Raw genomic sequence first — 57,671 nt, 5'->3', positions numbered from 1 at the left:
CCGCCCAAGGATTTGCAAATACTCAAGTCGATAAGGACGCTTACCTTATTATTGGTGGTGGCACCATCATCAGTATGCAAGCGGGCATGAAAGGAGCTAAAAAACCTGATAAATACATTTATAACGAGGACTATTCTTTGCTGGTTAAAGGCAATGTCATTGAGTCTATCGCAAAAAATGCTGATATTAAGGCCATGGTGCCAAAAGGCAAAAAAGTCGATTATTTAAATCTGAAAGGGCAAACCTTGTTACCTGGTTTTATTGAGCCCCACGCCCATTTGCAGCTCACGGTAGCAGGGGCGAAATTTACCAATTTAATGCCGTGTTTACCGGATAAATATCAAAAAACGTATTATCAAGACTATCAGTGGCTCTACAACACCGGTAAGAAAGACAAGAAAGATAACTGCCTACTTTATATTGATAAGGCAATTAACACCCTAGCGAACAGTACTGCTATCGATGGCTGGCTCATAGGTAATGGTATGGATCCCTCTAGAATGTTGTTGACTGAAAAAGCCGCTGGCCTTAATGCCAATAAAGATTTTTTACATTATCCCGCCAGTTATTTCATTAAATATAATCCTGATGCATTTTCAGCATCACCGGCGTTTATTCTCGACCAATCCGGCCATTTAGGCTATGTCAATGAACAAGCTTTTATAGCATCAGGCATTTGTGGGAAAACCTTTGATATCAGCAAAAAAGCCTATATGGAAAAAACCGGGATCTCTACACTCAGTTCTGAGGATGACACGTTTTTTAACCAATATTTAGGGCATGAAATTGTGTGTCAAGGCAGCGCAAAAGAGATGGTGTTGTCACAAAAAATGGCTGCCTATCAGTTTGGCTTTCCTGATGGTGAGTGGGGCATAGTTGAGACTAAACCTGGCAGTGGCGAATGGGTCTTTTCAGGTTTATTAAAAGAAGAATCCTCATTCTATCCCTTACTTGGGCCACTGATTAACTGGTTTGCTAAAGCCCCAGTGGATACCAAAGCACGCTTTTCTGAGCAAATGGAGCAAGACATGCTCAAAGTGCTCAATATTGCCTCGCAACAAGGGGTAACGACATTTGCTGAAGGTGGTGGTTCAAGCCAGGCACTCATAGAGAGTTATCAGCGTATTGCTAGCCGTAGTGACATGCCAACACGCCTGCGTACCTTATACACTTGGGATGCTAAATGGGATGAAAAGTCTTTAGATAAAAATCAGTTACCACAGAAAGTCTCTTTTGATAGCGGCTTGTTTTCCGCTGAAGGGGTGAAGTTATGGGCAGATGGTTCAACCCAAGGTTGTAGCGCTTATCTTGGGCAAGATTACGACGAAAAGGGGTTGTGCAGTGACTATGACAGAGGTCATCAAAACTATGACAAGCAAGCCATGGAGGCGCGTTTAAAAAAATATGCTGAAAACAACTGGTATGTTCACATTCACGCTAATGGCAACAGCGCCATTAACAACGCCATTGATGCCTTAAATTCTCTTGGCAAGACATATCCTTCATTTAAAGCATTGCCCAGTGTGCTAATACATTCAACCGTAAATGGTGACAGCGAAGATCCCCTCACTATCCCCAAAAAAATTGCTGCGCTGAGAAATAAAGACGACTTGCCTAATTTATCCACTAGCCACCTTATTGGCCATGTGGCTTATTGGGGAGCATCTTTAGTTAACTCGCTCGGTGAAAAAAGGGCACAACACATAGATCCCACACAAACCGAGTGGCAAAAAGGCATACCTTTGTCACTACATAGTGACATGGCAGTAAGCCCCTTATACCCTTTATGGTTTGTTGAGCAAGCGGTGAGTCGCAATACTTGGGCTTATCCAAAGTTGTCTGGCGAGGGTAAACCTCTCATCAATATTGATGAAGCACTTACGCCATACCAAGCACTCTTGGCTGTGACGTTACACCCAGCGATGCAACACAATATAGGTGATAAACTGGGGTCATTAGAGAAAGGTAAGTTGGCCGATATGGTTGTACTTGCCAAAAATCCATTAACCTTAGCCAAGCCCACAGAAATTCATAATATTGCGGTCTCTTGTACTTTCCTAAATGGTAAGCAAGTCATTTGGAAGTACCCCGAGTCAAACGCTGTGCGCCCAACACCAAACTGTAACATTATAAAAGATCACAATATGGCGACCTGGTAGCCTTAAACCTTAAAAGCTGGAGGGGATAAGTGCTCCTTCTTTTATCAATTATGGTCAACTGAATTTGGCCACGACCTTAGAGATTAAAATTCATAATATTGTATATGCTAGCTTATGAACCAGACTTGCCTAGTCTGATTCATGCGCAACACGCTGGCATTTTGCGTGAGCTTCGTGCTCACGCGCTTTGGACCAAACTCGTGTCAGGCCGATCAGTTCTGGCACGTTTATGCCCCATTCCAATTCAGCGATGCTTTCCCTAACATTTTTCAGTATCCTCATTGCCTAAACTATTATAATGCGATAAACCATAAAATATTCCTCAAATTTAGTATGAGTGAGCATGTAATGCGAGTAAAAATAGAACATCATGAAGATGGTGAGCGCTATCAAAAATAGGTAATACGAAATGTTAGTTTTTAACTGCACCAAAGCCGCTGTAGAGTTTTTTGTGGTTACGCGTCAAGGCCAAAAGGTTTCAGATCTAGAGCCTGCGCCACATAAAACCATCGCAGAGTCGATTGAAACGCCTGCTTTTCCAAACGGTGTTGATACCGACAAAAATGGTGAATTTCAATGGCAGTGGGTACTACATTGTGTATCCATCAAACGCAAAAAATACTTAATGGCGATGGATTATCAAAGTCGTTTTTGTATAACAGTAGTAGCAGGAAAGAAAGGTGATATTTATCAATTTCTCAACACTTTTGAGCCAATGCTAAAGGCGTGTTTTCTCAGTCTAGCCAATGAAAGTGGTGTTGATACGGTCGAGATAGAAAACTGTGTTGACCATTATGACAGAGAGGTTAATGACTGTGCCTTCCACCCTCGAAGTGACCGTAGCGTGCAAGCTCACCTAAATGACGTTCATTGGCATCTTGAACGTCACTGCTATGAAGATGGAATGTTACTTGAAGATGTTGACCTACTTGGCTTTAACTTATTTTCAGGTCAGTTTCCCCGTAATAGTAAGCACAAAAAGGAGCATTTTTTCCCTAATGAAGAATTTGTTAACCAGTGGCAACAGTGGACATCAAAGCCTCAACCAGTGGATATGAGTAATGTCATCGTGTTAAGCCATCACAGACAATAAATTTAGTGGGGTCAGGGTAAATTTTATAAAAAGTAAATTGAAAAATTGACTTACTGAAACGTTTATGCCCCAAAACGTGTTTCAAGTTATCGCAAAAGACCTAATTATTTCTAATTATAGACACTGTGTTATCGCTGTTCTTAACAAAACCAGATCAAAGAATTGCTCTCACTTACAGAGCCTTCAAAGTTAAAAATGACTAATTGACAATGTTTGGTCTGACGCTAGAATCGATTCAAGTGCTCAATTGCAAAGTATCATCGAGAAGTCATGGAAGAAATCACAGTACAGCAAGATAGTTGTTACCTATCTACATCAGAACATATGCGAAGTTTTATAGGCCGATGGCTCTATATATACACCGATAAGGGGTCTCTAAAGCTTACGTCTAAGTCTGTAACATTCATAAGCAAAAAAGACTTATGTGAGATCCCCCTGAATTCCATAACGGATATTAGCTCTGGGTATTACCCACGAACAGCGAAACCTTTACCTTTAAAATATGTTGAAGTCACATATATTCGAGAAGGGAAAAAGAAAGCAATTATATTTACTCCCTGTAATTCATGGGTATCCTCAGTCTGGAAGAACAACAAATTGGTAGAAAACTGGATATTGTTGTTGAATAGAACCGTACCAAAAAGGTGTCTGTCGCTTTAGCTCTAATGATTCCACCAACGCATATAACTAATGATATCCATAAAGTCATTTTAACCAGATAAAGTAGGATTGCTTTATATGGCTAAAAGCGAGTTGGCATTGCGTACTGGCTCGTTTGTGCCCCAAAATCGTTTAGAGCAAACACTCAGTCCGATTTATTGGTCGTGCGTTTTCCCTACTAAAATTTATCCAAATTCAGTAAAATTTAAAGCTATGCCAAACAGCGAAATCTGACCTATTGACTTCCTCACTAACTTATTGATTTTCATTTTGAAGTATCAAAAGAAAGACCGTATCATATATCCATAAAGTGGGGCTTTGCGCCGTATAAAAAGCATTAAGCCCTAAACGATATTCGAAAATAGGTTGGATTTGAATGAGTTTGATATTTGCCAAAAAAGATATGTCTGAAAATATCTGCCTTGTTAGCGATACTAGGCTTAATCACGAACCAAGTCGTAAGCTACCAGCTTATTCTGACTATCAGAAGAATGGTGGTTTGAAATTATTCCTAGTTAATAATAAAAAAGTTGCTATCGCTTTTGCAGGTTGTAGTGTGGAAGCGCAGGATGCATTCGATCAAATCAAAGTTAGTTCCTTTTCAATTAGTCAAATATTGGATGTTTTATCAACAAGTAGCTCCGCTAAAAATACAGATTATTTAGTTTGCGATGCCATTGAAAATATAATTTATAAAATATCAGAAGCACAAGTGTCGCCGCAAAATTTTGCTTATATTGGAGACTTTGGCGGGTATCAACTCTTAACGAGGAACATTAAACACTCTTCAGGTTTAGATGAGTTAGAATCAGCAATGAATATCGTCATTGCTGATTCTAAAGTAAAGTCTGTGGGTGGATATTGTATTTCATCAATCTCTAACAATGGTGAGTTTAGGTATACACAGAGGCACGTATTCTCACAATTTAAGGGGCGTATTGAAATATTTAACACTCCAACATTGCTACCTATAGTATCAAACTCAAAAAACGACACATACTCCTATGCATGGACTGGCGATGAAAACGGTTTTGGCTTCTATTTTTATGAAGCTAAACTTGGGCTAATATACTCGCAACTAAAAATCCAACCTGTGGAGGTATTAACTGGGCTTGAATTTCGTGAGTTTGATGATTGTTTAAGAAAATATAAATTGAAGTTGCCAGTTCAAATTGGTTCAATTAGTTCAGAAGAAGCAATAATAGACTTTTCATATGCCCTCTATCAGGCAGGTCAATATCAACGGTGTATCGAAAAAATCACCTCGCTGGGAAGTAAAATTAATGATCATCCGCAAGTCTATTTTCAAGCAAACTACCTATTAGGGTGTTGTTACAAAGACTTAGGGATAGCGGCTGAAAACCAAGGCTCTAAAGAGAGCTATAAGTTACTAGAAAAAGCTGTTGAACACTTTAGTTTGCTTATTAATGACTATAAGCCTGACTACAGTGTTCAAACTAACATGGCAATAGCGTATTGCTACCTTGGGCATGCGACTGAGGATTTGGTTGCCAAAAAAACTTGCTTTCATGGCGCAGTCAATTGTAATGGGAACGCTGTAAATATCGATAATAAACAAGTTCTTCCATACCATAATAGAGCGTCGGCAAACTACGAATTACTCCGGTTCTGTAGGAATAGCAGTGAACTAAATTGTGTAGTGCAAAATATTGTGTCGGATTGTGAACTTGCACTTAGTCTAGATCCAAAACATCAAGTCTCTGCCAGTTTAAAAATGCACGTGTTGACAATGCGGGCTTAACCAATTTTGAAGTTTCAAGATACTTTTTCTCATATTAAACGACTGAGCTAGGTATTATTCCCAACTCAGAAATGTCCAAAAATCAGTTAGTGAATCACTCTACACCAGACAGATTCACTAAAACAGTTTCGACGAGTGTGGACCTAATTATCAATGACAAGCGCCCTGTGTTGATTAATACAGAATCAGAGTGTACACTGTACACCTTTGAGGTAGCATAAGGATTTTGATTAGTGAGCCATGCTATTGAGTTTGTCGAAACCTCGATCTTTACAAGACAGATCAAGGAACTTGCAACAGATGACGAACTAAAGGATTTGCAAGCAGAGCTTATTGCTCAGCCAGATAAAGGCGATATTATCAAGGGTACAGGAGGTCTACGAAAAGTTAGAATGGCTGTAGGCAACAAAGGAAAGAGTGGCAGTATGCGAGTGCTATACGTCCTTGCTCTGGCCGACAAAATTTACCTAGTACTCGCTTATCCAAAATCAGTTAAAGATAGCCTAACTGCGGAAGAAAAGGCCAAGTTAAAACAAATAGTTCAATCATTAAAAGGAGAGGAAAAATGAATATATTTAACGAACTTCAAGCCTCCCTTGAAGAAGCGGTAGAAATTCATCATGGTCTCAAAAAGCCCGCCCGAGTAACTCGTTATGAGGTTGCCGACGTTAAGTCAATCCGTGAAGATTTACTTAAAGTTACTCAGGCCGAATTTGCTGCCACGATGGGGGTCAGTTTAGACACAATTAAAAGCTGGGAAGGTAAACGCCGCAACCCAGCAGGATTAGCAGCCAAAGTGCTTGCGACGATTCAAGAAGATCCTAAAATCTACGCAGCACTTGCCGCTCACTAATATTATTCAAAGGCCCTTCTTGGGCCTTTGAATTTCCCCCTATGTGAATCGCTCTAGGACAGTCTGATTCATGTTGGCCTTAAAACAGACCCATTTCGCCCTGTATCTTCCTTCCAACGGGGCTTTTTTGCCCTTGAGTGAATCAAATCTCTGGAGAACTGATTCACGCCTCCTTTAAAGGCGCTTTTCTGCTGTTGAATACAGAGCTAATCGTGCACGCTTGCCTACGGTCACTACAAACACGGTAATGCGTTCATCTTGTACGTGATATACAAGCAATAACCTGATGTGCGCAACTTGATTTTGAAACAGTCAGGGAGATCTCTAAGTTTGTTGGCTACGATAAGAGGATGTAGAAGGATCTCGGCCAGTTTCTTTTTTAACTGCTGCCTGATGGGACTTTGAGCTTCTTCCATTCCTTTAGTGCGCGGGGATCAAACTCTAACTTATAGATCATCGAGCGAAACCTCGATCCCCTTTCGAGAGCTCGCTAAACGTTCTTTAACCAAGGTGATCAAGACTTCATTCTCTGCTGTTAGCAGTACGGGCTTAAATGGCAAAGCGCCATTTGTGGCGACATATTCAAGCATTTGCCGCAATGCCTCAGAAGGACTTACGCCTAACTTTTCCAACGCTGAAAAAGCGCGCTCTTTAAGCTCGTCATCAATGCGAATATTAATAGTCCCCATACTCACCTTAATGTGTAATGACGTTTGTACGTACAATATAGTAAAGCGGTACACTAAAGAGTGCTTTGCAGATGTAGAGATCACCTACATTTCCATTTAAGGATAGTAAGAGTAAGGCATTTAACATAGGTGTGGCTTTATTGCAGCACTAAAGCCCTAGATAACTGATTCAAACCTTGCAAAGTGTCAGATTGTAACAGCTCGGCCGGACTAATGGTCGCTCAATACATATGCCTACTTTTTAGGGTGCAGCAAAATATGACCTTGTTTTACGTCAGCACTATACTGTTGTATTTCGGCTAGGAACAAGCCTGCGGCATTAATTAAATCAACGACACCTATCACCTTATCGGACTCTAAAAACAGTGATACTGGTGCGATCTGCTCACCCGCAAGGGTGAATCCGTTATCGATATGCTCTTGCAGCATGTAAATGGTGTTAGGTAACTTAATCCCATTATCAGCAACATTTAGAAATCGAGCGGGGAGGGCTAACTCTGTTTCAATGCACGTCAATAAGTCAAACAACTGTTTCGCTTTAGTCGCTTGCAAATCATAGCGCTGTGACAATTCATTAAGCTCAATAAGCTTTGACTCTAAGTCACATGACGCAACACGTCCTAGCGCTACCAAGCGCTTTATTTCCTTTTTTGCTTGCTGATAGCGCTTATCTTTTATCATTGGTTTTAGATAGCGAACCAAAATGTCATTACGCTTTGCTTTAGGAGTAAAGCGTTCTGTTTCAGCCACGCTCATATAGAGATGTAAGAGTGCGTTATCAAGAACGTCATTAAAAATATCGTAGGTATCCAAGTGCGTCTTAACGAAGTAGACAAAGAATAAGCTATTTTACTATTTTGAGCCTTTTATGGCTATTTTTAGCTGAACAACCAAAGTGGTGAAATTGACCAATTAAAAGCTGAGAAGGTAAACGCCGCAATTTAGCAGGATTAGCAGCCAAAGTGCTTGCGACGATTCAAGAAGCTCCTAAAATCTACGCAGCACTTGCCACTCAATGATATTATTAAAAAGCCCTTCTTGGGCCTTTGAATTTTCCCCTATGTTAATCACTCTAGGGCAGATTGATTCACGCTTGCCTACGGTCACTACAAACACGGTAATGCGTTCATCTTGTGCGTGGTATACCGGCGTTGTTGCCTAAACATATAATTACCCAAAAAACATGCCATAAACCACATAAACCACATAAACCACTAAGGGAATTGGATATTATCTGCAACCATTTGGCTCAAACTTGCATTCTCTCGTTAGGTTTTACAATGTTGATTTTATATTATGATTTTAGGCAACAACGCCTAATATACCAAGCGATAACCTGATGTGCGCAACTTGATTTTGTAACAGTCAGGGAGATCTCTAAGTTTGTTGGCTTCGATATGAGGATGTTGCAGGATCTCGGCCAGTTTCATTTTTAACGGCTGCCTGCCCTTGCCATTCGCTAGTAGTTAACGTTTAATAACAGCACGTTATTGAACGGTGCTCTCCTGCAGAGGACTTTCACCTCATTAGTTAATGCCCATGCTGGGCGTACACATGGCCTGGCACTGTGCGACGTATTTCCCGTTACGGCTTCGCCTTCACACAAATCCTCGCATGCTGGCGGAGTTATGTACTTCTAGGGAAAATTGAAAATATGAACTACTTTAAATCTCCTTTTTCAGGAGTTACCTTACTTGAACAAGTAACTAATCCAAACATTATTGTTGGTAAGCACAGCTATTATTCTGGTTATTATCATCGGCATAGCTTCGATGATTGCGTTCGGTACCTCAATCCTGACCGAGATGATGTAGACAAGTTGATTCTTGGAAGTTACTGCTCAATTGGCTCAGGGGCAATATTCATGATGGCAGGTAACCAAGGGCATCGACGCGATTGGGTCAGTACTTTTCCGTTTTTCTATCAGGACAATGAAAACTTTGTCGATGCTGAAGACGGCTTTCAGCGTGCAGGTGATACAGTCATAGGAAATGATGTTTGGATTGGCTCTGAGGCTATGATTATGTCTGGCGTAAAAGTAGGTCACGGTGCAATCATCGCAAGTCGTGCGGTAGTGACCAAAGATGTTGCGCCATACGAAGTCGTGGGGTCGAACCCTGCCAAGCATATTAAATTTCGCTTCACAGAGTCACAAATAGCGATGCTACTTGAAATGGAGTGGTGGGATTGGCCAGACTCAAAGCTTAAAGGCGGCATGAAACAACTTTGTTCATCTGATATTGAAGGCCTTTATGATTACTGGCAGTCGGAAGTACACACATCGCATAATAAGTAAATCAAGCGATACTGCTAACATTTGGCTAGGTTTCGATCACCTTTACATTTAATCAACCATTAATTGGCCCTTTATTTGTGCGTCAGTAGGCGTGTACTGTTTAGATTCTGGAGGAAGGAAATGAATCATAAGCGGAGAGATTTATTTTTATATCAGCTTATAAGGAGCATATCATCAGTAATTGCTGCGAGTGATATATATACTGTACACCATCAAAATAATGTCTCGGTCATTGCTCGTATGATTGGACAAGAAATGAGACTAAGTGCATTTGAAGTCGAAGGAATTCGCGTTGCTGGTTTGTTGCATGATATTGGTAAATCAGCCATACCTAATGAGCTGTTATCTAAGTATGGCCATCTCACTGCAGAAGAGTATGCTTTAATCAAAACCCATGCAGCAAGGGCCGATGGATTGTTATTTGGCATTGATTTTCCATGGCCAGTTCGTGAAATGATTTTGCAGCATCATGAAAGAATGGACGGAAGTGGTTACCCAAATGGGTTGATGGGCAATGAAATTTGCTTAGGTGCTAGAATTTTAGCTGTCTCAGACATAACCGATGCAATGATGAACGCTAGACCTTATAGAAGGGCGCTTGGAATAGAAAAAGTCATAAGTGAGTTAGCTGATAATTCACATCTTTATGATCCAGATGTTTGTAAGGCTTTTATGGCTATTGTTGCCGATGGTGGGGAGCGCCTAAAGAATGCGATACACATAATCTATTGATTCATTCTTAGGCTTACTGAAAGACTATCTGGTTGAACGCCGCACTAGCCCAAGAGACGAGCCATTTAACTCATGTGGGATCTACGGTTTTGAAGGTCCCGTAGTAGAATACTAACAGTTGAGCTTAAGTCTTGATGAGCAACTCGTGCTGCATCGAGTTGGTCAGTAAAGTCACCAGCATTTTATTGGGCTGATAGGACTGCAGTGGTTGTCGATTTTATTAATAGTTTTCTAATGTGAAAACATTAAGTGAGTTGTTCTGTGGGGAATTTGAAGGAGCCGACTTAACAGGTTTGCTCCCAAACTTTTGGCGAAACATGGGCTATATCGTAAGTGACATTAAACGAGGAAAAAGTTGGGCAAAAGCTGGGCAAAATTATGTCCTTTTGCATCCTAAATGGTCCCCCTGATAATTGTTAATTCGTTGCAATATCAGGTACATGACAGGGCACCATTACCACAGTTAAGGGTTCGACTCCCTCTCTCACCGCCAAATTAAAGCAAAGGGAATCAGTATCTTACTGGTTCCCTTTGTTGCTTTGGGACCTATTTGGGACCATTTCAGGGTGTTCTAGTCCGTTATTATCCTCACTAAAACCCATCATTTCAGAGATACGATTAGCCATTCTTAGTGAGTCCTTAGGTATCCATTTGCAATAATGTTTTTTAATCATTGTGATATCGCTATGGCCTAATGGTCTTGTAAGCCATCTAAGTGTTATCTAGTTTAAAGATACTACTGCTTTTAAATAGAGCAAGTGATTGATTTCTCTACTTAATCAAAGCTATTAAGGCTTTGCCGACTTCATGAGTTTTTGAAATGAGAGGCAGGCTAAATGATCAGACTGTGGGCAATTCGCGACATGGTTAAGACTATCTCGTATTGCTTTCAGTTGCTTAATTTTTACATCAATATCAGAGGCTTTTTGCGCCAGTAAAGTGCGGTCAATGGCCAATTCATCGGATTCATTAAACATCGTCGTTATTTCGTTTAATGATAAGCCTGCAATACGACCAAGTGTGATGATATTCAATTTATTAATGATCTTAGGGGCATATTGGCGTCTAAGTCCTTTTCTGCCAATGGATTGAATAAGTCCAATTTTTCATAATATCTCAGTGTTGAAGGAGCTAATCCCGATTCGTGTGAAACATCTGCAATATCCATAAAATGCACTCTTGACTTAAAGTCGACTTCAAGTTGTACCATGCCTGAACTATATCAATCTCAGGAACAAATACAAAGTGGAGTACTCAATGGCAATTTGGCTACAGGCGATGTTAGTGGGCACTGGTGCCACATTAGTGATGGATGTATGGTCATGGTGGCAAAGAAATGTACTTCGTATTCCAACGCTTGACTATGCATTTGTGGGACGTTGGTTTATGTTCATTTACAGAGGCCAGCTGGTTCATCGACCTATTATGGTGACTCCATCAGTGAGAGGAGAAGCTTTTATAGGTTGGTTGCTGCATTATTTGAGCGGTATTATTTTCGCTTTGGTTCATGTAATGATTTTCGGGGATATGTGGTTATCTGAGCCAACGTTAATTCCTGCGCTACTTACTGGTGTTGTGACCCTAGTGTTCCCTTTTTGTCTCATTCAACCTTGTCTTGGATTCGGGGTTGCTGCAAGTAAAACGCCTTCTCCATGGAAAGCACGTGGGTTAAGTTTGTTGACCCATAGCGTCTATGGTGTCGGCTTATTTACTACAGCCTTAAGCCTTAAATATTTACTCTAATTACTCAAGGTTGTGCAAAACGCCAATCCTTAAGCTTTATTACTTTGCCTGTGCCGATTGATTTCAGTGATCTTGTAGTGCTCAAAGCGGAGTGCATTGTAAGTTGAGTAAGTTTAATGCTGCTTGATACCACCATAATGCGTGTTAACAGAGTTATTGCATCAATGTGAGTGATAACTTTGGGGGCATCCTTATTTCCTTGGGGCAAATGCTCAATTGCAAACGGTTCAGTTTAATTTAATACGGATAGTTAACCATGTGCGTATTACTGGCCTATTAGCATAAATACGTTTGTGTACTCGTTAATGGTTTCAATCCGATGGAGAGTTTAACATTATGAAATTGATGGTTGTTGGAGCGGGTAGAGGTCTTGGCCGCGCTTTTATTGAGGGATTATGTACTGCGGGTGACACTGTTATTGGTGTTTCACGCAGCCAACCCAGCGATCTCAATTTACCCGCCTGCGTTGAGGTCGAATGGATTAATGTAGACATGAGTTCGCCATTAGAAGCCGTTCGATTGATTGAGCAGCAAACTCCGGCGCAACTGGACGTGCTCATTTATAATCTTGGAGTATGGGAACCTTCAGCCTTCACCGACGAGTACAGCTTCCTTGGCGATGAGGATCAAAGTATTGTCGATATGGTAAACATTAATATCACGGGCACAATTATTCTGCTTAAGCGCTTGATCCCTAAATTACTCAACTCTGCTAAACCTCAGTTAATCCTTACGGGCTCAACATCTGGACTACGCCAAAGCGGGCGTCCAGAAGTGACGTTTAGTGCGTCAAAATTTGCCCTTACCGGTATAAGTGATGCATTACGTGAGGGTTTTAGAGAAGAGGGTCTGGCTGTAACTTGCTTGCAGCTGGGTTATCTCAATACGGAGGATACGCTTGCCACATCGATTGACGAAGCAGCTCAGCGAGGCGATGGCACCCTTGTGCCAGTGCACGATGTTGTCAACCTTGTTCGAACTCTCCTGAGCTTGTCAGATGCATCTTATGTACGTGAACTGGTACTTCCGGCGATTCGTGATGAAAGATTTTAAGTCTTGATAAACAGTATTGAGCCAGCTGCGTTACATGCGCTGGCTCATGCAATATGCCCGCTTTACCAAGTAACCATACCTTAGTTTAGGTACAGCCTCTTCCTTTCTGCAAATCCAACAAATCTCCCGTTTCAAACTTGACAATAAGTCAATTGTAAACAATTTTTTAACTTAGCATGTTTTCAGAAGGTAACTTTTCTTCTACCAGAATAGAATTAGTTTCACTGCAATAATGCAGGAGTATCTTATCCTTCACGGAGCTAACAGGATTTCAATTAAGCATCTGGTTTTAATTGAATTATCTAGGCTCAAGGTATCGTGATAAAACGCTGTCATGAAAAGGATTTTCAATGAAAGACGTTCATCATTATCCATATCAGTCGCTTCAGATCTGTTCTTTAGATCAGCAGGGGCGCTCAAAAATAAACTTCAATCGCATTTTTATACCCATTTATCTGGACTTGGCAGAGGTTAAGTCCTGCACGCGATTTGTACTTTGAGATCTGCACTAGGTAGCAGAGATGCTGCAGAGTACTCATATTTTTCGTTATCAAAGTAAGGTTAAAGCAAGCTAAACCGCGATTTTTTTGTATCGAACGTGTTTTATGCATCGAACGAGTCCGAGATGAAGTCATAGCAATTTAATTATGCAAATAGCAGAGTTCGGCTGGCTTATGCACCTTAGGCAAACAACAGAGGATTAATCGTTTTTATAGCAGTAGTGATGGTGAGTGATAAGTTCCAACAACAAGGAGAGTTAATTTCATGTATATCAAATACTTTTGTTATAGTGCGTTGTTCTTGTGTATGAGTGCGACCGTGCAAGCGGAATCGCCAGCCGTTACCAAAGCCGCCGCAAGTTTACCAACCTTAAGCCCGGTTATACCATTGGAAATCGCTGCAAAACCGCCTTTCTCTCTTGAGAGTTTGCAACATGATTTTGATGATTTTTCTTGGCAATCCTTTATCGCACTGAATTGGCCTGCCAATGCCGATGGCACACCCAATACCATGTCCACCATTGGGCAAAAAACTAACCAGCCAGTAGTGTGGCTGCATTGGAAGGAAAGCCGGGAGATTTTTTTACCCTATGGCGTAAAACCACCTGGGTGGGATCAGTCCAATAATGTGCCGGATGTTTGCAAAAGTATTGATCCCAAGTCCATTCCTGAAGGGACTATTTATTTAACGCAAGTAGGGAAGACCCCGAATGTGTTGGATGAAAGTGGTGAGCCTTTTACAACGGGTCCATTGATTGATCAAAACGGGCTTTATACCCGTTATGAAATATTAACCAATGAAACCATGTTCAATTTTATTTTGGACAATAACCTCTACAGTAAAAAAGGCCAGAAACAGTTTAATGCCGATGTCGACTTTACCGCGAGCGACAGTAAAACTGGGCAGGTAGGTTCTATCATGCTTAAGGCCTCATGGATAAAAATGGGCGGCAAGTTTGATGCGACGAATTACTATACGACTTATGCGCTAGTTTATAATAATCCCCAAGAGCAACACGGGGTCAAGCCCGCGTGTGCGCTTGAACAAGTCGGTCTAGTGGGGTTTCATATTGCTCACAAAACCACGGGTGAACCACAATGGATTTGGTCTACCTTTGAGCATGTCGCTAACGCGCCAACCCAAGGTGAGTCAGCATCATTGTCGGCATATAATTTTTACGATGCTAAATGTACTGACTGCAAAGTCAATGAACCCCCAGCACGCCCGTGGGATCCGGCAAACCCGCACACTAAACCAACTCAAGTGGAACGCGTCATTCCTATTACTGCCGACGCTAAAGCCTTAAATGCCAGTTATCACGCGGCACTCGACGCTGTGGTGCCGGGATCGGTATGGATGAATTACGAATTGGTCAGTACGCAATGGCCTACCGATGCTAAAAATCCCACCGATCCAACGGGCGTGCCTGCTCCCTCATTTTTAGCGAACACCACGCTCGAAACTTATATACAGGGTTCGGTAAAGCAAACATCAAGCAGCTGTATGGCTTGTCACAATAATGCGGCAACCACTAACGGTAATTTTGCTGATTTCACTTACTTGCTGCAACGCGCGCAATAATTTATGAAAGGAACTCATCATGACTGATATTACAGGCGCGACTGCCGACACTATGAATAATTTTATTGGTTTGAGCGCGGTATTAACCGGCTTTGCAACCAGTATTATTGCCCCGACGTTGGATCCCGTGGATATTAAATCCGAATACTTACCTGTATTTACGCAAAGGATAACCGAAGAATCGAAGGACCCAACCTTAGTGACTACTATTCTGCAAAAATATGCGGCGTTAAAAGCGCAGCAATTATCAGATCAACAAATTGGCACGCAAATGCTGGCGCCAGACAACGGGACGAATTTTGTGTTGGCCTGTCGTAAATTGATTTTTATGTGGTACTCAGGTGCATGGCCAACCATTATTCCCGCGACGGATAAAGATCCGGAGACCACGGTTAGCGATATGATTTCGGCAAAAAGTTATACCACGGGCCTAGTCTGGCAAGTTATGCAGGCTCATCCTATGGGGGATTCAAATTATCGTTACGGCTATTGGGCAAAACCACCCGCAGCACTGTCGGCATATACGGGTCATCAAGGAGGTGCAGTATGAGCGCTCAAACCAATTACGATGTCATTATTGTGGGCTCTGGTATTGCGGGCTCTATCATGGCTTATCAACTGGGGATGGCGGGGAAAAAAGTATTAATCCTCGAAGCAGGGCAGGAAGTGCCTGTTGACCGCAGTGGTTACATGGAAACCTTTTTTAAAGCCAATGCCAAAACACCTGAATCACCTTATCCTCCTACTACGCAAAATCCAGCGGCATCGACGGCGGATAATCCACTCGGGCTGCCTGATCCTGCGAAGGAAAATGTGCCGCGTTATACCGTGTTGCAAATTGGCGCATGGCGCAATCCAAAGCAATGTTATTTCGACTACACACCGCAGCCTGAGCATTTGAAACCAGACAGCCCTGAAGCAAAGTTTGCTTTTGCCAGTTCTTATGAGCGCATTGGCGGCGGCACAACTTGGCATTGGCTAGGAACCAGTTTACATCTATTGCCCAATGATTTTGAATTGCAAACCCAGTATAAGCAGGGCGTGGATTGGCCCGGTGGAAAACAATTTTATCAGGCGCTGGTTCCTTACTATGAACAGGCGACCAATGAGATTGGCGTCGCCGGTGACAAAGAGGCGATGGATCAGCTTTATCGCGGATTTAATGTTTCACCGGATGGCGTTTATGGCGCGAATTACGATTATCCCATGCCCGGCATTGTTTCATCTTTAGTCGATCAACAATACGAACAAGCGGTGAGCGATATGGTGTACGACAAGATTAAATTGTCAGTTACGCCAACCCCTCAAGGGCGTAATTCATTACCGGGTGAACGCCGTCAATGTGCGGGTAACACAAATTGTATTCCTATTTGCCCAATCCAAGCCAAATACGATGCCAGTGTGACGCTCGGACGAGCATTGCAAACCGGCAATGTTGATGTATTTTATCGGCACGTCGCGACAAATGTTCAAGTGGATGAAAATACAAAGGATGTTGTTGGTATTGATTATGTGACCTATCAAACTCACGGAGGGGTAGCGACGGGCGGCGGTACTGTTACGGCTAAAAAATATGTGATTGCCGCTCACGCAATTGAGACGCCTAAATTATTGCTCATGTCTAAGCGTAATAAAGCCTGTCCGAACGGTGTCGCCAACCATAGCGATCAAGTTGGGCGTAATTTGATGGATCACATCATGTATTTGGCCTGGGGATTGGCGAAAGATCCTGTTTATGGTTTTCGAGGACCTCTATCTACTGCGGGCATTGAAAGTTTACGCGATGGCGCCTTTCGTAAAGACCGTGCCGCCTATCGTATTGAAATCGGCAATGAGGGTTGGCAGTGGGCTGCGAACGATCCATTCACTACCTTAGCCGACTTTATATTTGGTCAAAATAATTCGCAATTAAATGGGGATTCTGTCAATCAACAGGGTATTCCATTGCGCTTTGATCCTGCGATACCTGCAAATAGCAGCTTATTTGGCGCCTCGTTGGTGAATACCTTAAATGGTATTTACACTCGGCAAATTCGTATGGGCTATCTAATTGAGCAATTGCCTGATCCGGAAAACCGTGTCGAACTGTCTGAGACCTTGACTGATAATTTAGGTTTACCGCGCCCAAAATTAACCTACCGAGTCCGCGAAGATTATGTGCGCAACGCATTTGTCTCGGCTAAAGATATTTCGACCAAACTCTTTGATGCCCTTGGTGCGCGCGAATATACCAAGGCTCCGCCTGCGCCGGTTTTCTATGGTGATAAGCGTGAGGTGACGTCGAATAATTTTGAATATCAGGGCAACAATTTTACGTTTTACGGTGCTGGACATATTGTGGGGACGTATCGAATGGGGGACTGTAAAGATACGTCGGTGGTGAATCCTCGCCAGCAATCTTGGGATCATAGCAATCTGTTTTTAGTCGGTAGCGGCGTGTTTCCAACGGTTGCGACGGGAAATCCCACTCTCACTTTGGCAGCGTTGGCATTTCAGGCAGCAGATCATGTGTTAGCAGATCTCAAAGCAAGTTAATGCCATTTTATTTTTTAAAGCCTTTAACCGGCTTTTAATTTGCCTGTAAAGAACCGCGTGCTAAATCGGCGCGGTTTTTCAATATCACTCTGTTATCGGAGTATCACGATGAAACATAGTATTTTATTACTGCTGATATCCTGTTTTCTCAGCGCATGCAGTGCTCATTCAACAACACCTGACCCGCTCAGCTTGTACCGCGAGTTGACCCGCGATAAATCGCAATTAGATGTGCGTATTGGGGCGGCGAATCAATACAGCGCTTCCGAGAAAATCTGTTTAGATGCGCAATGCGATGCTGATGGCAATAACTGCAAGCCCATCACTGTGCCCGCACCCAGCCCGTTGATGACCAATAGCGATGACCAAAACTACTATCAGCTCACGCAGGATAGTGCTGGTTTTTCTCACTATGGAGCCCAATCCCAGTATGCCACTGATATTGAAACCTTGCGCAAACGGTTAGATGATCTGATGTGGTCCTTTAAAAAAAGCGGCTTAATCGATGCACTCAAACAGCAGAAAAAAACGCCAGCATTGATGTTTGATATTGATAATACACTGGAATTTAGCGCTGCAATTGATTCCGACCTAACGGGCAAGGGGCCAGCAATTCAGGGCGTGGTTGATTTTGCTAAACAATGGTGTTTTAAAGACGGTGTTGATTGTTATTTTGTCACGGCCCGTAATTGTGAAAACCAAAGTGCTAAACCCACTCAGTATTGGCTTGAAAATAACATGGGCCTTGATGCCAAGGTCGTAGATAGGTTCACCTATTTTTCACGCAACACCAAACAGCTGGTGTGCAGTAATTTACCCACACCAGCACCCAATGTTGCATATAAAGATATTGTGCGCGAGGCGCTGGAAACTGAGCGAAAGGTATTTTGGTTAATGAGTATCGGCGACCAACTAACCGACTCTTTGGGTGAACACAGTGGTTTAAAGGTGCGGGTTCCGAATCAGTTCTTCCATGCTGACATTAACCCCAATCAGTTTGCGAGTTATGGTATGGGACGTTGCGGCCCCTTAGAGACAATTGCGCCGCCATTGGAATGCAGTATTGCATTAAAATCACAGGCGCTCGCTGTAACCAACATCAACTACTGCCGTTCACAATAAGATGACTAACGCCGTCCTCGCAGCGCAGCTTAGACAGATTCCATAAGAGCGTTACTCGTTATGTTGGTGTCATAAGGCTGAATCTAGGTTGATTGTGTCGCGCTTGTTTCTGCGCCTTGTCGAGTCTGTCTACTTGCGAAGAATTTAGCTGAGATTTCAATTAATGCTATTACTTTCCTCATCTCATGCCGCATTAGGTATGTTATTCGTCGTGGTTCTTTTACGCGTTTGGACTAAGGTATAGCCACCACTTAATACTACGAGTAAGCTCCCTAGAATTGTCAGTAAATCTGGTGATTCGCCAAATATTAATATGCCTAATGCTAAGGCAAACAGTAAACGTGTATACCGAAAGGGACTGACGACGGAGACATCTCCAGCGCGCATAGCGATTGTCAGCGCATTGTAGGCCATGACACCAAAGACGATGGCTCCCAGAATTTGTGTTGCCGCAGTGGTACTAAACTGTAAGGGCTCATTTTGGTACATCATTATGGCTAAGCCTGTCGGAATTAACACAAAAAAGCCATACACCCCGAGTTGCATGTTAGATAACACGGGTGATGCGGCACGGGTTGCTAAATCGCGTCCTGCAAAACCTAAGGTAGCGATAACGGCAAATAAAGAGGTGGCTTCAAAGCCATCAAGCCCTGGGCGAATGATCATCAGCACACCCACAAAACCAACTAATACCGCAAGCCATCTTTTATGGCCTACTTGTTCACCGAATAACAAGGCGGCGCCAATCATGGCTATTAGAGGTGTGGCTTGCAAAATAGCGGATGCACTTGATAGTGGCGTTAAGGTGATAGCTAAAGCAAAACAGAATCGGCCGATAACTTCACACAGTGCGCGTAATAATATGGGTCTCGACAATGCCGCAGGGTGAAGCACAGTTTCGCCCTTACGCCAAGTTAACAGTATAAAAATCAACATCCCACCTAGGCCAAATAACGCTAGAATGAGGCCGATAGAGGTGGTTTCTGCTGCAGATTTGATGAGCATGTCTTCAATAGAAAATGCTGCCATCGCAGCCACCATAAACAGACTACCTTTTGTATTATTCAAAATATCTTCCCAACATGTGTAGACAGTGTCTGTGAAAAAGTATCGACTTAAGAGTGTTGGCTCGATGGAGCAGTCCGCTGAAGTCATGGTATAGCTTATTGTGACCCAAGTTAAACATCATGTGACTCGAGTTAAACATCCTGCGCTCTAAGTTAAACAGCATTTTATGCGCGCTACAGCAGGCTTTCTTTGCTCATCCTAATCGGATTAGCAACCTAAGTTCGCAGTGTTCTTGGGCTTGAAAAGAAAGGGGATAATAAGAGTAAGCAAGACACTATAATAGATACAGAAATGGTTTTTTCATCTATATCAGATGGTTAATTTAGCCTAACGCCGTTACGCGTATCTTGTATATCCAATATCTGCAAAGAGGATAGAGAACTAGCTGTTTGGCAGTGGCGTTAATCTGCCGAATATAAAATACTTTTCTTAAATAGGGCAATAAGATGCCCAGTTTTTATGGGATAGTTTGGCTAAAGCGCGGTAACTGTAATGGTGCAGTTCGGGTCTCGATGGCGTAACGTTGCGCGTTTTAAAATGTCAGTCAATCAGCGAGGAGTAGAGTGCGCTTACTAATGCAAACTGCTTTCACCTTGAGAAAATGTGCTTGATGCTCTCTGTTTGCGAGTCATCTACTCGCATTGCCCATAGTTAATGAGTGTGGTGCACGCGCGCGGCGTGCGCCATTATTGAGTTAATGCGATTCAAATGTTCCCCATTTCAGCGCGTTACCTTCATCAACGAGTAGTTGCCCTTTGCTCCATACTTTATCGATATTAAAATTGTCCGTTAATAACACAAAGTCGGCATCGTGTGTTTCGCTTATTCCGCCCTTGGTTTTTAGCTTGAGCACGCGAGCGGCATTTGAGGTCACTAAAGGAAGCACTTGTTCGAGGGTTAAACCACTGTTAATTAAAGCCACTAGTGCTTCAAATAGGCTGCTGACTTTACCCATTTCTATTCCAATACATTCCCCGTCAGAACTAAATATGGGCAGGCTAGCATTTCCGTCGGAACTTAAGCTGATTTGACTCAAGTTAACACCTTGCGAGATTGCAAAATGGACCGCATTAACGACCGCGACTTCACCCTCGTTTAGATACTGAGTATTGGTCGACGTCGTGAAATCGATAACCCCACCTTGTCGTGCAAATTCAATCCCTTGCTCTAATAGCTGCTGGGAGCGATTCATGTGAGTGGGATAGAACTGCGTTAAAGGGATATCTGATTGCTGCGCGATGAGATGCAATATTTGAATACCACTCGCACCATCGCCCACATGCACAAATACTATGCCGCCTTTACCGCTGAGCATGCCGCCGACGCGGCTTTGTGCTGCGACTCTGGCGAGTTCTGGCACTGTGAGTTGTGAGCCTCGATGATCTGCAATTGCAATTTCACCCACACCAATAACATTGTCGATTAACACCAGATCTTGGGTGACATCGCCAGTAAGGGTCTTTACAGGGTACTCGTAGGAGCCAGTGTAGCAAAAGACAGACAAGCCTTCGTATGTGAGCGCTTTAGCCTTGACGACAAGTTCGTTCAAACTGCGGCTAATGGCGTCTGTTCCCAATGCTGCGACGAGCGTAGTGACCCCTGCAAGGCTGGCATCTGTTAGTTGCATCTCTGGGGTACGCGTGTGGTAACCGCCTTCACCGCCACCGCCTGTGATATGCACTAAGGGGTCCACTAAACCTGGGATTAAAGGGCGGCCATTGGCTTCGATGATTGTGACTAAGTCTGCATGCTTAAGATCAATGACGGGGGCGATTTTAAGGACTTTCGCCTCGCAAAATAACACGTCGCGTAGCCCTAAAAACTGCGGCGCATAAACGGCGGCGTTACGGATTAAAGTTAACATCAGCTATATCCTGTAATAACGGCAAATAAAATGACGGCACTGGCCATCAAGGTCAGTAATAGTTGAAAGCGCCAAACAAGCGCAAGCCATTGAGCGTATGAAATTTTAGCCACACCTAAACAACCCATTAATGAGGCTGAAGTGGGGATCACTAAATTTGTCAGTCCATCACCAAACTGAAAACAAAGCACTGATACTTGGCGGGTGACGCCTGCAATATCGGAAAGCGGCGCCATGATAGGCATGGTCAGGGCGGCTTGACCGGAACCTGATGCGACAAAGAAATTCATAATAGATTGAAATATATACATAACAATGGCAGAGGTGACATCAGGTAACGTTGCCAAGGACTCGCCGGCATAATGTAAGGCAGTGTTAAGAATAGAGGGCTGTTGTGGGTCATCGCCGCCAAGCAATAACACCACACCTTTGGCGAATCCCACAATCATAGCGGCGGGTAACAATTCACTGGCGCCTTTTTGAAAGGCATTTGAGATTTGGTTCAAGCTACGTTTTCGCCAAATAACGGCAATCAGCCCAACAACCAAGGCCAGTGCAAAAAATTGACTTGCGATTTGCGGAATATAATAGCCATGGCTTATCACTCCCCAAATCACCCACATAATTACGCCGAGTAAACAAAGTAACACGAGAATGTCAAAGGAAGAACATTTATTATTCAATGGATTATCGTTAGTATGCACGAGTGTGGCATCCACTGCTGAGCGATGTTTTTTAGCGTAGCGCAGGGTAAAAACTAAGCCGACAACAGTGAACACAAACCAAGCTGCAATCCGTAAACCAGCGCCAGACATTAAAGGTACACCGGCTATCCCTTGCGCAATGGCCACGCTAAATGGATTCATCCATGAGGTAGCAAATCCAATTTGGGTGGATAAGTAGGTGACCATGACCACAGTTGCTGCTGAATAACCTAAAGCCTGAAAAAGCGGTAACAGTACAATGCAAAATGCAATGGCCTCTTCACTCATGCCGTATATCGCGCCGCTTAATGAAAATATTATAAACAGTAATGGGATCAGTAATACTTGGCTGCGCTGCAGTTTGGCGATCATCGCCATAATGCAATGAGTAATGGCGCCAGTGTCCATGACGACACCAAAGGCACCCCCCACGATAAGGATAAATGCCATGACGCCAACGGCCGAGCCCATGCGATCGCCTGATGTCATGCCGTCGAAGGCAAAATTGGTCAGCCCCGTTTTGTCGTTGGCTGAAAATAGACTGACATGATGCGTGTTATCGTATGTCATGAAAAACTGTTGTGGATCGATTCTTTGAGTGATGTTGCCAGTGCTATCAACGATATCGACCATAGCAAACCAACCCGCTGGAAACAGGTAACTGCTTATTGCGGCGGCTAAAACGATAAAAAATAAAATAACAAAAGCGTCGGGCATTGCCCTTGCAGTAGGTAATTTCATCCTATGTGCCTTTATAAAGGGTCAGAACAAGGCATTGGCCACAATTAAACGCTGCGGCCAATGCCTCAAGTCAGTACATTAAAACTTGAAGGTATAACGTACGTTCCAGCGACGGCCTAACCAATCATGGACTGAGCTTGCATAGCCATTGGTTGGAGAGGAGGCGTAGGGCGGTTCTTCATCTGTTAGGTTACGCACTGACACCAAAAAGCTATGGTGCTCATTTAACTCATAACCAAGGCTCGCACTGAAGGTGAGCCAACTGTCGACGGTTTCGTTATCAAATTTAAAGTCACCATCACCCAATGAACTGATGTAGTGACCCGATAAACTGGCACTCCAATCGTTGAGCTGCCAGTCGGTTCCTAGATCAAGCACGCTTTCAGGGCGAGCAATTTCTGAGGCGCCACTTAACCGCCCTAATAAATCTTCCACTGGGGTTGAAGGTGTGACTTGTCTTTCAAACGATAGGGTTTCAGTGCCCGCAACATAAAACTTAAATTCACCTGCGGTTTCAGTGTCTAAGCGATAATCTAGCTTGTAGTCGACGCCATCAGTATTTTGATTGCCGACGTTAAAATAGCCAGTGCGTAAGAAGCTGATATCCCCTTGGCCATCAACAACACAGCCGAATTCATCCCCCAGTTCTGCAACGCTAGTCACGATTTTTGTACTGTCTTTAATACAGGCGTCTAAGGTGGTGTTGGCATCAATATCAACAATATCATCGTGCTCATAGCGCCAGTAATCGACAGTCAATTGTAGTGCTTCGGTGAGGTTCCAAGAGACGCCAACGTTAATGGCGGCAGACTTTTCTGCGGATAAATCCTTATTGCCTATGGTTTCTTGGTCAAACTCGAGTTCGCCAAACTCGGCGCCAGCAGTACCGCATAAGGCATTGTAAGGTTCAGCTGAACCGCAATTGATATACTGGCTGCTGAGCGACGTCCCTGCGCCTAATTGGGATAAGGAAGGGGCTCTAAAACCTGTACTCCATGATGCCCTTAATACTAAATCCTCAAGAGGGCGATAACGCATTGATATTTTAGGGTTAACATCGCCACCAAAGTCACTATAGTGGTCGTAACGTAAAGCTGCGATCACATCTAAGGTGTCGGTAATGGGGAAATTAAACTCGCCATACACAGCATATTGCGTCCGGTCTGCTTCGGCATCGCTTGCGCCTAAGCCGATAATTTCGTTATTAACGGCGTTGATGGATGGCCTATCAAATATTTGCTCTTTTCGCAGCTCTCCACCAAAAACCGAGCTTACTGTACCTGCGGGCAATGCAAACAAATCGCCACTGATATTAAAATCCAGCGACAACACCTCTGATTCACCTTTACGCATGCCGGGATCGCGCAGGGCAGCAATTTGTGCCGCGCTACTATCACGGCCTAAATTGAACGGATTAAATTCATCCGCCGCGACGGCGGCATCCAGTTTAGTGGCATTCATATAGCCAGCAACATTGGTGATTTCGTTTGTAGATTTGCCATAACTCGCCGCGGTTTCCCAGCTCCAGTCGGCAAGTTCACCGCGCAGTCCAGCGAGGACTCGATAGCTCTGAGTGTCATATTCCTGTACTCGACGCTCAGGGAAACGAGTTCGAACAGTGATAACGTCGCTGACACTGCCATCTAGCATGTCAATGTCGTGAACATACTGGGGAATGTTGGCAGAATCACCAGCAACATCCACTGTATATCCCGCAGGCGCCTCATAGGCTGAACCGGTATTCTTTTGATACATGCCTTCAGCAAAAAACTCCAATCCATTATCTAGACGATAAATATGATTAAAGGTCGTGCCTATATTGTCAAAGTCAGGTTGGATAGCGCGTTGAATAACATAGTCATAATTGCAACGTGTACCACTTTTTTGAGTATCGTCGCCACACCAAGACTCAGCGTAATCCTCACCATCTATGGTCATACGAGTGCTGGATTCAAAGGTAACATTAACAGGTCTATCGCTATTAAAGATGGCGTTTCGCGTCGCATAATCGACTACAACTGTAGTATTGCTGTTTTCTGTGGCAAAGCCGCCAGCGTAGGTCAGATTCTTACGGCTGGCATCGTGAGCGGAAGTATCATCCCCATATTGGGCACTGAGCTCATGCCCGACAAAATCCTTACGGAGGATAAAGTTAATCACCCCGGCAATGGCATCCGAACCATAGATGGAAGATGCACCATCGGTTAACACATCGATGCGTTCAATGGCAGATAAAGGGATTGAATTGACGTTCACAAACGAGTCAGAACCATTAGAGAATGAATCAACGGCGACTCTTCGGCCATTGACTAGCACTAAGGTTGAGCTTGAACCTAATCCGCGCAAACTGACACCGGATGCGCCAGCTGGTGCACCATCGGCTCCACCGACACCTCCAGTTTCCGAGAAAGTCCCCGCACTTGAAGCTTGGGGGAGATCGCGTAGAAACTCACTCACACTCTCGTAACCGCGTTTATTGATGTCATCCTGGGTAAAACTTTGTAGTGGATTGGCGCCTTCCATATCCACCCCTTTTAGGCGTGAACCTGTTACTGCGACTCGCTCGACCGGTGCATCTGCGGCAGGTTGCTCAGTTGTTTTTTCTAGTTCATTGGCTACAGCTAAAGCAACGGGCGACAAGGCCAACCCAAAAACAGCGCACAAAAATACAGAACTTCTCATGATAAGCTCCCGATAAATCTCTTATTAGAATTTTTAGACGTGGCTAAGCTGCGCGTGAGTCAATACGCATGGCATTAGTTAATGTTTTGCAGAAAGCGCAACGTCAATCAAATGATTGAGAGGGGAGTAAGACGGCTAGACTAGACTCCACCAAACACAAGGTGTTTAGCGGTTATTCGTCCCACCATTCGGACAGATACCATGTGCGGTAGTGGTATCTTTGGAAAAGAGTTGTTTCTGTTTTCATGTAATAAACTGAAGTCTTTTGTTATTGACCTGTTAAAAGACTATCCGTAACATGAGCCTTGAGTCAATACATGGCGCACACTTTTTATTGAGTGCCACTATGAAAAATCGTTGCTTAAAAAACTTATCTTTTTTGCTCAATAGCTTAAGTATTTCTTACTTTACTCTTTTGCTATTTATCGTCCCAAGCGCGCAGTCAGCGCCAGTGAAATCACTGAGTTTATCGATACCCACTCATCAACCATTTGATCTTATGCTGGTGGGCGGAGGGATGAAAACCTGCAGCTCTCAAGCTCCCGCAAATTGCCAATCGGAAGTCAAATTCTCAGCCGATGCCAAACGCGAAACACGTTATGTGTTCAACGTTTCGTGGCTTGAACGTGCACTAAAACACCCAAGATTACAGTCGTTAAACGAGCAACAAAAAGCGAACTTGCGACAAGCGGCCAAAGCACTTCCTCCTGTCAGTAACAGTCTTAAAAATAGTGATGTTGAAATTGGCCGTTTACATAGTGACAGCTTAACCTTGGCAAGCCTTGAACAAGCCATTGTAAAGATAGATAAGCAATTTCTGGCGCATTTGAGCGACCAACAATATTACACACTGCTGGATTTACTTGAAGAAAAGCAAATGCTTGCTGACGGCACGCTGTTACAAGAACAAGTGTTACTTGATTCCACAACCAATTCTCATGCCGCGACGCTTTATCAATTATTTACGCAGCAAGCGTTAGCAAAGCGCCAGCAAAGTAACCCCAATGCCAAACGTCCACTGATCGCCGTTGTGACCGCCTCTGCGCGCGATCCCTTTGAAGCGGCCCATTACTATGTCAGCGTATTTGAGCAAATAGGGGCCGAGGTCATTTGGCTGCCTTTAGATGCTGCACTGCAAGCGGGTATCGCTACCCGTCAGTGTGACCAACTCGAAATGTTTAGACAGCAAATACAAGGTAATACGGATAGGGCGAGGCTTTATCCAAAGCAAGTTGAGCTACAAAAGGATTTTTGTGCCAGCCCCATTAAACTCTATCAATTGCTTAATCAAATAGACGGACTCTTTTTAAATGGCGGCGATCAGAGTCTGACATTAAAGGCGTGGACTACGTCGGATGAATCACCCAGCGAAGCATTAAGCATCATCAAGAAACGTCTTTCCAAACAAGAAATTGTTATCGGTGGCACCAGCGCTGGCACTGCTGTGATGGCTGATAAAAATATGATCACCGGTGGCACAAGTGACGGGGCATTGAGTTTTGGCGTTTTCGCGACCGAAGCGCCAAGTGAGCGTTGTGAAGTCGCTAATTGTGATACCTCAGTTCCTGCAACGGCGGTCACTTATCGCGAGCAAGGTGGGCTTGGATTTTTCCCCTTTGGTATACCCGACACACACTTTTCACAACGAGACCGTTATTTAAGACTCTTGCTCCTTAGCGCCAAGAGCGATAGCAAAATGGCATTTGGGGTCGATGAAAATACAGCATTATTGGTCGATTTATCACATCGTTCGCTCTCAGTGGTCGGTGAGCATGGAGTATGGGCATTAGCGCAAGTTGAGCGATTGAAACAAAGCCAAGCTAACTCTGAAATAAATGCGATTTCGCACTATCTCACTCCGGGTTCATATGCCGAAATTGACGTCACTGGTGAACATTTGACTCATATCCGCCTAGCTCAGACTGCCAAATTGACGCCAATAATGAGTAAGCAGAGTGACTTTTTTACTTGGGTCAGCAATGCGTGTCGGCAAGGTATATATTCAACATCTCTGAGTGATAAGTACGAATTAACTATTACTCCAATGGCGACATTAAGTTGCCAAGGCATTTTAAATCAAGAACGCGGATATCAGTCGATGGGTTTAACACTAAAAGCGTTAGAACAATGACAGTGAGTTGAATTAATTTTAGTGGTATGGCTATGATATCAATAGTATAGGCTAAATTGATTATGGTTGAGTGTATATTAGGTAGATTTTAAAACGTGAGAGGATAATTAATCTTCTGATTTTAAGTTAAGAAGCTATAATTTAAGATTTTTTACTTTAAGTAAGTTTTAAGTTAAGTGATTGAGGTTAAATTAGGTAAAGTAAATTTATATTAAGCAGTATTTATTAAGTATGATTTTTTGCGAACTAATTAATTTTCAAAACCGCTAAGAAAAATAATGAATCGCTCAGCTAAAACTGAGCGATTTATTATATCAAAAGAAAAGTCTTATCGTTTTAATGGTCAGCTTTGGATATTAATCGTCACTTTCTCGATAACTATGGGTTCGCGGGGCACGTCTTCGTGGCCGGCGACAGTGGTAGTTTTGACTTTTTCAATCTGTTGGATAATGTCCATTCCCGCTGTGACCTTACCAAATACCGCGTAACCCCAACCGTTATTGGTGGTGGCAGTGTGGTCTAAAAAGTCATTATTGGCTGTGTTAATGAAGAACTGCGCCGTGGCCGAATGAGGCGCATCGGTGCGAGCCATAGCGATAGTGCCTATGGTGTTACTTAGGCCTTTGTTGGCTTCGTTCACGATAGGCTCGTGGGTCGGCTTTTCTTTCATTTTTGCGGTAAACCCGCCGCCCTGAATCATAAAACCTTTGATAACACGGTGAAAAATCGTATGTTCAAAGAAGCCTTCTTCACAATAGCGGACAAAGTTTTTTGAACTGACAGGCGCATGTTCAAAGTCGAGTGCTATGGTGATGTCGCCTAAATTGGTGCTGAATGTAATCATGCTAATATCTTCTATCTTAATGAGTTTTTATTTCTAACAAGTCACTACTGGTACTAGATCATGACTTTTTACGGGATCGTGACTTTGTACGGGATCATGACTTTATATTAGGCCATCAGTTCGTTTTAGAACCGCTGTTCCACGGATTAAAGGGCGCACTGCGACCCGTAGTCTCGCTACTGTTATCAGTCTGCGCGGATTGTGGACGCGCTACAGCGGCTTTTGCCTCAGGCTTTGATTTAGCGCTGCGATGCTTTTTCGCATGGGCGGTTTCAAAGGAGCCTTCTTTCGCGGGGCGTGAGGTTCTAGCCTCAGGAGCGCGGGCTTTAAAGGTTTTTGGCGTGGTATTTTTCGGCACAAAATCGAGGATAGAAACTGGCACTTCTTTGTTCGGCACAAAGCCTTCAATTTCTTTACGCACTATGATGTGGCCTAGGCGGCGCTCGATAGCACACAGGTTTCTAAAATCATCTTTGGAAACAAAGGAGATGGCTTCGCCGCAGGCGCCAGCACGACCGGTTCGGCCAATACGGTGAATATAATCATCGGCTTCATCGGGCAGATCATAGTTGACCACGCGGGTAAGGGCGTCGATATCGATACCGCGAGAAGCCACGCCGGTCGCAACTAAAAAGCGCAGTATTCCGGACTTGAAATCGACTAATAATTGCTCGCGTACCGCTTGGCTGCGACCACTGTGAATGGCTTCGGCGGCAATACCGCGTTTTTCGAGTTGGCAGACCAGTTTGGCGGCGCCTTGTTTAGTCTGGATAAAGATCAGCGCCTGTTCCCACGTTTGCTCAGTGATGAGTTTGCTTAACAGGGCTGATTTTTTATCTTTATCGACAGTGATCAACCATTGGTCGATTTGCGGTGCGTTCGCACTGTCGCGGGCAATTTCAATCTCAACAGGGTTTTCAACCGCTGTTTTCGCTAAAAAGCGCACTTGCTTAGATAAGGTTGCCGAAAACAACAGATTTTGGCGTTCTGTTGGCAGACGTTCGATGATCTTATTGATGTCTTCGATAAATCCCATATCGAGCATTCTATCGGCTTCGTCTAGGACTAATACCGAGATCTCATCGAAATGAATCGCTCTTTGGGTATACATATCGAGCAATCTGCCGGGTGTCGCTACCAGAATATCAACGCCTTCAATAAGACGTTGTTTCTGTGGTGCGGCATCGACGCCACCATACATGGCCATAGAGGTCAGCGGCAGGTATTTTGCGTATTTGGCAATATTGTCTTCTACTTGAACGGCCAATTCGCGGGTTGGGGTTAAGATCAAGGCGCGAACGCGTTTAGCCCGAATTTTCGGCATATCGGCAAACATTTGCAGTAGTGGCAACACAAAACTGGCGGTTTTACCTGTACCCGTTTGCGCGCCAGCCAGCAGGTTTTTACCTTTCAAGATCACCGGAATGGCTTTTTCTTGGATTGGAGTAGGTTGTGAATAGCCGAGCTCAGTGATGGCTCTTAAAATCGGATCGCTTAATCCAAGTTTGGAAAATGGCATTGAATGTCTCAGGTAAAGGGTCAGGTCAATAATGTATAAGCAAACTGTTACGCCAACGCGTTAACAGCGGAGCAGGGCGATATTATATACCCAAACAACCTGAAGATGCAGGATTCAGCGGTAATTTAACGCACTTTGGGCAAGGCGGTTATTTACAGACCTAGTGGGCTAAGTTAAAAATAACCAACGCGGCATAAAGTGCGTTAAAACCCGCCGGAACGGAGCGCCTAGGGCACTCCACTTCTATGTTGCATCAATTCAAAAGGTAGCCGACATTCTGTCATTGATGTGCCTTGAATTGGAGCCCCCTAGGCGCTCTGAAACTCGTATATTCAGGTAGCTTGGGTATATCAGGAGGTGAAACAGAATAGGCGATTATCATTATCTGAGTTCGTTTGGCAAAGTGGGAATTTTACCTCGAATCTGTGAATGATAAGCGGCATAAATATCGATAACTCACAATTTTGTAACCGTAGATGTATTCACGGCTAACACTGCTGCAATTATTGGGACAATATGATTAACTTAGGTAATTTTTTGCATGCCTGATAAATATCAACAAAGGACCCATAATAATGAAAAAATCCGCTATTTCCCTTGCGATAGTGTTATCGCTGGCCGGCCTTGCTGGTTGTCAATCCCATACCAGTCAAACTAAGCCTGTGGTTGCGGCTGAAGTTAAAGCCCAGTCATTTGAGCAATTTTCAGCCTCCTTTATTGATTCGCTGTGGGAGTTATCACCGACCTGGGCCTTATACAGTGGTAAGCATGTTAACGATGGCTATCTTGAAATCCCCGATGCGGCTGGTCGTGCGAAAACCTTAGCGTTTGTGAAGGCACAACAAGCCAAATTGACCCAGTTCGAGCAAAAGTCGCTGACGCCGAATGAACTGATTGATTACCATCTGATCGACAATTTACTCGGCAGCATGGCATGGGAAATTGACAGTTTTAAATCTTGGCAGTGGGATCCTTCAAGCTACAACGTATCGGGCAGTTTTGCCCAAATCATCAATGAAAACTTTGCCCCTTTAGATGACAGATTACGTTCGGTATTGGCGCGGTTAGAAAATGTTCCGGCTTATTATGCTGCCGCGCAGGCAAACATTAGTCAGCCAACATTGGAGCATACTGAATTAGCCGTGATGCAAAACCAAGGTGCATTTTCGGTGTTTTCCGAAGACTTATTAAAACAGGTCGCCGATTCTGGTTTGACGGCAACGGAAAAAGCATTATTTAACACACGGTTTGATGCTGCCACTGCCGCAATTAACGGCCATATCGCTTGGTTAGACAAATTAGTGGTTCAACTCAAGAAGGACGGTGCCCGTAGTTTTAGAATTGGCGAAGCGTTATATGAGCAAAAATTTGCCTTTGATATTCAAGCGGGCATGACGGCGAAACAGCTGTATCAAAAAGCCATAGCCGATAAAGACCGTGTTCAAGGGGAAATGGCAAAAATTACCGATAAGTTATGGCCTAAATATTTTACTACGCCAAAACCTGCGGACAGTAAGCTCGCTATTCGTCAATTAATCGATAAATTATCAACTAAACATGTTCAGCGCGATGAATTCGTGAATGAAGTGCGTAAGCAAATTCCTGAGTTAATTGAATTTGTGAATAAGAAAAACTTAGTGACATTAGATCCTAAAAAGCCACTTGTCGTCCGTGAAACACCCGAATATATGCGTGGTTATGCTGGTGCTTCTATTAGTGCACCAGGACCTTACGATAAATCTGGTAATACTTATTACAACGTGACGCCGCTCGATGGTATGAGTGATGCTTCAGCTGAGAGTTATTTACGTGAATATAATCACTGGATCCTGCAAATCCTCAATATTCATGAAGCTATCCCTGGGCACTACACTCAATTAGTTTACTCGAACCAATCACCGAGTTTAGTGAAAAGTTTATTCGGTAATGGCGCTATGGTCGAAGGCTGGGCGGTATATACCGAGCGCATGATGCTAGAAGAAGGCTATGGTAACTTTGAGCCTGAAATGTGGTTGATGTACTACAAGTGGAATTTGCGTGTTATCTGTAACACTATTTTGGATTACAGCATTCATGTGAAAGGCATGACTGAAGACCAAGCTATTGCCCTGATGATGAATGAAGCCTTCCAACAGCAAGCTGAAGCCGAAGGCAAGTGGCGCCGCGCGACGCTTAGCCAAGTTCAATTGACGAGCTACTATTCTGGTTATCGAGAAATTTATGATTTCCGCGAAGAATATAAGAAAGCGCAAGGCAATGATTTTGACCTTAAAACTTTCCATGAGAAGTTTTTAAGTTATGGTAGTGCGCCAGTGAAGTACATTCGTCAATTAATGCAAAACAAATAAGTTTATGCATAATATTAATTAGCAGAGCTCAGGCTCTGCTTTTTTATGTCGAATTGCGGCATAAACGAGAGTTGGATCTGAAGCTAAGTTGACACTGCTTATGAATAATATCATTAACGTTTTGCAAATAGTGAACCGCAAAATCTATTGCCATATAACTTAAAAACTATATATTTAGTTATATGGCATATGCAGTTTTAGCCAAATAATTTAGCGGCTTAATAATATAACCGGATAGCGTTATGTTTAATTTTTAGATTGAGATGCGGCCATTAGCGCTAGGACTTCATCGTAAGAAATGTTAAATTCTCTCGACAAGTTTATGATTTTTGTTTTGTAGGTTTGAATGTTTTCTTGCTGGGCTAATTGATGTTTCTTTTCTTCAACGAGCTCGTTAACGGTTTCTTGTAATATCAATAATCGACGTAAACTATAGTCGAGGGATTTAATATATTTACCCATTTGTTGCTTGTTACGTGCTTGCTCAAGATCCGTTGAGACTTTTTTATCATATCCATATTCATCTAGAGCCGCGATTGCGCTCTGTAAATCAAGATCAGTAGTCATTTGGTTTTCGCTTTATAACAAAGAGGTGTGAGAACAGATTGATGAAACTTTCTTATGAAACATTAAAGAGTGTCATAGGACGTTAACTATCGCAGATTATAGTGCCTATGCCAATATACACCAAGCCTTTGCTGGTTAAAATTAAATAAAAAATTCGCTGATTTTTGCTTTGACCTTGTCGGGGTCTACAATTATGGGTAGTCTAAAGTGATAGGCTATTATGGAGATTCAAATGCTTGATCTACTACCAGATTTATTTGACCACTATCCGTCTAAATTACAGTTACTTCCTCTCGAGTTTAAACCCTATGGCGGTAAGCGACTGTTTTGGGGCGAGATAGTCACAGTCAAGTGTTTTGAAGATAATTCTAAGGTAAAAGAAATACTTGCACAGGATGGGCAAGGAAAAGTTTTGGTTGTCGATGGGGGCGGCTCTCTGCGCCGCGCATTGTTAGGCGATCTCATTGCGCAAAGCGCACTAGATAATGGCTGGCAAGGGATAGTGATCAATGGTTGTGTTCGTGATGTAGCCCGATTAAATACTTTTAGTTTAGGTGTTTATGCCTTAGGTGCCATGCCGATAAAAACCGAGAAGTTAGGTCAAGGCCAAATTAATGTTGCTGTAGATATGGGCGGCGTGATGGTTACGCCCGGTATGATGCTGTATGCCGATGAAAATGGTATTGCAGTAAGTGATGAGATGTTGAACTTTGCATTTTTAAATTAACATTTTTAAATGAATTAGTCGCTTTAAATTCAAGTTGTTTTTGATAAGGATATTTATATGAAATTCATTAAGTGGCTCCTGGCCTTAGTGGTGACGCTCATTCTTTTAGTCACAGTGTATCTCACCGTGTTTTTCGACCCTAATGATTTTAAACCTGAAATAGTCGATGCCGTGAAAAAACAAACGGGTCGTGAATTAGTCATAACAGACGATTTATCTTGGACCTTTTTCCCTGTTATCGGCATTAATTTAGGTGGCGTGTCTTTATCTAATCCAGAGGGATTTACCCCTAAGGCTATGTTAGAAGTCAACAAAGCCATTGCCGAAGTGGCGTTGATGCCATTGTTTAGTCAGCAAATTGAAATTGCGGAACTGAGTCTAGATGGCGCAACCATTAATTTAGTGACTCGTAAGAATGGCACCAGCAGTTTTGATGGATTAAGTGGTGATAATAGTAAGAAAGCCGCAACTCCAGCGGCCGAAACTTCCTCAAATGCCAAACTGAACGATATTAATATTGGCGGTATTTCAATCACCAATACCCAAATTAATATGATTGACGAAGCGAAAAAGCAAACTCAAGTCTTTACCTTAAAAAGCTTCACCTTAGGTGAGTTCGCTTTAGATACATTTGCGCCCATCGCCTTTGAATTTAGTGCAACTATGCCGGACATGACGGTAAGCAGCGAAGGCAAAGGTGAGCTAAAACTAAGCCGAGACTTTACGCAACTCGTCGTCAATGGGCTCAAAATTGACACTGTGGTGGAAGGTGAAAGTATTCCCAATAAGAAACTCGAAACATCGATTAGCTTAGCGACGCAAATCGCGTTAGATAAACAGCAATTGTCCGTCGATATTGTGCAGCTTACCGCGGCGAGCATTACGGCTGCGGGTAAAGTTGGCCTGAATTACGCCACAAAAATTCCGCAAATCAATGCTGATTTTCAAGTCGGCGATATCGATTTAGATACGCTGTTACCTAAAACGGAGACCGCTGCCGCAACAGAACAAGCACCCGCTGACAGCACTCCGGCAGTTGAGCCTGATCTCTCTGCCCTTAAGCAGCTTGATGTAAAACTCAAGTTGACCGTTAAGTCTATTAAGGTTGCTAACCTGTCGACTCAAAATTGGTTGATGGATGTGGGGATTAAAAATGGCGTGTTAGATCTAACCAAATTGAATGCGGATTTATACCAAGGTAAGTTGCTGGTGAGCGCTCAGGTCGATGCACGTCAAGCGGTGGCAAGTTATCAATTCGATAAAAAAGTGACGGGTGTACAAATTCGTCCTTTGTTGAAAGATGCGGCGGATGTGGACTTGCTGGCGGGTACGGCCAACTTTGATGTGAAGGGTAAAGGTAAGAGTTTGATCCCTGAGCAGTTAAAGAAAAATCTATTAGCCAATGGCCATTTTGATATTAATGACGGGGCTTTGTACGGGGTTAACATTCCGCAGATGATCCGCAGTGCCCAAGCTAAGTTAAAGGGCGACTTATCGCCAGAAACCAAGGAAGAACGCAAAACCGACTTCTCGAGTCTGAGTGGCAGTTTCTCGCTGGATAATGGCGTTGCTACTAACCCAGATCTTGCTATGTCTTCACCTTTATTGCGTTTGGCGGGCAAAGGTACGGCGAATTTATTGACTGAAGCCTTAGACTACAGATTGACGACTAGCCTAGTGAATTCATTAAAAGGTCAGGGCGGTAGCGACAAAGATGCGCTGGCTGGAATTGACATTCCGTTGGCTATTACCGGGACTTTCCAAAAACCTGAATATGCCTTGGATACTAAAGCGTTACTGAATAATCAGTTAAAAGAAGAAACCGACAAAGCTAAGGAAAAATTAAAAGACTCCTTACTGAAAAAACTAGGAGGTTTCTAATGGTTGCTCCAATGCGCTACGCATTGCTTGTTTGCGCGAGTGCTTTTGTCGGCGGGCAACTTGTTGGGTGCTCGGCGCCTGAAGCTGCTGATACGAGTCAGTCTACCAAGGGCGAGACGACAACAGCCGCGGCGGTTCAGCCTGAGATCGTTCGCGCTGCCGATCTTGCGCTCGATGTTTCAGGTCTTAAAAGTACACCGACATTAAAGGTTGAAGCTATGACGACTGATGCTACGCCAGGACTGCTTCGCGGCGAGTTAGCCTTAGAGCCATTTGTGGATTTCAAGCAGCCAGTTAAGGCGACGTTGACTGTGACCAATACACAAATCTATGCCGTTGGCCTGCGTTACAACTCAGGAATGACGGCGGATTTGTGGCTGGTAACGCAAGAGGGCAAACGTCTGTGGGCATGGTCTGATGATATGATGTTTACCCAAGCGTTACGCGATAGCCAATTGGCAGCGGGGAAAGTGATCACCACTTCCTTTAGCATTCCGCCCAAAGCGTTTGCTGGAATACCCGCAGATGGCGCTTGTTTAGAAGCGCATTTTGCCGCTAAAGCATTAGAGTCTGATGCCGTTGTTATGGCGCCCGTTGTCTTATTACTGACAATGGAATAACGCCGGTTCTCATAATTGAAAAGGCCCTTAATAGAAAAAGGCAGCAATCCGATAGGGTTGCTGCCTTTTTGTTATCTGTGGCTCAAACTTGCTTAGGGACCATAATACTAATCATTCAGTACAAACGATGAACCTGTTTAGCCTTATGCGTTTAACTTACTTTCATCGACTACTAATTTAATCACTTGGCCTGGTTGCAAATATTGTGATTGCGCTAGGCTATTCCATTCTAATAGCTCGGCCACAGTCACGTTAAATTTGCTGGCGATACGGGCAAGTGAATCACCGGATTTGACTTTATAACTCACAGTGCGAATTTGCGCAGTTTGCTCAAGATTTTTCGGCGCTAAGATCACCAGTTTTTGACCATTTTGTAGCTTGTCACTCTTACCTAATTTGTTCCAAACACTAAGTTGTTTCACTGTCACTTTATGGGCTTGGGCGATTTCAGAAAGTGTGTCACCAGACTTAACCTGATAGGCAATTTTTGTCGATTCAGTCGCAGCGTGCGATTTCTTCGGCAATTGTTGCTGAGTCGACAGGGCATAGAGCTGTTTGTCTTGCGCATCGACAGGAATAATCAAATGCTTGCCCGCGACTATGGTATTGTTTTTCATGCCGTTGGCGGCGCGAATTGCATTAATCGTCGTGTGGTGCTGCTTCGCAATTTTGCCAATACTGTCACCTGATTTGATCGTGTAGCGTAGCCAACTGATCCTATCTTCGGTTTCTGTTTCGGCGAGTGCTTTCTTAAATTCTTCCGATTTATCAATCGGCAATACTAAGGTGTGCGGCCCCAGTGGCGAAGTGGCCCAGCGGTTATAACCAGGATTGAGCTTTTGCAGCTCAAGTGTGGTCATGTTTGCTAAACCTGCTGCCATGGCTAAATCAATTTGGCTATCAATATCAACTACTTCAATTGAAGGATTGTTGCTGATTGGCGCTAAAGTGATGCCATATTCATCGGCGTGTTTAATGACTTCGGCCAGCGCCAGCAGTTGCGGCACGTAGCGTTCGGTTTCACTGGGTAAATCCAATGACCAAAAGTCAGTTTTTAAGCCTTTCTTCTCGTTACGTTTAATCGCATTGAGCACCCGAGATTCACCCGAGTTATAGGCCGCAATAGCATAAAGCCAATTGTTATTGGTTTTATCGTAAAGATATTCCAACATGTCGAGCGCTGCAGTCGTTGAAGCGGGCACATCACGGCGACCGTCGTACCACCAGTTCATTTCTAAACCGAAATGGCTGGCCATAGGCGTGGTGAATTGCCACAAACCCGATGCCGCACTTGCTGAAGACGCCGATGGATCAAAGGCGCTTTCAATAATAGGTAATAAAGCTATCTCAATCGGAAGATGACGCTTTTCAAGCTCTTCTACGATCAGGTACATATAAGGTGCAGCACGCTCTGAGATGATCTCTAGATGCTGTGGATTTTTGATGTACCAATCGCGATATTGGTTCACCAATTTTTGATCGGGAACCGGTAACTGCATACCTTGACGAATTCGTTCCCACACATCGGTAATTTGCGCCGACGGAGCCTCAGTTGCGAGGTAATATTCTGGGACTGTATTTTCGGTTGTGACGGCTTCAACTTCTGTCTGATTAACGCCATGGTTGTCTAAAGTCTGACAACCTGTGAGTAGGGCAAATCCCCCTACAACAACATAAAGTGATACTCTCATTGAAAACGGTAGTCCTCTGTTAGTGCATAGCTTTTCTTTATAGTAACAGTATGTTTTATATGAAGATAAAGACGACGCAGCGCGCAAAGTTTTCACGCAAAACGAGCCATTCTATGGGATCTTTTCGATCTTGTCCCTTAATTATCGTACATAATGTAAGGCCATTTTTGATTTACATCATCAAAAATGGAAAAAACTGTTTAAATTTCAATCTATAATATTGCTTTTGTGATCAAAAATTATCTTTCCACTGTCTGAGCAGGGTAAAACCGCCAAGTTCGTCTAAATTGGCATGATTTAGATCGCTAAAATGCTGTTTTATACTGTCAACAATCTCAGTGTCGCTGGCACGTAGAAAGGGATTGATGGCGCGCTCTAAAGCGATGGTGGAGGGGATAGTCGCTTTGTCTTGGCGACGCAACGCTATGGCGCGTTCGTTATAGTCTTGCAGCGCGCGATTGTTGGGATTGACCGCGAGGGCAAATTTGAGGTTTGAAAGTGTGTACTCATGGGCACAATACACCCGAGTGTCGGCTGGAAGCTGGGCAAGTTGCTGCAATGAATCGAGCATTTGCGCTGGCGTCCCTTCAAATAAGCGTCCGCAGCCACCGCTAAAGAGGGTGTCACCACAAAATAAGGCATCTTCAATAACGTAGGCAATATGTCCTGCTGTGTGCCCCGGTACATCTAAGACTTGCAGCTCGCCACTCATATAGCCGAGTGTTAATCTGGGCTGCGCTGCTGCGTGCAGTGGATGGGTGATGCCTTTAATCTTCTCATTGTCTGGGCCAAAGACCGTGAGCCTGTCTTGACTGTAGGCTTGAAGTTCAGCGACGCCACCCGTATGGTCGTTGTGGTGGTGGGTCAGTAAAATCCCCGCTAGCGTGAGTTGATTGGCCTCTAGATAGTCAATAACTACATTCGCATCACCGGGATCGACAACATAAACCTGTGTTTGCGGCTGTTGTTGTAACACCCAGATATAATTGTCATTAAAGGCTTTAATCGCTGTTATAGTGAGCATAGAACTGCCTATGTCTGTATTTCAATTTGAAGATAAAGGTATTATCCATAAGTGAACAGCCTTTGGCGACCTTTGCCGCTTTTGCCCTATGGCAAAATGGCAGTAATTTTTGACCCAATTGGATACTTGTCTACCAAGCTAACGGAGGAACTCTGTGTCGCATTTTAGTACTGAGCTCAAACCCGAACAATGGAGCGACTTGCCCAATGGTGAAGCGCTGCAACAAGCCGTTGCTAAGCAGCTTGAAGATTGGTGGCCAAGAGTCTTTGGTTATCATTTGTTAAAGTTAGGGCCTTTGAGTGCCGAATTATCGAGTATGGCATCGCCAGTGGCCCATCATTTTTCACTCTCGTCATCTCAAGGCGCCTCAATTGAAGGTGATTTTTGCCATTTACCCCTGCAAAATGCGGCGATAGATGCGGTGGTGATGAGTCTATTACTCGAATTTGAATCCGATCCTTACCGTATTCTTCGCGAAACCGACAGGGTACTCATCGCCGGAGGTTATCTTTTTATCATCGGTTTTAATCCCTTGAGTCCGGTATTTTTGGGTAAGTTGTGGCCTAAGTATCAGGATTGTCTCCCATGGAATGGCCGCTTCTTTATGCCATCAAGGGTGCGAGATTGGTTAGGTTTATTGGGTTATCAAGTGGTGGGCGATGAACGTTTGGTCTATCACCCTTTAATGGGCGATTTCACCCAAGGCAAATTTTTTCAACAGAGTTTAGCGTCATGGCTGCCTAGCGCGGGCAGTTTGTATTTGATTGTGGCGCGTAAACTCGAGTCGCCACTCACGCCTATTCGCGATAAACGTAAGGTGCGGCAAACGAATTGGACCACGGCACCGACCGCGGGACGTTCAGGGCATTTATCAGAGCATTCGGAAAACTGATAAGCCATTTCTTTTTTAGTATAGGTTTTAATATGCGGATCACCTTAAGACAACTGGCGGTATTTGAGGCTGTGGCACGTAGCGGCCAAGTCGCAAAGGCAGCGGAGCAGGTTAATTTATCACCACCGGCCACTTCTATGGCTTTGGCTGAGTTAGAAAAACAGCTCAATGCCCGCCTATTCGAGCGCATTGGCAATCGATTACAGCTGAACTCGCAGGGCAATTTACTGTTGCCACTGGCGACGGATTTATTGCACCGTGTCGAGCAAATTGAGCAGGCATTTACCTACCATGGCGGCGATTTGGTTGGGCGGTTAAGTATCAGTGCCAGTTCAACCATAGGTAACTATTTGATGGCGAAAGCCGCAGTGGCATTTTGTCAGCAACATACTCAAACCCATGTGGATGTGGCGATTACTAATACTCAAGATGTGATCCAAGCGGTTGCGCAGTTCCGCTCAGAAATGGGTTTTATTGAAGGCCATTGCACTGACAATCGTTTGAGTGTCGAGGCATGGCATAAGGATAGATTACTGGTGTTTTGCCATCCGGCGCATCCTCTAGCAGGGAAAGTCGTTAAACCGGCGCAAGTGAGAGGCCAGTCTTGGGTGCTACGTGAAGAAGGCTCGGGCACTCGTGAGTATTTTGTCAATGCTGCCAATGAGTTGGATATGCAGCCAGAAGCTAAGTTCTGCTTTACTACGCCGGATGCGATTAAACTGGCGGTGAAACAAGGTGCTGGGCTTGGGGTGTTATCTGAGCTGGCGCTGGAGAAAGAAATCAGCCGCAAAGAGTTGGCGTTAGTCACGATTGAGGGATTAGTGCTGGAGCGGCAGTTTTATCGCATCACCCATAAGAGCCGTCAGGCGACATCCCTTGGCCAAGCTTTTGTGCAGTTCTGTGAGAATTTTTTCAATATCGCAGGCGTGGAACCAAATAAGCCGTTTGATAGCAATGGCCATATGCAGTGAGCTTAAGCGGTTAATTTGAACTGTGGGTTTACGGTGAGATAAATAGTGAAATAAATCATCACGCCTAAGTGTTTAGCTCAGGCGTGATGGCATCGAACTTACTTTTTCGAATTAGCTTGTATGAACTTTGGCTGTTCAAACTTAGCTAGTTTAAGTAAGGGCCACAGAGTTAAGGCTGGTAGCCTAAGTCGGGTTGGGTCGGTTTTGATTCTGCCGCGGTGCGAGCTAATACATCGCAACGTTCGTTTTCGGCGTGGCCCGCGTGGCCTTTAACCCATTGCCAGTCGATAGTGTGCATCTGTGAGGCTTTATCTAAACGTTTCCACAGGTCAACGTTTTTGACTGGGGTACGGTTTGATGTCATCCAACCTTTTTTCTTCCAGCCATGGATCCACGTCATTATGCCTTGGCGCATATATTGGCTGTCGCTGGTGAGCACGACTTGGCAAGGCTCTTTTAAGCTTTCTAACGCTATGATCGGGGCTAATAATTCCATGCGATTATTGGTCGTGAGCGCAAAACCGTCGGACATCTCCTTTGTATGGCCTTTATAATTCATTACAATGCCATAGCCGCCAGGACCGGGATTGCCTAAGCAAGAGCCGTCGGTGAAGATGTGGATCAGTTTTAGTTCAGTCATCAAATTGTTACCATAGCCGGGAATTTCGGCCGAGTATAACCAAAAATTGTCATAAGAAGCGCATAAAAAAATGAATATTATCTCTAACGCTAGCCGTCAGGTTATTTTGGATACCGAAACCACAGGTATGAACCAGGGCAGCGGCGCCATCTATTTAGGCCATAGGATCATCGAGATTGGTTGTGTGGAAGTGGTGAACCGCCGTTTGACGGGGCGTTATTACCACCAATATATCAATCCAGGTCAAGCAATCGATCCAGAAGCCATCGCCGTTCACGGTATTACCGATGAGCGCGTTTCCAAAGAGCCGCGTTTTCATCAAGTTGCTCAAGACTTTATCAACTTTATCGACGGCGCTGAAATCGTCGCCCATAACGCGAACTTCGACGTGAGCTTCATGGATCATGAGTTTTCACTGTTGCAGCCGCGTGGACCAAAAACCGCTGATATTTGTCAGATCCTCGATACCTTAGTCATCGCTAAGTTCCTGCATCCTGGTCAGAAAAACAACCTTGACGCCCTCTGTAAGCGTTATGGCGTGGATACGTCGCGCCGCGAATATCACGGTGCTTTGCTCGATGCCGAGATCCTCGCCGATGTTTATCTGATCATGACCGGCGGGCAGACAAAGTTTAATTTATCCAACGAGGAAGCGGGGCAGGAAGCGGGGGGGATTCAACGTTTTGATCCGCAATCACTTAACCTTAAAGTGATCGGTGCATCGGCCGATGAATTGACTATGCATGAACAACGCCTTGATTTAGTCGCAAAATCAGGTAAATGCCTCTGGAGAGGATAGAAAATCATTATGCCGATGTCGTGCCATAAACTTATTTTAGCGCTTTGCCTTGCTGTCACTACACTGCTTGTGAGTGTGACGTCTGTATTGGCCGCCGACCAAGAGCCCAACCAAAAAGTTGTTAAGTCGCCTAAGGCTGCCCCGATTGTAGGATTGGAGACGGCCTCAGAGCTTAAAAACCGTTTTCGTATCGACCATATGGTCGATAACATGACGCTGTTAGTTGAGCGTGAATACGGCTCTGCGCCAGTAGTGATAGTGTTGCCCGATGGCAGTAAATGGTATGCCAATCGCCATCCCGAAACCGTTAAGTGGGTCGATGGTATTACTGGCGACATTATTTACATTGAATCACCTATGCCTGGACCTTGGCAGTTGGTGGGCAAAGTCGTCCCTGGTTCGACCCTCAAAAAACTCTCTAAACTCGAAATCGAAGTGCAGCCTTTGCCGCAGCCGCTATTCCAAGGTGAGCAAGTTAAAATTGTCGCCCAGTTGATGGGGGATGCTCAGCGTGTGCGCATGCCGGGACTCGACTTTCTGGTGGAATGGACGGCTCATTTTGTGAGTAAGCACAGGGCCGGCGATGAGAACTTTGCCGCGGGTGACATTATTGTTGGTTCCTATAAAGACAATGGTGAAGATTATGATGAAAAACCCGATGATGGCGTATTTACCAGTAATCTCAATGTAAAGCAGCCTTGGGGTGATTATGAGTTTGTGGTGCAGGCACGCAACAACGTGTTTGAGCGGCAGATTTCATTTCCGTTTAGATTATCGCCGCGGCCAATTAATTTAGAAGTCATTACCCCAGACGATCCGTTAACAGGGCAATGGAAGATCATGTTGCACGTCGATAGTGCTGTGCTGCAACTGGCTGAAACGCATTTTTCCTTTGAGTTGGTGGGTCCTGCTGGCTTACAACTGCCTTTAACGGTGAATGGCCTTACTGAGCCGGACTCTGAATTAGATTTACCGACTGTGACTGAGTTTGGTAGTTATCGTATTAAAGGTTTCGTGGCGACGACAACGATTACTGGTCGAGAGATTGTGCTTGATTTACCTGAGCTATTTTTCAACTTAATTCAGCCACCAGAGCCACCACCGAGCGCCGAAGAGTTAGCTGCTGTTGCTGCACAAAAAGCGGCAGAGGAAGAAGAACTTGCAAAGAAAGATGCGATGTTTTGGATCATCACAATCAACACTATCTTATTAGTCTTGGGCGTGGTGGGATTAATTGTGTGGCGTAAACGCCAAAGTCTAGCGCAGGCCTTAGCTGCCGCTGAGTCACGTTTATTGGAGGAAGCATCAGCGAATTCAGCTGCAGCGCCTTCGTTAGATGAAATCGATCTCACTATGCCAGATGAAGCGGATAAAGACCGATAGTTCGCAGTCACTTGATGTGTTTGATTAATCACTTTGAACTGCGGCGTTTCAGCGATATTTGGGACATAAATCAAGCTCAAATATTGATTTGGTTTTTTTTTAATCAAATGAAAAATATAAGTAAAAAAACGGTTGACGCCCGCTGGGCTCGACCGTATTATTCTTCGCATCTTATGCAGAAGCCTTGATAAGTCAGTTAAATTATCGTTCTGTTTAAAGAATCTGAAGCGTGGTTTAATTTTATTAGACTATCGCTTTGACATCAGCGGCCTATCACGCTGGGGTTAGCGGGTTTTGAAACATCGTCAGATGTTGGATATGGAAGAATTTGGAGCGGTAGTTCAGTTGGTTAGAATACCGGCCTGTCACGCCGGGGGTCGCGGGTTCGAGTCCCGTCCGCTCCGCCAAATTAATAAAAAGGCCTTACAGCAATGTAAGGCCTTTTTATTTCTATCTTTTTCATCAAATAATTGCAGCATAAAATCGCTGCAGCTTGCAGTCCATCGCTGTTGCGCCTTGGTTTCACTTAGGTCATGCAGTCTTCGATAAACTTTATAGCGTTTATGCATTTGCTGCTATTGTTAAGCGAAATAGATAATTCCCGAGCCATTATCATGCTCATGTCATCTATTTCATTAAAGATAATGCGAGCTCATTGTTTTCCTCACCTAAAGGATTTTTTATGGTTGAACAAATCACGGGTATGTTAGCGCTGATTGGAGTGTTATCGCTTTTTTGTCAATGGCTTGGTTGGAAACTACGCTTACCGGCAATTTTGCCCTTACTGCTCTGTGGACTCACCCTCGGCCCCGGACTTGGTTTCCTCAATCCCGATGTGATTTTTGGCAATTTACTCTTTCCGATCATTTCTCTCGGGGTTGCCGTGATCTTGTTTGAGGGCGCTTTGACCCTCAACTTTAAAGAAATCAAAGATCATGGTCGTATGGTGACGCATCTTGTGACTATAGGGACAGTGATAACTTGGGCTTGTATCAGCACGGCCACCTTTTATTTACTCGATTTTAGTTGGGAAATAGCACTCCTCTTTGGCGCATTAGTGGTGGTGACGGGACCGACGGTTATCGTGCCTATGCTTAGAAGTGTGCGCCCTAAATCCCAACTTGCCAGTATTTTGCGCTGGGAAGGCATAGTTATCGACCCCATAGGCGCATTGCTGGCGGTATTAGTTTTTGAATACATAACTGTTTCAGGCGATCCCACGACACATGTGCTCTATGCATTAGGCTCTATGCTTTCGCTAGGATTAGGGCTCGGCGCTGCGGCAGGTTACCTCACAGGGCAAATATTAAGACGCAACCTGTTACCACATTATTTGCGCAATACCGCAGTCTTGACCTTAATGCTGGGTATCTTTGTCGGCTCTAACCTATTACAGGAAGAGTCGGGTTTACTGACTGTGACCGTTATGGGCATTTGGCTTGCCAATATGCGCGGTGTGGATATTGCTGAAATCCTCGAATTTAAAGAAACCTTAACCGTACTGTTGATTTCGGCACTGTTTATTTTATTGGCGGCGCGATTAGATTCTAATGCCATGCTCGACTTAGGTTGGGGTGGACTGGGCGTTTTAGCGGTCACTATGTTGCTAGCACGGCCACTGAGTATTTGGGTTTCTGGTATAGGCACCTCTTTATCGAGGGCTGATAAGTGGTTTTTATGCTGGATTGCACCGCGAGGCATTGTCGCTGCGGCGGTATCGTCATTGTTTGCGATTAAGTTAGAAGCCAACAATGTGCAGGGCGCTGATGCGATTGTGCCCTTAGTGTTTTTAATTATTATCGGCACGGTTGTTATCCAAAGTTTAACCGCGGGACGTTGGGCGCGATTCCTAGGTGTCAAAGCCGATTCTGCCCAAGGTCTATTGATTTTCGGTGCTTCTAAATTTTCCCGTGAGTTAGCTAAAATCTTAAAAGCCAAGGATATCAAAGTGCTATTGGCTGATAATAACTGGGATAACATACGCCTCGCACGTATGGATAATATCCCAGTGTATTTTGGTAATCCCGCATCGGAACATGCTGAAACCTATATGGATTTAACGGGGATTGGCCGCGTGTTGATCATTTCGCCTTATCGACAATTGAACCCTTTAGTGAGTTTCCATTTTCAAGATTTCTTTGGCACTAAGAAGGTCTTTGGCTTAAATAATACCGAGGTCGGCAGTGCGCGCCACCAGCTCTCAGAAAGTTATAAGCAGCGTTTATGTTTGTTTGGTGATGCCGTGTCCTATGCCAAGATAGCAAGCCTAATGGCGAGAGGCGCTCAGCTTAAAGTGACCAATTTAACTGAAAACTTCAGCTTTGAGCATTTCCGTAAGCGTTACGGTGAAACGGCTATGCCACTGGTTTATTTAACCAAGGAAGGTAAGGTCGTTGTAGTGTCTGGCAACGATACTGTGTTCCCGAATGGTATTGAGCTGATTAGCCTGTTGCCGATTGAAGCCTTAGAAGAAGCCAAAGTACAGCAAGCGATTGCAGAGCGAGAAGCACAGGAAGCCCAAGAGAAAGCCGCAGCAGAAGCCGCTTTAGCGAAGGTAAAAGCGGAAGAGGAGGCTGAGCAATTAAGGCTCGAGAAATCAGACGCTAACACTGTAATAAATGACGAAGCTGACAAGGGTGTGGTGGATAACATGATAAAGAGTTAACTTGAGCATGTCATAAGGTATTACTGCCATGTTTTATCTTGTTGATACGACAAACTCACTCTCATATTCGCAAGTTAAACTGGAGAATACCGATGTTGAAATGTTCCACACTCATGTGCTTGAGTCTTGCTTTTGGACAGGCGCACGCAGCTGAACAATGGCTACTGACAGCGGATCTCTGGGGTAATCCTGTGTATGGCACACTGACATTAACATCCAAGGGTGACAATCTCAGTGGCGATATAGACGGTGACAAGCTGAGCGGACATCGCCAAGGTACAAGTCTTACCTTTGAAAGCATAGATGCGAATGGCGCGCTCTATCACTATGAGGGCAAGATGCAGGATAATACCATTGAAGGTATTGCCGATTTTCCTGATACCAATCATCCAAAAGTTCGGGTGAAACATGCCTTTTCGGCAAGGAAAATAGCCACGCGTCCAGAAGGCCAACCGCGGCGTTATGAATTCATGCCGACAAACTATTCCAATCTATTTGATCCTCATCGCACACCCGTCCTCACGATTTGGCCTGGGGATACAGTACAAACAAAAACGATTGACTCGGGTGGGGTCGATGAGCACGGCGTCACTAAGGCTCTATTTGGAAATCCACAAACTGGCCCTTTCTTTATTGCCACCGCCGCGCCAGGGGATACGCTGGTCATACGGATAAATCGACTTAGATTGAATCGAGATTATGCTGATAGCTTGGATGCGATAGTAGGGCGAGCATTGGGGGCACGTTTTGCAACTCAAGCGGACGAACTTGGAAAGCCTGTGCGCTGGAAATTGGACAGAGAGCGTGGAATGGCGAGCTTGGAAACGCCAACTGAGCATTTAAAAGACTACACAATTAAAGTACGGCCTATGCTAGGTGGGCTGGCTGTTGCACCAGGTTTTGGTTCTGCGCCCGTATCTACGGGTGATACCGGACGCTTTGGAGGCAACATGGACTTTAACAAAGTAGTTGAAGGCAATATTGTTTATTTACCCGTGCAACAACCTGGTGCTTTACTCTATCTTGGCGACTCTCATGCGTTGCAAGGGGATGGGGAAACCTCGCAGTATGCTTTGGAAACCTCTATGGATGTTGAATTCACGGTTGATGTGATCAAGGCTAAATCGATAGCGATGCCGCGTGTTGAATCACCGGCTCAGATCATGGTCTTAGGTCAGGCGGGATCATTAGATGAGGCATTACGTTCGGCGACAACAGGGCTTATTCAGTGGTTACAACTAGATTATGGATTGACGCTGCCAGAATGTGCGATTCTCCTCGGCAGTGCTGCTCATTATTCTGTTCCTAATCTCGCTGGGCGCAGCGTGGGCGTTGCCTTGAAGCTTGATAAGTCACTTCTTACTATGCCTCGTTTGCAGTAAGTATTGATACACGACGCAGTGCATTTTAGCTTATATTAACGATGTATTCTTAGTTTTAAAGCACAACGCTTGGCACTGTATTCACGCCATTACATTGTTTTTTTTGTTCCGCGGGACTAGCTGTTATGCGACATCGTTTGCAGGATAAAGGATAAGCTATGTTAACGCTGAATAGCTTTCGTCATCTGGTTGTGAAGCTTTATGTGATTGAGCTTGTATCATATTGAGCGGTTGATTCGTGACGGAGGCAGATAGACTTATAAAAAAGGAGACTAATTAGCCTCCTTTTTGTGGGTTTAATCTTACTGAGTGGATTACGCTGCGCGTTCCTGTGAAGAGGTTGAAACCACTTCTGGACGCAGTTCAGCAGGGTCAAAGTCATCAACGTTGATTGACTTCATACGACCGATTTCCGCTCTTTCTAGCAAGTTAACTTCATCGTCGCTCAGCACGCCCAGTGCTTTACCTTCAGCGGCTACTTTATCTAACCACATGAAGGGTAGACGTTTACCGCTCGCCTTACAGACTTTGTCATGCAGAGGCTCAGATGCAATGATGTCCAGTAGCGTTTGTTCTTGGATACCCACAGCATTGTGCTCAGAGTTGGTCCAGAACTGGCCTTTACCTAGACGGTCACGGCTTTCACACGGTGTTTGCATGATCTTAGCGACTTTATGATCTAACACATCGCTTGGGCGTTTCAGTGGACGACCGAATGGGAACATCACCACGCGTAATGCGCCGCCAAGACCCATAGGGAAGTTATCCAATAAATCGTCTAACGAGGCTTGCAACTTGTACAGCGCATCTTCAACCGCCCACTGCACTAATGGTAAGTCGTCGGTTTGGCGGCCTTCATCTTCATAGCGTTTCAGCGTGGCTGATGCCAGATACAGTTGGCTCAGTAAGTCACCTAAACGGGCAGAGATACGCTCTTTACGTTTAAGGTTGCCGCCCAAGGTTGCCATGGCTAAGTCAGAGAGCAAGGCAAGGTTGGCACTGAAACGGTTCATCTGTTGATAATAACGTTTGGTTTTATCTGAATAAGGCGCGTTAGAGAAACGGCTTGATGTCAGACCTAGCCAGAAGCTACGGATGAAGTTACTGGTCGCAAAACCAATGTGACCAAAGATGGCTGCATCGAAGTTAGCTAAACCTTGACCCGATTCGGTATCAAATGCTGACTCCATTTCTGCCAGTACGTAAGGATGGCAACGAATTGCGCCTTGGCCGTAGATGATCATAGAACGGGTCAGGATGTTTGCGCCTTCAACGGTAATCGCGATAGGCGCAGCTTGGTAGCCACGACCTAAATAGTTGTTAGGGCCAAGACACACGCCTTTACCACCGTGAATATCCATGGCATCGATAACGCATTTCTGCATACGATCCGTCAGGTGATATTTCACAATTGCAGAGATAACCGATGGTTTTTCACCTAAGTCGATACCTGTGGTGGTCAACGTTGTCACTGCATCCATCAGATAGGCGTTACCGCCGATGCGTGCCATTGGCTCTTCGATACCTTCAAGCTTGCCGATAGGCAATTTGAATTGACGACGAATGCGAGCATAAGCACCCGTTGCCAGCGCTGCGGTTTTCACGCCGCCAGCTGAGTTTGATGGCAGTGTGATACCACGACCCACTGATAAACATTCCACCAGCATGCGCCAGCCTTGACCAGCCATTTTCGGGCCGCCAATGATGAAGCTTAATGGGACAAACACTTCGTTGCCGTGAGTTGGACCGTTTTGGAACATACAGTTGAGCGGGAAGTGACGACGACCAGTTTCAACTCCTTCCATATCGGTAGGGATCAAAGCACAAGTAATGCCGAGTTCTTCTTTATCGCCAAGTAGATGTTCTGGATCGCGCAGTTTAAAGGCTAAGCCTAATACTGTCGCGACAGGTGCTAAAGTGATGTAACGCTTGTTCCAGGTCAGTTTCATACCCAGAACTTCTTCACCTTCCCATTGGCCTTTACACACGATACCAAAGTCAGGAATAGAGCCTGCATCGCTACCAGCTTCTGGGCTGGTCAGTGCGAAGCAAGGTACTTCTAACCCTTTGGCTAAACGTGGCAAATAATGGTTTTGTTGCTCTGGCGTGCCGTAATGTTGCAGCAGCTCTCCAGGGCCTAAAGAGTTAGGCACACCAACAGTTGATGCCAACTCACTGCTCAAACCCGCAAGTTTCTGTAACACGCGCGATTGGGCATAAGCTGAATATTCTAAACCGCCGTATTTTTTCTTAATGATCATGGCGAAGAAGCCATTATCTTTCAGATATTGCCATACGTCGGCAGGCAGATCGGCAAGTTGATGTGACACTTGGTGTTGATTCACCATGCGGCACACTTCTTCAACAGGGCCATCGAGGAAGGCCTGTTCGTCTGCACTTAAACGCGCAACTGGGTAGTTATGTAGTTTTTTCCAGTTAGGGTTACCCGCAAACAGATCGGCTTCCCACCAAGTGGTGCCGGCTTCAATCGCTTCTTTCTCTGTTGAAGACATTTCCGGCATGATGCCGCGATATACCTTCATCAGTGGACGACTGATCACATTTTGTCTAAATGCACTGATATTTAACGGCAAGGCTACCACAAGGAAAATGATCCAAGAGATAGGGCCGACAACATCGAATGTCCATCCTGCTGTCATCACAACAGCGGCTGCAATAGTGGCAGTGAGCAAAGATACCCGAAGGTAAGCTAGGGCTCCTAGCACTAAGATCATGGCGATGATCCAAAGTAGGGTAGTCACTGTAATTCTCCTTAAATATGACCGAGTGCCAACCACAGGTCATAGAGTGTTTTGTTGATTGCGATCACAATTATAGTTTGTGGTCAGACCTGTGTCGCATAAAAGTTAAACCTAAGACAATTTTAATACAAGTATTTTTCAAACAATTGTTTAAATTATTTGTCAGCTTTGGTCATTCCACAAATGTCATCAACTAGTTACAATGCTAACAAGTGGATTTTTGATTGATGATGGGCGAGAAATATGTGCGAGTTACTGGCGATGAGCGCCAATGTGCCAACCGATATTGTGTTTAGTTTTACGGGATTAGCACAACGTGGAGGCGTAACAGGTCCCCACGTGGACGGCTGGGGTATTACGTTTTACGAGGGCAAAGGCAGCCGTACTTTTAAAGATGCTTGCCCGAGTAGCGAATCGCATATTGCAAAATTGATCAAATCCTACCCGATTAAAAGTGAAGTGGTGATAAGCCATATTCGCCAAGCGAATCGCGGCTGCGTATCTTTAGAGAACACCCATCCTTTTACCCGCGAATTATGGGGACGTTATTGGACCTATGCCCACAATGGCCAATTGACGGACTATCTGCCCAAGTTCAACGTTTCGCGCTATCAACCCGTTGGCGATACTGACAGCGAACTCGCTTTCTGCTGGATTTTGGAACAAGTTGCCCAGAAGTTTGGCGGCACTAAACCCGAGGATATGTTGGCTGTGTTCCATTATGTCGCGACGTTGGCCGAGCAAATCCGTGCCTTAGGTGTGTTCAACATGATATTGAGCGATGGCGAGCATTTGATGAGCTATTGCAGTAACAATTTATGTTACATCACTCGCCGCGCGCCTTTTGGCAAAGCGAAACTTATCGATACCGATGTGGTGATTGATTTTGATAAGGAAACCACGGCCCACGATGTCGTGACTGTGATTGCGACTCGTCCATTGACTGAGAACGAACAGTGGCATGTCATGCAGCCCGGTAACTGGAAGTTGTTTAGATTAGGCGAGCTGTTAATCGATCTTTGATGTTATCCAACAGTACTAACACCTGTGCTAAAAAAAGGGGGCGAGCAGATTTGCGGCTGATTTTGCTTTGTTCAGGTCACTTTTTAAAAAGATTGAGTCAGTATCCAACACATCTTCTAGCAATGAATGGTTAGTGATAGACCATTAGCAACGAACATGCGGTAATGAACTGTTCGCTATGAACTAGTAGCTATGAACTATTAGCTATGAGCATTAACCGAACATTAGAGGCTGGCCCTAGATTCCGTTAATATTAGTTCGGTTAAATATTAGCTCGGTTAGATATTCATTCGGTTCGGTATAACTTCGGTTTGGTTTTATCGGTGTGAGTTCAGCTAAGGCTTTGTATCATTGAGCTAAGTTGATTTCCTTAACTTAACTCAATGCTTTGCCAGTTAACCTTCTGTCGTACCTAGCAGTTTTGGTACTTGCGGTCGCTCAGCAATATCTGCCGGCTTGCTTTCTTGGCTCACAACTTCATCGAAGTGATATTTAAGTAACTTGATATCGAGCTGCTTACTGCCTTTTTCAAAATGTGTTAACCGCACGGGCAGGTAGGCTAAGTCTGGCGCCATCCAGAAGAAGGTTTGGCGCTTTTTATTGTCACGCACCACTTCAATTTTGACTGTGTCGTAACTGCCACTGTCGATGTTCATCCGTTCTCTGCCAATCACATGGAACTTGTATTCATCAAGTTCGTTGTCTTTGACCATCTTGTAGTCAAGCGCTTCTTTGCCCGCGGCCATATCGAGCCTGAATTGCAATTGCACCATTAGCGGATCGAAAATTTCGCCTTCATAGGGGAATTTGCCTTTCTCGTCTTTATAACGGGTATGAATAAAGCCCTGCGCTTTGGCGAACGCGGTTTGCTCTGTGTAATTCGGGCCGACACCTTGGCGCTGCTGTAAGTAACGCAAAGGGCTGAGTTGACTATTTTCTTGAGTAAATTCACTCAAAATGTGGCGCACATCGGTTAGCAATAACAGGCTAAGATCGCTGTCAAAACGATACTTATACACCCCATCTTCTGGATTGGGCAGCGTGTATTTAGCTTTACCGAGTTCGATATCCCCATAGTTGACTTGGTATTCGGCCGTCTGCGGCGTGAGCGGCGTCGGCGCGGCTATGGCAAACATACAGTGGGTGAGGGCAGTTAAGCTCACTAATAATGTGGGAATGGTACGCAAAGAATGCTCCTTGGGTCGCAGGTTTTCACCTTGTATCACTACAAAACGCTCAGTAGTGGTTGATAAAAAAGTGTCGAGTAGCATGCTTACTTACACAGTTCAGGGTAAATCAGTTCAGCGTAAATCAAAAATCGGAATCGACGGTTAGCAGGTTATAGCCGAGGCCGACACTTCTGTAAATAGCGATGTAAACAGTTTATGGATCAGTATATTAAACTAAAATGGCATTGCCATGACTAAAGTGACCAGATCGGGACGCCACTGGTACTCAGACAAACTAACTTTGCCGCAGTTCACTGTTATGCCTTCGATTCTTAATAATTCCATCTGTTCCTGAAAGGAGACTGAATTTTTCTCGAAGGAGATTTTACCCTGACTATTGAGTACTCTGTGCCAAGGCAGAGACAAATGCTCGGGTGCCGATTTGAGTGCCTTGGACACATAACGTGCTCGCCCCGGTAATCCCGCATAATCGGCAATTTTGCCATAACTGCTGATTTTTCCCTGCGGGATCATCGCAACGATATGCCAGATTTTCGCCATGGGAGACAAGTCCACCGCTTGGGGCTGGTGACTCGCTAAATCCTGTTCATCTTGTTTATCTTTTTCAAGATAGCGATACAGCGGCGATTTGTCTTTCTGAAACGATGCCATTGAATACTTGGCCCTCAGCTAAATGCGTGTTCATGCTTAGAAAATCAGGCTTAAAAGGTCACACAGTAAAAGTCGCCCGCGACGAGGTTGCGCTAGTGTAACGGCAAAGTCTGGTTTAGCGGAAGAAGTGAGGACATTAAGCGTTCAATGGATTATGCATTACTCGACATTTTTTATCGACTATCTCGATTGCTAACAAAATATTTAAACTGTTTTTAGCTTAAATATTGTGTAAATGGTCAAATAGTCCATAATAGCGCCAATTTTTTTGACTCGCTGAGAGAAGATAACTGGCATGGCTGTACTCGATATTCTAACAATTCCCGATGAGCGCCTTAAACGTAAAGCGCAACCTGTAAAAGATATTGAAGCTGTTCAGGGATTTATCGATGATTTAATCGAAACCATGTATCACACGGACGATGGTATCGGTTTAGCGGCAACGCAAGTCGGCAGTACGGATGCGATTATCGTGATCGATTTATCTGACGGTCGCGACCAACCTCAAGTGCTGATCAATCCTGAAATCGTCGAAAAGTCTGGCGAGTTTGTGGGTGAAGAAGGGTGTCTGTCGATCCCCGGTTATCGCGCTAAAGTGTCACGTTTTGAGAAGGTCAAAGTGACCGCATTAGACAGAACGGGCAAGGCTATCGAAATCGAAACCGATGAGTTTTTAGCCATAGTATTACAGCATGAAATCGACCATTTACATGGCAAAGTGTTTATTGAACATTTATCCATGTTAAAACAACAAATTGCGCTTAAAAAAGTGCGTAAATACGCTTAAGCCTATTGCATAAAAGCGTGCACAAAAAAGTGTATAAGCGTGTGTGACACTACCTGACTAGCCGCATTTTATGATGCGGCTTTTTTGTATCTAAAATTGGTATGTAAAACCTGAGTTTGAATGTCTTTGATTTGATATGTGAACATAACGACTTGTTTTAACTGTAATGAGTGGATAAGGTAGCCAGCAATATCCGCTAGCAATAAATTCAGTAGCATCATTAGCGGCAGTGTATGGATACGGTAGGGAAACAGATGAAACTTAAGATCATAACCAGCGGCATAATCTCACTCGCAATGCTTTCACTCAGTGGCTGCAGCGCGTTTTTTAACGGTAATACCACAGATAAAAAGGCGGTATCGAGTAGCTTAGTTGAATACTTATATCCAGATGAGAAGAGCCGCCAAGCCCAGCAGCCATCCTTACCTGTACTGCGTTTGCCAATTACCGTCGGCATTGCTTTTTTACCTTCATCCCATTGGCAAGCCGATGCCATAGACAGTCGCGCCCAAGTCGCTTTGCTCAACAAGGTGAAACAATCCTTTATCAAATACGATTATATCGATCGTATTGAAATCATTCCGAGCACCTATCTTAAAAATGGCAAAGGTTTTAATACCTTGCAGCAAGTTGCCCGCCTGCATGACGTCGATGTGATGGCACTGGTATCTTACGATCAACTGATGCAAAGCCACGAGAACAAATCCGCCATCCTTTATTGGACTATCGTGGGCATGTATTTAATCCCTGGCAATGAGAATGCCATTCAAACCTTTGTTGATACCGCAGTGTTCGATATGCGCAGCCAAAAGATGTTATTTAGGGCGCCGGGCATTAATCAGTTAACTGAAAGTTCAACCGCTGTTGGCGTGACGACAACCCTAAGAGAGAAATCCTATGAGGGCTTTGATCTCGCGGTGAACGATATGATAGTGAATTTAGACGATGAACTCGCCCGCTTTAAAACTCGGGTTAAAGAAGAGCAGGTTGCCACCATAGAACATAAACAAGGTTACAGCGGCGGTGGCAGTTTATCGCTATTGATACTTTCACTACTGGGGATTTTTGCGCTGCGCCGTTTAACGATTTGCCGTGAATAAAAAAATTAAGCGCCAATTAAGATCGTTAAGGATGAGCAAATTGAAGTTTGCTTTGAATCAAGACGTGGGCAAAAAGTATATAAAGTTGAGCACAGGTTCTGGTTATCAACTTACTTGTAGTTAACGTTTTGATTTTATTTTTAAAGTGGTTTGCAGAGGCTGTGGTGTTGCGTCGAACACCACTTACGCGGGCGCGATAGGTTACGCGTTTAACAAGGAGAAAAATTAAATGGATTTAAATTCACTATTACTGTTTGCAGTTGCTTGCCTTGCTATCAATCTTATCCCTGGACCCGATGTTATCTACATTGTATCTAACACAATGAAAGGGAAAATGATCAGTGGGCTTAAAGCTGCGATGGGTTTAGGTGTGGGTTATTTTGTTCACACGCTTGCTGCTAGCTTGGGATTATCTGCCATCATTCTCAGCTCAGCGTTGGCTTTTAGTATTGTGAAGTGGTTGGGCGCCGCGTATCTAGTGTATTTAGGCATTCAAGCGTTAATATCAATGTGGCGTGGCAACAATAAAATTGTGGTTGATGACAATAGCAAACCAAACGGCAACGTATTTTACCAAGGCATTGTCGTTAGTGTACTTAATCCTAAAGTCGCTTTATTTTTTCTCTCTTTTTTGCCGCAGTTTATTGATCCGTTAGCAGGTTCAACGTCAATTCAGCTGTTAACCCTTGGTCTTATTTTCAGTTTGTTAGCGACCCTGTGTAACGTCCTTTATGCGTCGGCAGGAAGCTGGGTATTTAGTCGGCCCAATTCCCAGCGTTATTCCAGAGCCTTAGAGGGAATATCAGGTGTGTTGCTTATTGGCTTGGCCAGTAAAGTCATGACCAGTGATAGATAGTGGAATATGGTTAGGCCGCTAAGAGCTGGGACAGGGCTCAAATAAGCGGATCTGAGTTGATGAAAGACCCCGAAAGCAAGCAGTTTTTCATAAGCCACCCATCGTAATTTAGCGATGACTCCTTTGTGAGTCACCAATTTCGCAACTAGGCTTAGTATCTTTAATCCAGCACAAGGAGTGTGATGATGCCACAGCCAAGGAGAACTCAAATCAGTTTGGAAGATACGCCTTTTTATCACTGTTGTAGTCGAGTCGTTAGGCGTGCCTATTTGTGTGGTGAAGACCATTTCTCTGGTAAAAACTACGACCATAGACGTGAGTGGGTAGAGCAACAACTGCTTAAGCTGGCTCAGGTTTTTGCTATTGATGTCGCTGCTTATGCGGTGATGAGCAATCATCTGCACTTGGTACTCTGCGTGGACATTTACCAAGCTAATCAATGGAGTGATAGGGAAGTGCTTGAGCATTGGCATCAGGTATTTAAAGGCACTGAATTAACACAACAATTTGTCAAAGGGCAAGTTGTTGAAGCCCATGACGTGGTTAACCTTAAACACCATATCGCTCTATACCGCAGTCGCTTAAGTGATATTTCTTGGTTTATGCGAGCGTTAAATGAACCTATCGCCCGTAAGGCAAATCAAGAGGATAACTGCACAGGACGCTTCTGGGAGGGCCGTTTTAAATCCCAAGCCCTACTCGATGAGGCGGCAGTGCTCGCATGTATGACCTATGTTGACCTCAACCCTATCCGCGCTCAACTGGCCACATCACCAGCGACCTCGAACTTCACCAGTATTCAACGGCGTATCCGCGCGGTATTGGCAGGCAAACAACCCGAAACCTTACTGCCTTTTATCGGTAATGAGCGGGACAATATGCCTAAAGGGCTGCATTTTGATTTACAAGAGTATCTACAACTTGTTGACGATACCGGCAGAATTATTCGCGATGATAAATGCGGAAGTATCAGTTCGAGCAGTGCTAGCTTACTGAGTCGCCTTAATATTCCGCCTGAGCATTGGCTTAAGCTCACTCACCATTTCGGACAGCTATTTAAAGGTCCCGTGGGTACTTTGCAAGAACTTACTTGTTATTGCGAACACCTTGAAAAGCGACGAAGGCACTATCGCCACTGCTGTCTGAATTTAATGGCAAGCTGAGCTATTTAGAGATAGTCCACATTCAGAGATAGTTCAGCGCCAAACTTCACTCATCCATAGCAGTGGAGAGTTTGACTCGAACCAAATCGACCTAATTCCTGCTAACGATCTGAAAATCAACAAATAACCAGGGATAATCCACCGAAAACCTGACTTTTCAATCTCAGCCACAAACCGTTTGGTAAACGTAGCTTCGATATTGTTGGTTATTTTTATA

Annotated in this window: 46 protein-coding genes and 1 tRNA gene (1 of these 47 running past the window's edge); 30 read left to right on the top strand and 17 right to left on the bottom strand. The window is 44.3% G+C overall.

All coding sequences use genetic code 11. The annotated features are described in order from the left end of the window. From Q4Q50_RS19550 to nadS, 5 genes are all read left to right on the top strand, one after another. Positions 1-2,159 carry the 3' portion of an amidohydrolase gene (locus Q4Q50_RS19550; RefSeq protein WP_311900738.1) on the top strand. The gene continues 55 nt to the left of window position 1, outside the view, so 2,159 of the gene's 2,214 nt are visible here — the last part of the coding sequence; its start codon lies beyond the left edge, outside the window; the stop codon is at positions 2,157-2,159. A 409-nt stretch (positions 2,160-2,568) separates the two neighbouring features. After that, positions 2,569-3,252 (top strand): DUF6933 domain-containing protein, encoded by a 684-nt coding sequence (locus Q4Q50_RS19545; RefSeq protein ID WP_311900737.1) that lies wholly within the window; start codon positions 2,569-2,571, stop codon positions 3,250-3,252. Between the two features lie 1,036 nt (positions 3,253-4,288). Next, a complete protein-coding gene (locus tag Q4Q50_RS19540) occupies positions 4,289-5,674 on the top strand; it encodes a tetratricopeptide repeat protein (protein ID WP_311900736.1) in 1,386 nt (461 codons plus the stop codon). A gap of 233 nt (positions 5,675-5,907) precedes the next feature. Then, positions 5,908-6,243, top strand: coding sequence for a type II toxin-antitoxin system RelE/ParE family toxin (locus tag Q4Q50_RS19535; protein ID WP_012196991.1), 336 nt, complete (start codon positions 5,908-5,910; stop codon positions 6,241-6,243). Beyond that, on the top strand, positions 6,240-6,527 hold the full coding sequence (gene nadS, locus Q4Q50_RS19530) for a NadS family protein (protein WP_012196992.1): 288 nt from the start codon (positions 6,240-6,242) through the stop codon (positions 6,525-6,527). Before Q4Q50_RS19535 ends, nadS begins: the two co-directional genes overlap by 4 nt. 446 nt (positions 6,528-6,973) lie before the next feature. On the opposite strand, the gene Q4Q50_RS19520 is transcribed toward nadS, so the two are convergent. Together Q4Q50_RS19520 and Q4Q50_RS19515 are read right to left on the bottom strand one after the other, a co-directional pair. After that, positions 6,974-7,300, bottom strand: coding sequence for a type II toxin-antitoxin system RelB/DinJ family antitoxin (locus Q4Q50_RS19520; RefSeq protein ID WP_311900735.1), 327 nt, complete (start codon positions 7,298-7,300; stop codon positions 6,974-6,976). Between the two features lie 150 nt (positions 7,301-7,450). Next, positions 7,451-8,029 (bottom strand): DUF2913 family protein, encoded by a 579-nt coding sequence (locus Q4Q50_RS19515; RefSeq protein ID WP_012196994.1) that lies wholly within the window; start codon positions 8,027-8,029, stop codon positions 7,451-7,453. 841 nt (positions 8,030-8,870) lie between these two features. On the opposite strand from Q4Q50_RS19515, the gene catB reads away from it, so the two are divergent. Continuing rightward, on the top strand, positions 8,871-9,512 hold the full coding sequence (gene catB, locus Q4Q50_RS19510) for a type B chloramphenicol O-acetyltransferase (protein ID WP_012196996.1): 642 nt from the start codon (positions 8,871-8,873) through the stop codon (positions 9,510-9,512). Between the two features lie 120 nt (positions 9,513-9,632). Further along, positions 9,633-10,244, top strand: a complete 612-nt coding sequence (locus tag Q4Q50_RS19505; RefSeq protein ID WP_253724265.1) for an HD-GYP domain-containing protein — start codon at positions 9,633-9,635, stop codon at positions 10,242-10,244. Between the two features lie 788 nt (positions 10,245-11,032). Here the strand turns inward: Q4Q50_RS19505 and Q4Q50_RS19500 are convergent. Continuing rightward, a complete protein-coding gene (locus Q4Q50_RS19500; protein ID WP_311900734.1) occupies positions 11,033-11,278 on the bottom strand; it encodes a MerR family DNA-binding protein in 246 nt (81 codons plus the stop codon). Next, on the bottom strand, positions 11,275-11,412 hold the full coding sequence (locus Q4Q50_RS22405) for a MerR family DNA-binding transcriptional regulator (protein WP_342901238.1): 138 nt from the start codon (positions 11,410-11,412) through the stop codon (positions 11,275-11,277). The genes Q4Q50_RS19500 and Q4Q50_RS22405 overlap by 4 nt, the downstream gene beginning before the upstream one ends. Positions 11,413-11,501: 89 nt before the next feature. Here Q4Q50_RS22405 and Q4Q50_RS19495 point away from each other — a divergent pair, with 89 nt between their 5' ends. The 6 genes from Q4Q50_RS19495 to Q4Q50_RS19470 all read left to right on the top strand — a co-directional run bounded on the left by Q4Q50_RS19495 (position 11,502) and on the right by Q4Q50_RS19470 (position 18,779). Further along, positions 11,502-11,987: a DUF2938 domain-containing protein gene (locus tag Q4Q50_RS19495; RefSeq protein ID WP_311900733.1), complete on the top strand. Its 486-nt coding sequence runs from the start codon at positions 11,502-11,504 to the stop codon at positions 11,985-11,987. A 336-nt stretch (positions 11,988-12,323) separates the two neighbouring features. Continuing rightward, positions 12,324-13,040, top strand: coding sequence for an SDR family NAD(P)-dependent oxidoreductase (locus tag Q4Q50_RS19490; protein WP_311900732.1), 717 nt, complete (start codon positions 12,324-12,326; stop codon positions 13,038-13,040). Between the two features lie 765 nt (positions 13,041-13,805). Further along, entirely contained in the window at positions 13,806-15,122 is a 1,317-nt protein-coding gene (locus Q4Q50_RS19485; protein WP_311900731.1) for a hypothetical protein, read from the top strand. Positions 15,123-15,141: 19 nt separating this feature from the next. Beyond that, complete coding sequence (locus tag Q4Q50_RS19480; protein WP_011846712.1) at positions 15,142-15,672, top strand: hypothetical protein; 531 nt, start codon at positions 15,142-15,144, stop codon at positions 15,670-15,672. Further along, a complete protein-coding gene (locus Q4Q50_RS19475) occupies positions 15,669-17,657 on the top strand; it encodes a GMC family oxidoreductase (RefSeq protein WP_311900730.1) in 1,989 nt (662 codons plus the stop codon). Before Q4Q50_RS19480 ends, Q4Q50_RS19475 begins: the two co-directional genes overlap by 4 nt. A 108-nt stretch (positions 17,658-17,765) precedes the next feature. Next, the gene (locus Q4Q50_RS19470) at positions 17,766-18,779 is read left to right on the top strand and encodes a hypothetical protein (RefSeq protein WP_311900729.1); all 1,014 of its coding nucleotides are present in this window, start codon (positions 17,766-17,768) and stop codon (positions 18,777-18,779) included. A gap of 183 nt (positions 18,780-18,962) precedes the next feature. Here the strand turns inward: Q4Q50_RS19470 and Q4Q50_RS19465 are convergent, their stop codons facing one another. The 4 genes from Q4Q50_RS19465 to Q4Q50_RS19450 form a co-directional block, all read right to left on the bottom strand. Continuing rightward, positions 18,963-19,934: a DMT family transporter gene (locus Q4Q50_RS19465; RefSeq protein WP_311900727.1), complete on the bottom strand. Its 972-nt coding sequence runs from the start codon at positions 19,932-19,934 to the stop codon at positions 18,963-18,965. A gap of 607 nt (positions 19,935-20,541) precedes the next feature. Continuing rightward, entirely contained in the window at positions 20,542-21,711 is a 1,170-nt protein-coding gene (iadA, locus tag Q4Q50_RS19460) for a beta-aspartyl-peptidase (RefSeq protein WP_011846716.1), read from the bottom strand. After that, the gene (gene yfcC, locus Q4Q50_RS19455) at positions 21,711-23,156 is read right to left on the bottom strand and encodes a putative basic amino acid antiporter YfcC (RefSeq protein WP_311900726.1); all 1,446 of its coding nucleotides are present in this window, start codon (positions 23,154-23,156) and stop codon (positions 21,711-21,713) included. The genes iadA and yfcC overlap by 1 nt, the downstream gene beginning before the upstream one ends. A 78-nt stretch (positions 23,157-23,234) precedes the next feature. Further along, positions 23,235-25,838: a TonB-dependent receptor gene (locus Q4Q50_RS19450; RefSeq protein ID WP_311900725.1), complete on the bottom strand. Its 2,604-nt coding sequence runs from the start codon at positions 25,836-25,838 to the stop codon at positions 23,235-23,237. 346 nt (positions 25,839-26,184) lie between these two features. Between Q4Q50_RS19450 and Q4Q50_RS19445 the strand changes: the two genes are divergently transcribed. Beyond that, on the top strand, positions 26,185-27,969 hold the full coding sequence (locus Q4Q50_RS19445; protein WP_311900724.1) for a cyanophycinase: 1,785 nt from the start codon (positions 26,185-26,187) through the stop codon (positions 27,967-27,969). A gap of 343 nt (positions 27,970-28,312) precedes the next feature. On the opposite strand, the gene Q4Q50_RS19440 is transcribed toward Q4Q50_RS19445, so the two are convergent. Further along, on the bottom strand, positions 28,313-28,813 hold the full coding sequence (locus Q4Q50_RS19440) for a peptidylprolyl isomerase (RefSeq protein ID WP_006081478.1): 501 nt from the start codon (positions 28,811-28,813) through the stop codon (positions 28,313-28,315). A gap of 115 nt (positions 28,814-28,928) precedes the next feature. After that, complete coding sequence (locus tag Q4Q50_RS19435; protein ID WP_311900723.1) at positions 28,929-30,332, bottom strand: DEAD/DEAH box helicase; 1,404 nt, start codon at positions 30,330-30,332, stop codon at positions 28,929-28,931. A 575-nt stretch (positions 30,333-30,907) separates the two neighbouring features. Between Q4Q50_RS19435 and Q4Q50_RS19430 the strand changes: the two genes are divergently transcribed. Further along, a complete protein-coding gene (locus tag Q4Q50_RS19430) occupies positions 30,908-32,680 on the top strand; it encodes a DUF885 domain-containing protein (protein WP_311900721.1) in 1,773 nt (590 codons plus the stop codon). Positions 32,681-32,926: 246 nt separating this feature from the next. Here Q4Q50_RS19430 and Q4Q50_RS19425 read toward each other — a convergent pair whose 3' ends face one another. After that, complete coding sequence (locus Q4Q50_RS19425) at positions 32,927-33,247, bottom strand: hypothetical protein (protein ID WP_311900719.1); 321 nt, start codon at positions 33,245-33,247, stop codon at positions 32,927-32,929. A 232-nt stretch (positions 33,248-33,479) separates the two neighbouring features. Here Q4Q50_RS19425 and Q4Q50_RS19420 point away from each other — a divergent pair, with 232 nt between their 5' ends. From Q4Q50_RS19420 to Q4Q50_RS19410, 3 genes are read left to right on the top strand one after another with little or no spacing between them, the layout of a single operon-like run. Then, on the top strand, positions 33,480-33,974 hold the full coding sequence (locus Q4Q50_RS19420) for a putative 4-hydroxy-4-methyl-2-oxoglutarate aldolase (protein ID WP_259541252.1): 495 nt from the start codon (positions 33,480-33,482) through the stop codon (positions 33,972-33,974). 57 nt (positions 33,975-34,031) lie between these two features. Beyond that, entirely contained in the window at positions 34,032-35,855 is a 1,824-nt protein-coding gene (locus Q4Q50_RS19415; RefSeq protein ID WP_311900718.1) for an AsmA family protein, read from the top strand. Then, positions 35,855-36,475, top strand: coding sequence for a BsuPI-related putative proteinase inhibitor (locus tag Q4Q50_RS19410; protein WP_311900717.1), 621 nt, complete (start codon positions 35,855-35,857; stop codon positions 36,473-36,475). The genes Q4Q50_RS19415 and Q4Q50_RS19410 overlap by 1 nt, the downstream gene beginning before the upstream one ends. A 143-nt stretch (positions 36,476-36,618) precedes the next feature. Here the strand turns inward: Q4Q50_RS19410 and Q4Q50_RS19405 are convergent, their stop codons facing one another. Then, entirely contained in the window at positions 36,619-38,166 is a 1,548-nt protein-coding gene (locus tag Q4Q50_RS19405) for a lytic transglycosylase (protein ID WP_063884328.1), read from the bottom strand. Positions 38,167-38,398: 232 nt separating this feature from the next. Further along, positions 38,399-39,190, bottom strand: coding sequence for a hydroxyacylglutathione hydrolase (gene gloB, locus Q4Q50_RS19400; protein WP_311900716.1), 792 nt, complete (start codon positions 39,188-39,190; stop codon positions 38,399-38,401). A 154-nt stretch (positions 39,191-39,344) separates the two neighbouring features. Here gloB and Q4Q50_RS19395 point away from each other — a divergent pair, with 154 nt between their 5' ends. Beyond that, positions 39,345-40,082 carry a class I SAM-dependent methyltransferase gene (locus Q4Q50_RS19395; RefSeq protein ID WP_311900715.1) on the top strand — a complete coding sequence of 246 codons (738 nt, stop codon included), beginning with the start codon at positions 39,345-39,347 and terminating at the stop codon, positions 40,080-40,082. 32 nt (positions 40,083-40,114) lie between these two features. Beyond that, positions 40,115-41,053, top strand: a complete 939-nt coding sequence (locus Q4Q50_RS19390; protein ID WP_006081488.1) for a LysR substrate-binding domain-containing protein — start codon at positions 40,115-40,117, stop codon at positions 41,051-41,053. A 169-nt stretch (positions 41,054-41,222) separates the two neighbouring features. Here the strand turns inward: Q4Q50_RS19390 and rnhA are convergent, their stop codons facing one another. Next, on the bottom strand, positions 41,223-41,693 hold the full coding sequence (gene rnhA, locus Q4Q50_RS19385) for a ribonuclease HI (RefSeq protein WP_006081489.1): 471 nt from the start codon (positions 41,691-41,693) through the stop codon (positions 41,223-41,225). A gap of 70 nt (positions 41,694-41,763) precedes the next feature. Here rnhA and dnaQ point away from each other — a divergent pair, with 70 nt between their 5' ends. The 5 genes from dnaQ (at position 41,764) to Q4Q50_RS19360 (ending at position 47,922) form a co-directional block, all read left to right on the top strand. Continuing rightward, the gene (gene dnaQ / locus Q4Q50_RS19380; protein ID WP_006087270.1) at positions 41,764-42,492 is read left to right on the top strand and encodes a DNA polymerase III subunit epsilon; all 729 of its coding nucleotides are present in this window, start codon (positions 41,764-41,766) and stop codon (positions 42,490-42,492) included. 9 nt (positions 42,493-42,501) lie between these two features. Next, positions 42,502-43,875, top strand: coding sequence for a TIGR03503 family protein (locus Q4Q50_RS19375; RefSeq protein ID WP_311900713.1), 1,374 nt, complete (start codon positions 42,502-42,504; stop codon positions 43,873-43,875). Positions 43,876-44,205: 330 nt separating this feature from the next. After that, positions 44,206-44,282 (top strand) — tRNA-Asp (locus Q4Q50_RS19370). Positions 44,283-44,557: 275 nt separating this feature from the next. Next, entirely contained in the window at positions 44,558-46,540 is a 1,983-nt protein-coding gene (locus Q4Q50_RS19365; protein ID WP_311900711.1) for a cation:proton antiporter, read from the top strand. Positions 46,541-46,632: 92 nt separating this feature from the next. Beyond that, positions 46,633-47,922 carry an acetamidase/formamidase family protein gene (locus tag Q4Q50_RS19360; protein WP_311900710.1) on the top strand — a complete coding sequence of 430 codons (1,290 nt, stop codon included), beginning with the start codon at positions 46,633-46,635 and terminating at the stop codon, positions 47,920-47,922. A gap of 314 nt (positions 47,923-48,236) precedes the next feature. On the opposite strand, the gene fadE is transcribed toward Q4Q50_RS19360, so the two are convergent. Further along, positions 48,237-50,684 carry an acyl-CoA dehydrogenase FadE gene (fadE, locus tag Q4Q50_RS19355; RefSeq protein ID WP_311900708.1) on the bottom strand — a complete coding sequence of 816 codons (2,448 nt, stop codon included), beginning with the start codon at positions 50,682-50,684 and terminating at the stop codon, positions 48,237-48,239. A 243-nt stretch (positions 50,685-50,927) separates the two neighbouring features. Between fadE and Q4Q50_RS19350 the strand changes: the two genes are divergently transcribed. After that, a complete protein-coding gene (locus tag Q4Q50_RS19350; protein ID WP_006081496.1) occupies positions 50,928-51,707 on the top strand; it encodes a class II glutamine amidotransferase in 780 nt (259 codons plus the stop codon). Positions 51,708-52,102: 395 nt separating this feature from the next. Here the strand turns inward: Q4Q50_RS19350 and Q4Q50_RS19345 are convergent, their stop codons facing one another. Then, entirely contained in the window at positions 52,103-52,894 is a 792-nt protein-coding gene (locus tag Q4Q50_RS19345; protein ID WP_311900706.1) for a DUF3108 domain-containing protein, read from the bottom strand. Between the two features lie 216 nt (positions 52,895-53,110). Then, on the bottom strand, positions 53,111-53,548 hold the full coding sequence (locus Q4Q50_RS19340; RefSeq protein WP_311900705.1) for an MGMT family protein: 438 nt from the start codon (positions 53,546-53,548) through the stop codon (positions 53,111-53,113). 295 nt (positions 53,549-53,843) lie between these two features. On the opposite strand from Q4Q50_RS19340, the gene def reads away from it, so the two are divergent. From def to Q4Q50_RS19320, 4 genes are all read left to right on the top strand, one after another. Next, complete coding sequence (gene def, locus Q4Q50_RS19335; RefSeq protein ID WP_006081499.1) at positions 53,844-54,335, top strand: peptide deformylase; 492 nt, start codon at positions 53,844-53,846, stop codon at positions 54,333-54,335. A gap of 254 nt (positions 54,336-54,589) precedes the next feature. Further along, the gene (gene rhlP / locus Q4Q50_RS19330) at positions 54,590-55,435 is read left to right on the top strand and encodes a rhombotarget lipoprotein (RefSeq protein ID WP_259504996.1); all 846 of its coding nucleotides are present in this window, start codon (positions 54,590-54,592) and stop codon (positions 55,433-55,435) included. Positions 55,436-55,664: 229 nt separating this feature from the next. Continuing rightward, a complete protein-coding gene (locus Q4Q50_RS19325; protein ID WP_259515624.1) occupies positions 55,665-56,291 on the top strand; it encodes a LysE family translocator in 627 nt (208 codons plus the stop codon). 185 nt (positions 56,292-56,476) lie between these two features. Then, complete coding sequence (locus tag Q4Q50_RS19320) at positions 56,477-57,454, top strand: transposase (RefSeq protein WP_311900702.1); 978 nt, start codon at positions 56,477-56,479, stop codon at positions 57,452-57,454. Positions 57,455-57,671 lie beyond the last annotated feature (217 nt).

This window comes from Shewanella scandinavica (genome assembly GCF_031932065.1).
GTDB lineage: Bacteria > Pseudomonadota > Gammaproteobacteria > Enterobacterales > Shewanellaceae > Shewanella > Shewanella baltica.
Note: the sequence above shows the minus strand (reverse complement) of the source record. Positions and strands in the feature narration are given on the sequence as shown.

What these genes read in the sequence shown, in the direction of transcription:
- Q4Q50_RS19545 (WP_311900737.1), top strand. Translation starts at nt 2,569, where the DNA reads ATGTTAGTTTTTAACTGCACCAAAGCCGCTGTAGAGTTTTTTGTGGTT.
- Q4Q50_RS19540 (WP_311900736.1), top strand. Translation starts at nt 4,289, where the DNA reads ATGAGTTTGATATTTGCCAAAAAAGATATGTCTGAAAATATCTGCCTT.
- nadS (WP_012196992.1), top strand. Translation starts at nt 6,240, where the DNA reads ATGAATATATTTAACGAACTTCAAGCCTCCCTTGAAGAAGCGGTAGAA.
- catB (WP_012196996.1), top strand. Translation starts at nt 8,871, where the DNA reads ATGAACTACTTTAAATCTCCTTTTTCAGGAGTTACCTTACTTGAACAA.
- Q4Q50_RS19505 (WP_253724265.1), top strand. Translation starts at nt 9,633, where the DNA reads ATGAATCATAAGCGGAGAGATTTATTTTTATATCAGCTTATAAGGAGC.
- Q4Q50_RS22405 (WP_342901238.1), bottom strand. Translation starts at nt 11,412, where the DNA reads ATGGATATTGCAGATGTTTCACACGAATCGGGATTAGCTCCTTCAACA.
- Q4Q50_RS19495 (WP_311900733.1), top strand. Translation starts at nt 11,502, where the DNA reads ATGGCAATTTGGCTACAGGCGATGTTAGTGGGCACTGGTGCCACATTA.
- Q4Q50_RS19490 (WP_311900732.1), top strand. Translation starts at nt 12,324, where the DNA reads ATGAAATTGATGGTTGTTGGAGCGGGTAGAGGTCTTGGCCGCGCTTTT.
- Q4Q50_RS19485 (WP_311900731.1), top strand. Translation starts at nt 13,806, where the DNA reads ATGTATATCAAATACTTTTGTTATAGTGCGTTGTTCTTGTGTATGAGT.
- Q4Q50_RS19480 (WP_011846712.1), top strand. Translation starts at nt 15,142, where the DNA reads ATGACTGATATTACAGGCGCGACTGCCGACACTATGAATAATTTTATT.
- Q4Q50_RS19475 (WP_311900730.1), top strand. Translation starts at nt 15,669, where the DNA reads ATGAGCGCTCAAACCAATTACGATGTCATTATTGTGGGCTCTGGTATT.
- Q4Q50_RS19470 (WP_311900729.1), top strand. Translation starts at nt 17,766, where the DNA reads ATGAAACATAGTATTTTATTACTGCTGATATCCTGTTTTCTCAGCGCA.
- Q4Q50_RS19465 (WP_311900727.1), bottom strand. Translation starts at nt 19,934, where the DNA reads ATGACTTCAGCGGACTGCTCCATCGAGCCAACACTCTTAAGTCGATAC.
- iadA (WP_011846716.1), bottom strand. Translation starts at nt 21,711, where the DNA reads ATGTTAACTTTAATCCGTAACGCCGCCGTTTATGCGCCGCAGTTTTTA.
- yfcC (WP_311900726.1), bottom strand. Translation starts at nt 23,156, where the DNA reads ATGAAATTACCTACTGCAAGGGCAATGCCCGACGCTTTTGTTATTTTA.
- Q4Q50_RS19450 (WP_311900725.1), bottom strand. Translation starts at nt 25,838, where the DNA reads ATGAGAAGTTCTGTATTTTTGTGCGCTGTTTTTGGGTTGGCCTTGTCG.
- Q4Q50_RS19445 (WP_311900724.1), top strand. Translation starts at nt 26,185, where the DNA reads ATGAAAAATCGTTGCTTAAAAAACTTATCTTTTTTGCTCAATAGCTTA.
- Q4Q50_RS19440 (WP_006081478.1), bottom strand. Translation starts at nt 28,813, where the DNA reads ATGATTACATTCAGCACCAATTTAGGCGACATCACCATAGCACTCGAC.
- Q4Q50_RS19435 (WP_311900723.1), bottom strand. Translation starts at nt 30,332, where the DNA reads ATGCCATTTTCCAAACTTGGATTAAGCGATCCGATTTTAAGAGCCATC.
- Q4Q50_RS19430 (WP_311900721.1), top strand. Translation starts at nt 30,908, where the DNA reads ATGAAAAAATCCGCTATTTCCCTTGCGATAGTGTTATCGCTGGCCGGC.
- Q4Q50_RS19425 (WP_311900719.1), bottom strand. Translation starts at nt 33,247, where the DNA reads ATGACTACTGATCTTGATTTACAGAGCGCAATCGCGGCTCTAGATGAA.
- Q4Q50_RS19420 (WP_259541252.1), top strand. Translation starts at nt 33,480, where the DNA reads ATGCTTGATCTACTACCAGATTTATTTGACCACTATCCGTCTAAATTA.
- Q4Q50_RS19415 (WP_311900718.1), top strand. Translation starts at nt 34,032, where the DNA reads ATGAAATTCATTAAGTGGCTCCTGGCCTTAGTGGTGACGCTCATTCTT.
- Q4Q50_RS19410 (WP_311900717.1), top strand. Translation starts at nt 35,855, where the DNA reads ATGGTTGCTCCAATGCGCTACGCATTGCTTGTTTGCGCGAGTGCTTTT.
- Q4Q50_RS19405 (WP_063884328.1), bottom strand. Translation starts at nt 38,166, where the DNA reads ATGAGAGTATCACTTTATGTTGTTGTAGGGGGATTTGCCCTACTCACA.
- gloB (WP_311900716.1), bottom strand. Translation starts at nt 39,190, where the DNA reads ATGCTCACTATAACAGCGATTAAAGCCTTTAATGACAATTATATCTGG.
- Q4Q50_RS19390 (WP_006081488.1), top strand. Translation starts at nt 40,115, where the DNA reads ATGCGGATCACCTTAAGACAACTGGCGGTATTTGAGGCTGTGGCACGT.
- rnhA (WP_006081489.1), bottom strand. Translation starts at nt 41,693, where the DNA reads ATGACTGAACTAAAACTGATCCACATCTTCACCGACGGCTCTTGCTTA.
- dnaQ (WP_006087270.1), top strand. Translation starts at nt 41,764, where the DNA reads ATGAATATTATCTCTAACGCTAGCCGTCAGGTTATTTTGGATACCGAA.
- Q4Q50_RS19375 (WP_311900713.1), top strand. Translation starts at nt 42,502, where the DNA reads ATGCCGATGTCGTGCCATAAACTTATTTTAGCGCTTTGCCTTGCTGTC.
- Q4Q50_RS19365 (WP_311900711.1), top strand. Translation starts at nt 44,558, where the DNA reads ATGGTTGAACAAATCACGGGTATGTTAGCGCTGATTGGAGTGTTATCG.
- Q4Q50_RS19360 (WP_311900710.1), top strand. Translation starts at nt 46,633, where the DNA reads ATGTTGAAATGTTCCACACTCATGTGCTTGAGTCTTGCTTTTGGACAG.
- Q4Q50_RS19350 (WP_006081496.1), top strand. Translation starts at nt 50,928, where the DNA reads ATGTGCGAGTTACTGGCGATGAGCGCCAATGTGCCAACCGATATTGTG.
- Q4Q50_RS19340 (WP_311900705.1), bottom strand. Translation starts at nt 53,548, where the DNA reads ATGGCATCGTTTCAGAAAGACAAATCGCCGCTGTATCGCTATCTTGAA.
- def (WP_006081499.1), top strand. Translation starts at nt 53,844, where the DNA reads ATGGCTGTACTCGATATTCTAACAATTCCCGATGAGCGCCTTAAACGT.
- rhlP (WP_259504996.1), top strand. Translation starts at nt 54,590, where the DNA reads ATGAAACTTAAGATCATAACCAGCGGCATAATCTCACTCGCAATGCTT.
- Q4Q50_RS19325 (WP_259515624.1), top strand. Translation starts at nt 55,665, where the DNA reads ATGGATTTAAATTCACTATTACTGTTTGCAGTTGCTTGCCTTGCTATC.
- Q4Q50_RS19320 (WP_311900702.1), top strand. Translation starts at nt 56,477, where the DNA reads ATGCCACAGCCAAGGAGAACTCAAATCAGTTTGGAAGATACGCCTTTT.